A 57,052-nucleotide genomic window follows, 5' to 3' on the forward strand; every position below is an offset into this window, starting at 1 on the left:
ATCTTTCGACGTGTTGGGGTAGCCTTCACCCTGCAGGTGCCTTCCGTGACGGGATGATCAGGACTCTCGACAAGCCCTATTTTCCCAGATCAGAAGGCACTTCTGCGTTTCCAGCCCAGCCCATGGACAGCCGTTAACGAAGGGCTGAGGCTAGCGACCAAAGATCGTTAACCAGGTCCTCGTGAACCAGGGGGTGAGAGGACCCCCGGTTGAGGGTCTTGAAGACCTACGACTTGGCGCACGATTGATGCCTGGTCATGGCTGAACGACCGGGCCGCCGGCATCGCGGCCGGGCTCCGGGGTACAACGATCAGCACCGCACCAGTTTCGGGCCGATCGCCGTCGACCTGGCGCGGGTGGTGGTGGCAGCGCAGCGAGGTGACGCCACCGAGGCGGTGCAGCGGCACGCGGCGGTGATCCGGCGGAAGGTGTGGCGGCGGCTGCCGGCCGAGTATCGGGGCGCGTACCTGATTGATGCCGCGCGGGCGTACCTCTCGCTGGGTGACCTGCGCGGTGCCGCGCGGGCGCTGGTGGACGCCGACAGCATCGCGCCGGCGGAGGTCCGGTGCCGGCCGGTGGCGCGTACCGTGATCGCCGAGGTCGCCCGGGGGCACCCGGCGCCGGCCGGCGTGGCGCGCCTGGCCACGCTGGTCGGCCTCACCCGCTGACCGGCCGGCCTTCAACCCGACGCGCCACCGACCCCGACGTCGGCTCACCTTCACTGGCATCGAACAACGGCCGATCGCAGCGAAGCCGGATACGGCCATGCGTAAGCCCCGATCGTGCGGGTCGCGGCGCGCCCTCACATCGTCGCCAGAACCTGTCGGCTGTTGGCGAGTCGGGCGCTCTTGGCCTGCTCGTAGCGTTCGATGTCGGCGGAGCGGCTCGCGATCGTGCGCCGCTGGTGCTCCACCATCGCCGCCTGCCAGATCGTCACGAGACCCGTGCTGTCCTTGCAGGCGACGTCGGCCACCGCGGTCCGGCGCTCCACGTCGCTCGGACGGTCGGTGCTCCACCGCGGATCGTCGTTGGCCTGCCAGGGGTCGGCGTAGACGAACCCCTTGCCGGCCATGCACGTCGACCAGGCCCGGAACCCGGCCTGAACGCGCGGGTCCTGCTCTGCCTGATGGCCGGCCTGCAGCGCCATGTCGTACAGGAGCGTCTCGCCGACGGATGGCCCGCCCTCGGCCAGGCGCCGGTTCGCCTCGCCGAGACAGCCGCCCTCAGGGATCCGGCCGCCGGCCGGCACCGGTCCGTCGGCGTCGAACCGGGTGCCGGTAAGCGCCGCCGCCGTCTCCTTTGGAAGCGGTGGATCCTTGTCTTCAGCCGGGTCACCGCCGGATGCGGCGTGGTAGCCGAGGCGCTGTGCCTGGCCGTGCTTCACCAGTCCGTACAACCCGTCCCGCGCGGCAGCCGGGTCGGTGCGCTGCGGTTCCGGCGGCCGGTAGGAGATGCCGAGCCTGCGCATGCAGGCCACGACCAGCTTCGCCTCGGCCCACTGGAGAAGCAGGTCCTCGTCTCCAGACGGAAACAGGCGGTCCAACGGAAGGCTCATGGTCGCCACCGGCGATGGCTCGGCGGGCCGCTGCGCGGGCCCGCTCGGGTCACAGGCGGCACCGGCACCGAGGGCCAGGCAGGCCAGCACGAGGGCCGCGAATTGCCTGCGGATCATGGGCATGAAGACCTCGCTCAGGATGGAGGGGCCCGCGTTGCCGCCTACCTCACGGCCGACGCGAGCCCCTCGACGCGGTCCTATGGGCGGCAACGCGGTTGCGGTTGGCCGGCCCAGACGAAGCAGAACGAGCTGAATCGGTCGTTCCAGTTGTTCCCGTTCTCGTCCCGGTCCAGCGTGAGGTTCAGGGCCTCGTCCGACTGACCGCTGTTGGCCTTCTGACGCCAGAAGTAGAGGCCCTGGAAGTTCTCGTGCTCGAAGAGGCGGACGGGATTCACCGGATCGTAGTTGCGCAGCGAGCTGACGTTGTCGTGCAGCGAGCAGTCCGAAGTACAGGCAGCCACGAACGACCATTGCCGAAAGTCCGCGGTGGTCGCGGCGGTGTCGTAGCGACCGCCGCGCAGGTCGTTGTTCTGCCACATGCACAGTTCGCCGCTCTCGCACACGCCGTTGCGCGACGTCGACGCCTGGGCCGGGCCGGCCACGGCCAGGAGCCCGCTGGCCGCCAGCGCCAACGCACCGAAGAACGCCAGGATTTGTCGCTTCATGAGTCTCCTTAGCTGTGGGATCTTTGTGCCGGAGCTGAGTGATGAGGTGTTGGTGACACCGGTGTAGATGAAGTCAGTCAACCCTGGTGCAAAGGTTCAGCCGAAACTATTCGAACCAGTTCGAATCGGCCCCACATCATTGGATTTACGGCCCGGCGGTGTCTGCCAGCGTGGTGCCTCGCGTTGTGCGTTGGTACAAAACGTGGCGGCCGTCCCGATGCCTGCTGACGAGCCGGGCGCGGTGCAACGCACCGAGGTGGTAGGAGACCGTGCTGGCCGCCACGCCGTGCCGCGTCGCCAACTCCGCGGTCGAGCGGGCGACCTCGAGGTCCGTGAGCAGTGCGGCGCGCACGGCGCCGACCACCTCGGTGAGTCCCCCGGGACCACGGCAGCGGCGGTTCCCGACCCGGCTGGGCGGGTAGTAGATGATGGCGGGCATCGCATCGTCGATCTGCAACATGAGAGTTGGCCATGTCAGAACGGTGGCCGCGAGCACGAGGTCGTGGTCGGTGAGGTCGACCACGCGGTCATGAGGTGTGTCGATGATCAGCGAATCGCTGGTCCAGTTGACCCGTGGATGGAGCCGGCCGAGTACCTGGCCGATGCCGTTCCCGGCGATGGCCATGGATCGTGCCCCGATGTCGTTGTCAATGACTGTCTGAAGCGCTGGCCAGTCGTCGTGCAACGTCTCCCGCCAGAAGTGTGCGACACCGGCGGCGAGCCGCTGCTGCAGTCGCCCGGCTTCGGCGAGTCGTCGGATACGGTGTGGCGGCGGTCGGCCGCGATGTGACTCCGCGGTGGACAATACCTGGGTGTCAACGGCGTCCTGCGCGGCCGATTCGATCTCGGCGAGCTGGGCGTCCAGGATCTCGTGCCACGAACCGAGCCGCGGTTTCGGCGTCAGGAGATCGGGGATGTAGCCGGCTCCCTGAGGTGACAGCAGATCGGCGACCAACGACACGTCGGGATGCCGCAGAGCTCCTCGTGCGACCGGGCCCGGATCACCGAACACCGCGTGCCGGCGGGTGTTCGCGGCGAGGGCCAGCCACGCCATGGCCTCCATGGCCGGTGAAGCCGACCATCGGGTCCTGGCCAGCGTCCGCACGCCGAGTCGCAGAGTAATCATTCGACACTTCACCTGGTCCTCAGTGGATTCGAGCTCTCTCGAGTCGTTTCATCACAGCATGGAAGCGGCGCGGCATGGGGTCTGGTGGACGTGGACACTGTTCGCACCGGCGAAGGTCCGGTGACCCGTACCGTGATCGTCGAGGTCGCCCGGGGGCACCCGGCGCCGGCCGATGATCGGTCGGCGGGGCCGGTCCCGGCGAGGCGGTCCCCGCCGAGAACGGCCCGACCCGCGCGTTGTCAGCGCTCGAACCGGCTACAGATACGGGCGGGTGATGATCTCGATGGCGTGCCCCGCCGGGTCGAAGAAGTAGAACCCGCGCCCGCCGTGGTCGGTGTTGGTCTCCCCGGGGCGCTTCATCTGCGGGTCGGCCCAGTAGGTGATGCCTCGCTCCTCGATACGCGCCAGGCACCGCGCGAACAGCTCGTCGGCGACGAGGAACGCGTAGTGCTGCATCTGGATGTCCACCGGCGGCTCGGCGAACTGGAGCAGCACACCTTCGTCGAGCAGGACGTTGGCGAACGGCCCCCACGATGGTGCCTCCGGCAGCTCGAACAGCTCCCGGTAGAACGCGGCCGATGCGCTCTTGTCCTTCGTGGCGATGATCGTGTGGTTGAACGTGACTGCCATGCGTACCGTCTTGCCGGTAGATCCGAAGGCCCGACCAGATGCCCGCGGCGTCCACCAGCCGCACCGATGACAAAGCCCCGAAGGCACCGACGTGCCGGACTCCGCGCGAGACACACGTACGTCGTGTTGATCTCGGCGTGGCGGCTGAAGTAGCCACAACCTCCGGGGGGTAGGCCCATCTGGGGCGCGACGGAGTGCTAACTAACACGGTGGGTGTGCTCGTCGAGTTGATCACCGCCGCCACGCCGGTCAGCGCGCGCGTTCCGTGAAGCGCGGTCATTTGAAGAACCTGATGCCGAATCCGGTGTTCTTCGGCGGATCGCGACGAGTGGGTCGACCCAGGGCCAACGTTCGTGGTCGAGAATCTAGAGTCGGGGGGATGTGGATCCGGATCGACGGCACCGACCTTCCGGGGCGGCGCGCCGGTGTGGAGGCCGACGCACTGCGGCTCGGCAACGTGCACGTCGGGGTCCAGCGCAAGGCCGAGGTGGTCGATCAGGTAGCGGCCGACGCGGCTAAGGCGACGTGGAGCTTCGAGGTGTCCAGCCGGGAGATTGACGGGATGCTGGATGTCGGCGGACCGTGGGTGCATGGGCGCCCCGGAGCGCGGTTCCTGTATCTGAGCTGGGGCGCGGTGACCGATGACGGCTTCGCGATGTTCAGGCGGGCGAAGCTGATGTTCGCTGACGTTCCGACCGAGCTGCTCCGCGCCGCACACGAGGGCGGCGGGATCCTGGTCGGCCGGCTCGGTCTGACTGATGCCGCCGGCGGGCCGCTGTGCGCTCGGGTCCACCCTCCCGCCATCGCCTGGACGGTGGAGTGATCGCCGGAGAGTGACCCTGGCCCGGCGGCAGATCGAACGCATCTCCCGGTACGACTTCCCCGGTGCGGGAGCGGTGTGGTCTTTCGCCGGTCCACCGTGGCTGCGCGAACGCGCGTAGCACCGTGGTTGCCGATGACGCCAAGGTGTTGGGATCCGCCGTGATGATTGGCATTCGGCGACCCTGCCCTGGCAGTTCGCGGCCGACCTATCCCGGTCAGCCGGCAGGACCGGCAGCGCCGGGACTTCACCTTCGTGCCCAACACCGACGGACCGATCCTGCCGTGCGCACCGGTGTGGCGCAGCGCCGGCCACACCGCGCTGGTCCGCGCCTTTGTCCAAGCCGCCCGGGACGCCACATAAATAGCGGTCGAGGGCCGAACAGCCGTCGAACGGCATGGCATCCGCACCGGACTGCGGCATAACCGCCGGCTGGACATAAGGCGTGTAATGCCGAATTCGGCATTGCTTGCCCTTCTTCAGGTCACCGGTGTCATCGAGGATCAGCACCCCGGCCGGGTCGCCGAAGGCATTCACCACGTAGTCGCGTACGTCGTCACGGACCGCGTCGGCGTCCCACACCGCCTCGCCCAGCAGCCGCTGCATCGCGTGCGGCGACGCGTCCCCGGCCTGCTCCGCCAACTGCCAACACGACCGCGTGTCCACATCCGACAGCAAGCCGAGCAGGAACGAGCGGGCCTGCCGACGCGTCGCAGACGTGTCGCCGAGATCAATTTGGGGTTCGGCCGCGTCGGTCGGCGTGTCTACTCTCGTTCGATCTTGGCTAGGGGCCTGCTGGGTCGTAGACGCACTGCGCAGACCTCGGGGCGAGCAGTCGAGGCAGGAGAGCAGCTCCGGGCCGCTCCCGCGTTGAGGGTGACCACGGCCGGGTCGTCCCATTCGGCGAGGGTGGCGGCCAGGTCGTGCACCTGGTGTCGGTAGCCGGTGGTCACCTGCTCGGGTACCGGGTCGGTGTCCACCGCCCGGTATCCGGCGAGGGCTCGGGGCAAGGCGAACAGGAACCGGGCCGGGAGTCCTCGGGCCGGCGAGGTCGGCGTTGCCGCCGAACTTGCGTAGCACCGAGGGTTGCGCCATCACGCACATGGTCAACGCGGGTTTGTCGACCGAGGCACCCTCGCGGGTCTGCCGTTCGTTGCTCATCGGCTGTCCCGCATGCCCCTTCAGGTGCGGGGCCGGAGGCACGGCCAAGGCCCGGTTCCTGCCGGGAAACGCGGAACGGCCCCGAGGATTTCCCTCAGGGCCGTTCCGATGTGGTAGCGGGGACAGGATTTGAACCTGCGACCTCTGGGTTATGAGCCCAGCGAGCTACCGAGCTGCTCCACCCCGCGTCGGTTCGTACACCGTATCTCACCACCCCCGGCCGCCGCGGCACGACCCCTGACCGGGGCGGTCCGGGCCGCGCGCCGTGTCGCATCTGTGTCGCCGTAACCCTGTTCATCGGCGTTCGCGCTGGCCAGAGGCTTGGGCGTGGCGCTCTGTAAATCCGTCGCGAAAGCTACAGAGGTTCGCCCGCCACCAGGTGCGACAACGGCCCTTGACCAGCAGGAATGCTGATTGTCGTCGACGCGTGAAAACTGACCCCCTGGTGGCGGGTGAATGTTGACCCCCTGCGAATGATCAGGCGGGTGTTGAGCGTGGAGGACTGGGCGGAGATCCGCCGGCTGCACCGGTCGGAGCAGATGCCGATCAAGGCGATCGCTCGCCGGTTGGGTATCTCGAAGAACACGGTCCGTCGGGCGTTGGCGGCGTCGGAGCCGCCGAAGTACGTGCGCAAGCCTGCGGGCTCGGTCGTGGACGCGGTCGAGCCGCAGATCAGAGCGTTGTTGGCGTCGGGGATGCCCGCGACGGTGATCGCCGAACGCATCGGGTGGACTCGTGGGCTGACGGTGCTCAAGGACCGGGTGCGGGCGCTGCGCCCGCAGTACCAGCCCGTGGATCCGGTGTCGCGGACGACGTATCAGCCGGGTGAACTCGCGCAGTGCGACCTGTGGTTCCCGCCGGCGGACGTCCCGGTCGGCGGCGGGCAGGTGGCGCGACCGCCGGTGCTGGTGATGGTGTCCGGCTACTCGCGCTGGCTGATGGCTCGGATGATCCCCTCGCGGCAGGCTCACGACCTGATCGCCGGGCACTGGGCGCTGCTGTCCGGGCTCGGTGCGGTGCCCAGGGCGCTGGTCTGGGACAACGAACCCGCGGTCGGGTCATGGAAGGCGGGCAGGCCTGCGTTGAGCCGGGAGTTCGAGTCGTTCCGCGGCACTCTCGGCGTCAAGGTCGTGCAGTTGCGGCCACGGGATCCCGAGTCCAAGGGCCTGGTGGAACGCGCCAACGGCTACCTGGAGACCTCGTTCCTGCCCGGCCGGGTGTTCGCCTCGCCACGGGACTTCAACGACCAGCTCACCGACTGGCTGACCCTGGCCAACGGGCGTCATCACCGGCGCATCGAGTGCCGACCGGTCGACCGTCTCGGCGCCGACCAGGCCGCGATGGTTGCCCTGCCGCCGGTCGCTCCCGTGCTGGGCTGGCGGCATCAGGTCCGGCTCGGACGTGACCACTGGGTGCGGGTGGAGACGTGCGACTACTCGGTGCATCCTGCCGCGATCGGCCGGCTGGTTGACGTCGTCGCGGACCTGGACAACGTGACCGTCACCTGCGCCGGGCAGCCCGTCGCACGCCATGAGCGCAGCTGGGCGCCGCACCAGACCATCACCGACCCCGCCCATGCCGAGGAAGCCGCCCGGCTGCGCCGCGCGCATCTGGGCATCGTCCGGCAGCGCGGCGCGACCACCGAGGTCGAGCAGCGCAGCCTGGCCAACTACGACCGCATCTTCGGCGTCGACATCGAGGAGGTGGCCTGATGCCCAGCCGCGCCGATACCGACGCCAAGCCGCGCACCGGCCGTGACACCGCCGCGGAACTGGCCTACCTCACCCGCGCGATGAAGGCCCCGGCCCTGGCAGCCGCCGTCGACCGCCTCGCCGAACGCGCCCGGACGGAGAACTGGACGTTCGAGGAATACCTGGCCGCCTGCCTGGCCCGGGAGGTGTCCTCACGCGAGTCCTCCGGCGGTGAGCAGCGCATCCGCGCTGCCCGGTTCCCGGCCCGCAAGAGCCTGGAGGAGTTCGACTACGACCACCAGCGCTCCGCCGACCGCACCACCATCGCCCACCTCGGCACGCTGGACTTCATCGCCGCGAAGGAGAACGTGATCTTCCTCGGGCCGCCCGGGACCGGCAAGACCCACCTCGCCACCGGGCTCGGGATCCGCGCCTGCCAGGCCGGCCACCGCGTCGCATTCGCCACCGCCGCCGAATGGGTCGCCCGACTGGCCGAGGCCCACCAGACCGGCAAACTGCAGCAGGAACTCGTCAAACTCGCCCGCATCCCGCTGCTGATCATCGACGAGGTCGGCTACATCCCGTTCGAGGCCGAAGCCGCGAACCTGTTCTTCCAGCTCGTCTCCTCCCGCTACGAGCGGGCCTCGCTCATCGTCACCTCGAACATGCCCTTCGGCCGCTGGGGCGAGGTGTTCGGCGACGAAGTCGTCGCCGCCGCGATGATCGACCGGCTCGTGCACCACGCCGAGGTCATCAGCCTCAAGGGCGACAGCTACCGCATCCGCAACCGAGACCTCGGCCGGCCAGTACCGCCAGCCGACAAGCACGACCACCGATAGAACCGAACCAGCAGGGGGTCAATTTTCGACCGTCGCTAGGGGGTCACTTTTCGGCCGTCGTTGACACTGATCGGGGGCCGTTGCCGTTTGTCCGGCCAGGTCCGGCTGGATGGAAGCGGTAGGTCCATGCGGCAACAACACCGCGATCGGCGATGATGACATCTGCGGGTGTAGTCCTCGTCCGGAATCAGGTGGCGTCAGAAACCACCATGATCACCGATGGGGCCCACACCCGCCCCACGAGACCCCGCCCTAGCTAGCCAACACAGCCGAAAGCCCAAGTCAGCCATATATCAAACGACTACGCGATAGCTCCGAATGGCCTGGTCACATGCGGCGAGGACATGACCGGCGGCGGTGTCGGTGGTGCGGGCGGCTCGCAGCGTCTTGCCGTCCACCGCGACCGCCCGCCTGCCCGCTGATGTGACCGCGGTTCGCGCGGCGAGCCAGCCGCCGATGGCTGTGGTGAGCAGGTCCGGTCCAGGGCCTGCAACAGGCGGCGGATCATCGCCTCCGACGAGCGCCGGTCCGGGGCGATACCCAACGCCAACGCGGTGGTGTCCGGGATGTCGGTGACCCGCTCGGCGATCGCGGTGTATGAGCGGAGACCAGCCACCACAGCGCACACCGCCGCGGTCACCACGACGACCAACCCATGCCGCACGCCCCCGGCGGGCACGGGGATCCGACAGTTCGGCCAACGCGGCGGGCAGCCCCACAGCGGTTTCGGGCACCGTGACAGCCGGTGCGCCGGACAAGGACGAGATCAGCGATGATGGCAGGGCGGGCATGACTCACTTCGGACGATCGACAAGGCGTGGAGAACGTCGATGATCATCTGAACCGGTCATGCCCGCCGTGCTACCACCAGCAAGGGCGCGTGTACACCAAACCGGTCAACCGGACAGCCCACGACTTGGCCGGGGCCCTGGGGGGTGTGTGCCCCCTGGTTCGGCGCCGCGATCACCGCTCTATTGATGGCGGCTGGCCTTCCGATGACGGGGGTGAGCAAGCCCAACAGCGCGTGGCCGATGGTCGGGACGAGCTGAGCGACCTGCGTTTCGGTGCTGGCGACGTGGCGACGGCATCAGCCAGAAACTCACGCGCCAACGGCGAGCAAACATGATGTGATGAACGGCTGTGGATGAAGGGAAACAACTCCTCGGCGGTCGCTCAGACCTGATGATCGCAATGGAGCAGAACCTCGCCGAACATGCCTGTCACTTGCACCGGCATGTGGCGGGCTCGACCGTCATTGAAACCAACGACCTCCTGATCGCCGACAGTGGCCTGGACGACGACACCTTCAACATCGTTGCGGCGGCGCGTCTCACGCCGGACACCGCCCCGACCCGGATCACGCAGACCCTTCAGGCACTGGCCACCACCGGGCGTCCCTTCTCGTGGTGGGTGGGCCCGGCCTCCACGCCAGCGGATCTCGCCTCGCTCCTGGAAAGTGCCGGTCTCCAGGCATCCGAGACCGAGACCGGCATGTGGCAGGACCTACGTGGGGCCCCGCCTCAGCAACCTGCTGTGGATCTGGCCATCTGCCGGGTGAGGACCCCCGGGCAACTCGCCGATTACTCGACCGTTCTGGCTGCGAACTGGAACCCACCGGCCGCCACGGTGCGCCGCTTCTTTGCTGATGCCGCCGACTGGGCTCTCACCCCCGACTGCCCCGCTCGCTACCTGGTCGGCTACGTCGACGGCCGCCCCGTCTGCTCGGCTGAGGTCTTCCTGCACTCGGGAGTCGCTGGGATCTACAACATCGCTACCCTGGCGACCGACCGCCGGCGCGGCTACGGCAGCGCCATCACCCTGGCGGCCTTGCGCACCGCGTACGGCGCGGGCTACCGCACGGTGGTCCTGCAAGCATCCGTCGAGGGCGAACCCGTCTACCGCCGGCTTGGGTTCCAATCCTGCGGCCGCTTCACCGAGTACGCCATCACTCCCTGAGACCGGGTGCGGCCCCTCCCGCGCGGGGAGGGGCCGCACCTTTCTGCTGCGTGGTTGGTCAGGGCGTTGGCAGGCTGGTGAACACCAGCGGCCCGGACGGTGCCGGAGCGCCGCCGTTGGGGTAGCCCCACCCCGCGCGGTTGCCCGCCGAGGTGGTGAGCGTGAAGCCCACCGTGTACGTCCCCGGAGGCAGGTCGCGGAAGTGCACGGGCAGCGAGACGTGCCCGTCGGGCCCGACGTGGATGCCGCCGTTCGCGCCGCCCACGGAGTGGCCGAGGGAGTTGTAGATGGTGGTTGAGAAGCCGTCTACCGGAGCGAGCGTGACGTCGTCGATGGTGACGTCGACGCTGATGCCGTTGAACAGCTCGCCGGGAGCGGCCTCGGTGCGGCTCAGTGCCGCCGCGATCGCCACCGGCCGGGTCGTGTCGGGCACCCGGGTGGCCCGCAGGTCCAGCGCGGGTGCGCCGTAGTAGGCACCGTATACCGAGACTGAACCGGCCGCGTCGGTGAGCAGGATGCCATCGATGGTGCAAGAGCTGCTCAGCTGGCTCATCACCACCGGCAGTGAGTATGTGCCCGCCGGTCCCTCGGTCAGCACCTGGTTCCAAGTCGAGCAGCTCATGGTCTCGACCGTGGCGGTCAGCTCGCCCTGTACTCCGCTCGCGGTGAACGTCAGCGTGGTCGCCGCCGACTCGCGCCAGTTGTTCACCTGCGTCGGGTTCAGCGCGAACCCGGTGGCGCGTATCACCTCGTTGCGAGTGACCCGCACCGTCGGCGCGCCGAGGTCGGTGTAGCGCTTGGTGTTGCCAGCCTGGTCGGTCAGGCTGACCGCCTTCACCTTCCAGTCGCCCGTGGGGCTGTCAGCAGGCAGGGTCACCGGCAGGTTGCACTCCACGAACCAGATGTCGCCCCAGACCTGACTGTCGCCGCAGAGCTGGTATCCCTGACCGCTGTCTACCAGCGTGAACGGTGAGACGATCTCGGCGTTGCCGGGGCCGTCCAGCTCGATGTGGCCCTTCCAGAAGCCCGCGCCCGGCTCGTCCTGGACGTACAGGCCGTAGCGCAGGGTTGCGCCGGAGCCGTCGTCGTACACCTGAGTCTTGGTCGGCGAGGTGAGCCAGACCCGGTCAATCACCGGCGGCGCGGTGTCGGGGAGCTGGGTGGCGGCCAGCACGGCGGCCCGGCTGATCTTGTTGCCGGACAGGGTCTGCGTGGTGCCCTGGTCGTCGGTCGCGGTGATCTTCGTGACGCGATAGGTCACCGGCGCGGCCGGGCCGTACTCGGACACGAAGAAGTCGTAGGCGTATGACGAGCTGGCGATCCCGCCCGTGTACGGCCCGACGACGGGCCAGCCGCCGTCGAGACTGAACCGGATCTGCTCCTCAGGCCCGAGCGGGGTGGTGCCGCTGTAACGCTGCACGTAGATGCTGCCGCTGAGGTTGCGGGCGGTGGTCGACGTGTCGGTCACCGTCCAGTTCAGGGTGACGGTCGTGCCGCCGGTGGTGGTGTCGACCTGATCCGTCGCGAATGCGATGCCGGCGAAGGCGATCTTCGGTTTCGCCGCCGCGGCGGCCGGTACGGCCGCCGCCGTGAGCAGCGCCATGGCCGCAGTGGCGGTGGCCAGGATGCGTGAGACTGCGCGAAGGCGCGCAGCAGCCATGTGTCCTCCCCGTTGAAGTGCGACCGGACCGCGATGGTTCGGTCGGCCGTGCAGCGGACTGCGCGCGCAGCGTATTCGATGCGCACCAGAGCGGGAAGGCCTATTTGGCGTCTCCCTGGCGCTGAGGGGCGCGGTGCACCCGGGCCAGCTGACCGCGGGGCGGTCCACGATGGTGCTGGTGCCGCACGAGCCGATGACGGCCGTGCCCGCCTTAGGGTGATGTCGTAGTACGAGGCCGCGTGGATCTTGTCGCCGCCGTAGGCCGCCCGCACCTGGTGGGTGCCGGCGTTGGGCAGCATGCGGATGGTGTGGGAGGCAGCGCCCTTCTTGACCGGAGCCTCGCAGAGCGCGTCCTGACCGATCAGGAACTGCACCGGACCGGTCGCCTGGGTCGGCCCCCTTCGGTCGGGGTCAGGGTCCGGTCGAAGGGGGGCCGACCAAGGCAGGCAGGCGGGGCACCGCGTGGCCGCCTAACCGTGAGAAACAGCGGGGAAACCTGCTTCCAGCGGGTGGCCGGGCCCGGCGTGAGCAGGCCGCCGACCACCAAAAGACGATGAGTTACTGATCAGTCACCCATTGTTTAATCGTGCTATTTCCATGGATGATTGCGCCGATGGCCCGAACGCCGGTGCTCCGTCGTCCGGGTCAGCTCGCCCACCGGATGAAGGAGAGTGCCTGGTGTGTGACACCGATCATCTTGAGCCCTCCGGCATGAACCGTCGCGACCTGCTGGGACTTCTCGGCGCGGCCGGCGCCGGGTTGGCCGTCGCCCCCGTCCTGACCTCAGACCCGGCACTGGCCGCCGCGTCGGACCTCGCGCTCGACCCGAAGACAATGCCCGCCGACCCGGTCAACTACGAGCCACCGACCGCACTCGCCATCGATTCGCAGGCCAAGGACTCGGCCATCTCCTGGATCGACCGCAACGAACACCGCATCGTGGGGTTGAATGACCGGATCTGGGAGTACGCCGAGCCATCCCTGGCCGAGTGGAACTCGTCCTGGGCCGAGGCGGACTTCCTGCAGGCCAACGGCTTCACCATCAAGTGGGGCGCCGGCGGCATGCCCACCGCGTTCGTCGCCACCTTCAGCCATGGCACCGGTAAGCCGGTGATCGGATTCAGCGGGGAGTACGACGCGCTACCCGGGCTGTCGCAGGAGAAGGGCAACCCGCAGCATTCGCCCCTGGTTTACCACCACGACCCGTACGCTCCCACGTACGGCTTCGGGCATGGGTGCGGCCACTGCGCGCTCGGCGCGGCCGCGGCGGGTGCGGCTGTCGCGGCCGCCACGGCGATGCGCGCTCGTAACCTCGACGGCACGATCAAGTTCTTCGGCTCGACGGCGGAGGAGCAACTGGTCGGCAAGTCGGTGGCGGTGCGAGCCGGCGTCTACAAGGGCCTTGATGCCTTCGTCGACTGGCATCCGAGCAGCGGCAACAGCACGAGCTGGTCGTCGAGCAACGCGATGTACAGCATCGCCTTCCATTTCCTCGGCACGGACGGCCACGGCGGGTCACCGCTCGCGACCCGATCCAGCCAGGACGCGGTGACGGCGATGGCGATGCTGACCGAGTACTTGCGGGAGAGCGACCAGGCGCACACCTCCCGGATGCACTACGCGATCCGGCAGACCGGTCAGGCGCCGAACGTCTTCCCCACGCTGTCGAGCATCTGGTACTACGCCCGCGAGGGCAGCCCGGAACGCGCGAAGATCCTGATGGACAAGATCATCAAGTGCGGGGAGGCGGCGGCGATGGCCACCGGCACCCGGATGGAGTACCGCATCATGGGTGGCGTCTGGAACCAGCTCGGCAACAAGCGGGGCGCCGAGCTGATGTACGCCAACATGACGCAGATCGGTGCGCCGAAGTTCTCGGCCCAGGACCAGGCGTTCGGCAAGGCGCTGCAACGGTCCAACGGAACGGCGGAGACTGGCTTCTCCGAAACCATCACCGAGCTGCGACCGCCGGCCACGGTCTTCATGGGCGGAGGCTCGACCGACGTCGCCGACATCAGTTGGCAGGTGCCGACGATCGGAATGGGGACCGCGCATCAGCCCGGCGGCACGAAGAACCACTCGTGGCACCACACCGCGACCGCGGCCTCCCACGCCGGGCACCTCACCACCCTGATCGCCGCCAAGTACCTGGCGGCCACCACCATCGACCTGCTGACCCAACCGACGGTGCTGGGCGAGATGAAGGACGAGTTCGACCGGCGTACGGCCAAGATCAAGTGGAAGAGCCTGCTGCCTGGCGACTACGAGTTGCCGCTGTACGAGCCGCCGTCGTGGTTCCTGGAGCGGACCGGGCAGTCGTGGCCGCCGCCCGGCGTCAAGTGGCCGCCCCGGCGGGTCGTCTCGACCGAGACGGCCCCGGACCTCGGGCCCGCGCTGCCACCGTCGAACCTGCCCCCGCTGGACTGATCCGTACCGGTGCGCCCGGCCAGGCAGCCGATCGCCTGGCCGGGCGCCACCTCGGCCGCCCCTCTCGCCTGGCCGCTGCTGCGGCCCATTGCTGGTGGCGGTCAGTTGCCGCTGCGGTACGGGCCGTCCACGTAGACGAGCGCGTCGCCGACGGCCCGCTCGGTCGACCCGCTGGGTCGGTTGATCAGGGCGCCCTCGACGGACATGGCGGTGGAGCCGCCGCCGTCGAGGTTGACCGCGTCGGACATGCCGAGCGCCTGGGCGACGGCGGCGGTCTCGTCCATGGTGGTGCCGACGCTGGTGGTCTGGCGGCCGTCGATGGTCGCGAGGACGATCTTTCCGTCTCGGGTGGTGCCGGCGATGGTGCGCGGGTTGCGGTCGAAGAAGCTGCCGGAGCCGGCCGGTACGACGATCTGGCCGTCGGCCGTCAGCGGGTACCGCCCGGTCACTCCGAACAGGCCGGGCCGCACGGGCAGGTGCTCGCCGTTCTGGTCGGTCAGGGTCGAGGTGGTGCTCACGCACCCCTGCGCGGTCACGTTGAGCAGGGCGGCGGTGTCCCGCCCGGTGGCCTGCAGCGAGGTCTGGCCGGCCGCGAGGGTGGTGCCCCGGGTGGTGGAGGTGCGCACCACGCAGCCGAGCCGGTCGAGGACGACCTCCACGCCGGCGCCGGACGGGGTGGCCGCGGCGAACTCGGGGGTGAACTCGACGACGTCGCCGGGGAGGGTGCACTGCGTCTGGTCGGCGAGGGCGGCGCAGCCGGCGGGCACGACCGGCGGGTGGTTGATGAACTCCAGCGGCAGGGTGGCGTCGGTCTGCCGGTTCCGTACGCTGCCCGACCAGCTCAGCTTCCCGGTCAGGGCGCGGTTGCTGTTGGCGTCGACGACGAAGTTGACCTCGGCCGGGTCGGCGATCGGCTCGCTGAGCAGCTTCCCGCCGAACAGCCCCAGCCCGACCGGGTCGCCCGGGTAGAGCTGGCTGGCGGTGAAGGTGAAGAAGGAGGCGTTGACCCCGGCCAGGGCGCCGGAGGCGCGGACCAGGTCGGTGGTCTTCTCGACCTTGGCGAGGTCCGGGCCGTACGTCGCCTTCAGGTGCCCGCGGGCCTTGCTCGGGTCGATGGCGAGCACGTTGATCACCCACGGCCCCCGCGTGGTGGTGTTGATCTGGTCGGCGGGCGCCGGCGCGCTGCCCCGCTCGATCCGGGTAAGGGTGACGCCCTCGGCCAGGGCACGACTGGTGCGTACCTCCGTCAGGTCGGCGTCGCCGAGCGGGAGGGCGTCGGTGGCGGCCTCGGCCCGGGCCTGCGGGACGACACCGAGCGCCACCGCGGCGAGGGTGGCCGCCGCGAGCGCGCCGGCCCGGCGGAAGCGGGACAGGTCAGCAGTGGAAACAGTCATGGCCGTGATCTTGGCGGCGCCGAGGAACCACGGTCCCGACTCCACTTGACACCGAGCCGAATTGTGGTTGAGGAACAGCTGACCCGAAGGAGTCGACGTGAGCGGCACCAACAAGCCGATCGGCTACTGGCTCAAGCACCTGCACAACCTGATCGAGGAGCAGTTCGACGCGACGCTGGGCGACCTCGGCCTCGACCGCCGGCAGTGGCAGATCCTGAACGTGCTGGCTAGCGCGGCGCGGAGCCGCGGCGAGATCGAGCAGGCGCTGGCGCCGTTCTGGCCGGACGGCGTACCCCACTTCGGCGCGATCCTCGACGGTCCCGACGGCCTGGTCACGTGGGGATGGGTGGCGGACGACGGCGACGCGCTCACCCTGACCGAGCAGGGGCGCGCGGCGCACCGTTGGGCGGCCGAGCGCGTCGGCGAGACTCGGCGGCTGCTGCTGCACGGACTCAGCCCCGAGCAGTACGCCGAGACCGTTCGGATCCTGTCGGTCATGGCCGACAACGTCGAAACAGCGTTGGCCAGCCGCGCCGGCGAGCAGGACTGAATGGTCTGCGGGTGGTTCAGCGTCCTGGCATCGCCGATCCCAGGACCGGTCGACGCAACCGGGCCCGTCAGGCCCACCGCAGAGTAGCGGGGTCAAACATTGTGGGCAGTTTGGATGTGTTGTGGGCGGGGACGGTGACCACGGCGATACCGTGCTCGGCGGCGAGGTGCCGGATCCGGTCGGTGATCTTTCCGCGGACCTGCTGGGACAGGCGCGTGTTCAGCGTGGGGCCCATGCCTCGCGCTTCCATCGACCGTAGGTCTTCCAGGTAGATGACGGTCGCCCGGGCGGCGATGGCCTGGTCGACGGTCCAGCGGGCGGCGGCCCACGCGAGCGCGTCATTGAGGTTGGAGCGGCGGGTGGATACGTGGCGGATCTTGCCGGCCAGCACCTCGTGTTTCGCTCTCAGCTGCTCGTCGGGGCGGCCGCCGAGCAGCCGCGCGTACTGGTCGGCCTTCGCGTGCAGCCGCTCCCTGTGGCGGCGCAGGCGGTGCTGCTTGGCCAGGACCCCGGCGGCGCGGAACTGTCCACCAGTCCCCAACGCTGTGATCCGGCCATCCTTTCCCAGTCGTAGGGCTCCGGCGCTGAGGAGGGTGTTGAGGCCCCAGTCCACACCGACCGCCACGGTGTGGCCGGTGCGGGCGGCTTTCGGCACCGGGTGCGTGTGTGCCATGTCGGCGCGGACCTTGCCGTCGGTGAGGCGGAGGGTGGGCAGGTGCAGCACCGCCGAGGCGGGAACCGTGGACGGCAGGCTGATCGGAGCCTCGACCCACGTCCAGTCCCGATACGATTGCGGATCCGGTCGTAAAGGAAGCTGCAGCCGCAGCCCGGCCCGGGTGTGGTGTCAGATATTGATGGGCTCCTCATCGGGCCTCCCGTGCCGTGCGTGGTATGTGCGCCTCCGTCGCCACCACCAGCGCAGCAACCAGAACAATCCCTTCACTGACTCCGGCAGCAGGAACGGTCCGACAGCAGTCACGACAACGAGCTGCCAGACGTGTGCATCGCCCGGATCGGCCACATGGTCGAAGACGATCAGCGCGGCCATCACTGACCAAGCGGCATCTGCCACCCAGCCGCGCACCTTGACCAGGGTGCGACGCCAACCCTTCTGTACGGGAGGATCGGGAACCTCGCCCCTGGTCACCAAGGCCATCAAGCCGCGCCAGGAACCGGCCAGCGTGTAGGCGAGCATCATCGGCAGCCTCACCAGCGCGATCCACGCAGCGAACCTCGCAGGGCTGGCGGCCACCTCACCCAGCACGCTCGGAGCGATCGAGGCCAGCACCACATACGTGACAAGGAGGAGGACGAAGTCGACGGCACACCCGAACAACGGGAGGCCCAGCATGAACAGCCAGCCCAGCCGTCTAACCTTACGCGGGCTCATCTCTGCCATGCCGATCATTGTCCGAGCGGGTGGCAAGAATCGGTAGGGAACCTCCTGCCATCGCGTTCGCCGTCGACCCGCCGCTGGGGAGAGCGAGCTGCCACCCGGCCGCTACGTCCAGCTGACCTTGACGCACGTACGGACGCTGCCGGGACAGACTGAGTCGCATCTCGTGTCACGGACCGCGACCCCGGCGGACACCGCCACAGTGGCGCAGTTGACCCAACCTCGCCCGGCACGGACCCGGCCCCCCGGGTCGGCGCCGGCCACCGGCGGCCGCCCCCTCCCTCTCCCAGGTGAGCGGTTGACCTGACCCTGAACGGCTGTGGAGCCGGCTCCTGGATGACTCGTCCGGTCTCGGGACCTGCGTGACACTCCCCGATGGGGCGCGGGCGCCGGCGCGGCCGGCCAACTGACGCACCACTGCACCGACGCACCAGAGAGGCTCCGCCTCGGACCGCCGAGCAGGCTACTTGAGCTGGACAAACAGCCTGTGGCCCAACCTCGGGCCAAGCTCACGCAGGGATCCGCGGCCCGATCTTGGCCGGCCGCCACCCGCTGCACCGATGTCCGACCGCCGTGGCGGCCGGCTGTGCCACCCAAAGTGGCTGGTCAGAACCCATGTCTGCAAAATGTGGAGCGGGCAACCCAACGTTACGCCGCTCAAAAAACTTGATGACACAAACGTCGAGAATCTGGCGGCCAAGGATCTATTCCGGCCAGGCGTAATGGCCCGCTAATGGCCCAACCCGGTGGGCGGTGGACATCTCCTAAGGTCGTTTGCCGATAGGGTCTTACCCGCGTGACCAGTCGATCTGCTCGGCGGCCAGGTCTATCCGCGCCATGCCGTCACCCCCCAGGTGCGCCGGGCGCTGGGCTTCAGCCGGTCTGGCCGGCCTTGTCGACAAACTTCGCCGCCACCCGGGTGATGGTGAACTGGACCTCGCCCCGCTTGATCCGAATGGGCCCGGTGGGCGACGTGAACGTGTGATCCTTGGCCGCCACGGAGCGGTACCCGACGAACTCGTGTGTGCCGGCATCCAGCAAAAGTTGCTCGAAGCGCCAACCCTCCTGAACCCGGCCGACCGCCACCACCGGCCGCCCGTTGACCATGACCGTCCCCGGTTCCTGAGTAGCCCCAGGAACCATGCCGATCCCCCGCCACAGCGCCGCCGCAACCGGCGGCGGGAGCACGTTGCTCTCCAGAATCATCGCGAGGCGGCCGAACAGAAGGCTGTCCATGTCATCCGACGGTTTGATGTGCGCTGGTACGCCGCCAGCCTCATGCTGCAGTTGCCCGCGGACGGCATCGAGCAGCTTGCCCGGGTCGGTGGGCAGCGCGACCGCCTCGGGGTAGCCGTTGTCCTGCGTCCACGTGTCGAACTTGCCGGTGTCGGGGTTCCATTCGGCCATCTTCAAGCCGTCGACGCTGCGCCACACCTCGGTGATCTCGTCCTGCCGCTGGCCCTTGTCCTTGGCGATCGAGCTCGGGTTGCTCTTGTGGTCCTTGACGTAGACCCACTGGTCCGGGCGGGGCGGCGTGTACGGTTGCGCGGCTGCGTACTGGGCGGCCAGCTCGAACGCGGGGGCCGGGGCGTGGTTCGACGGTGGGTTTTGCGCCGTATGTTGCGGTGTGGTGTCAGTGGGCAGGCTGCCAGCGGGCACGGTGCCGGTGTGCAGGGCCCCGGTACCGACCGCCACGGCGGCGACAGCGGCGGCCGCCAAGCCCGCGGTGGCGAAAAGGAGCCGCTGCTGCACCCGGCGGGCCGCCCCGGACTCGCGTTGGTCCCGCTGGATCTCGCTCATCAGAAACTCCTGAAGTTGGCGCTGGCGGCCGCCAGGTAGATCAACCTCCGCCAGTTCCGGCAGCAGCCGGGCCACCTCGTCACGGTCATCGCCGGCGGGCTGGTTCGGGGTCATGTCCATCAGATCTCCTGAACGAACCGGACCGCGTTGTCGCGGTCGACTGTTACCTGTCCGGGGCGGGCCGGCGGTTCCCGCCGTATCCGCTGAGGCTCCACAACACCCCCGGCGACGAGTGTGGTGAGCTTCCTGCGGGCCCGGGAGAGCCGGGAGCGGACCGTGCCCACCGGTACGTCCAGTGCTGCCGCAGCCTGCGCGTAGTCCAGGCCCGACCAAACGCACAACGCCAGCACCTCACGCTCGGCGCGCCGTAACGACCGCAGCGCCGCCACCACCCGGGCCAGCCGCTCGCGGTCGGCCAGCCGGGCGGTGACGCCCTCGGCGAAGTCCGGTTCCGGTTCGGCATCGGGTAATCGCGCCAGCGCACCCTCGTGGCGGCGCGCGGTCCGACGCACGTTGCGCGCCACGTTGGTGGCGATGCCCAGCAGCCAGGGCCGCAGCGACCCGGCCGCATCATCGATGTCGACCCGTTCGCGCAGCCGCCACGCCTCCAGGAACGTCAGCGACACCACGTCCTCCGCCGCCGACCAGTCACCGATCAGCCGGAAGGCATGGTTGTAGACGGCGCGCGCGTGCGCGTGGAACAGTTCACGGAACGCCTCAGGATCCCCCTGGCGAACCCGTTGGCGCACATTCATCTCCACACGTGATAACTGTCCGCGGCCCACGTCCCGGTTCCCGTCAGGCGCAGTGAAGGGCGCCAGCAGCCCTCGGACGAAGTCACGCGCCGGGGCGACGCGGCTCAGGCCTGCGGAAACCCTGCCCGACCGTCAACATCAGGTCGTCGAACAACACCCGCCACCGCTGCGCGTCTACCCGTCCTCCGAAGCAGTAGCACCTGCAACTTCGGCCCCCCGCACGGCCTCGCGAAATCGAGCCTATGGGTCGTTGCAGGAGAAGTGAGTTCCCGCAAATCAACAAGCTCCGCGCAGTGCTGTCCGGTCCGCCCGAACTGGCCGGAGCGCTTCTTTGAACTGGCCGGAAGATCGCTGAGGACAGCACCTCTGCACATACCGCTCCTCTGCCTCAAGCCCATCTCCGCCGTGAGTCCGCACACCGTGGAACGGGCCTGCTGCCCGACGTCAACACAACGATCCACCGTGTTGACGTCGGGCAGCAGGCCCGTTCGGCTTCGCCCGGACTCACGGTGGAGGTGGGCGGCCCCATCTCTGTCGAAGATCCCCGCCGGAGGCAACGTTCCGGGTACTGGGGCAGTCCGCAATCGGCCGGCGCGCCGGCCGATGCCGGCGCTTGCGCCGCCAGCAGGCCGAGCGCGGCCGGCGCGGCCCGCTTGCGGGCCGCCTTGACTGGACGGCCGGCACGCTGCTGGTGTCGCACAGCGTCAAGCGGATCAAGGAGCGCAATGCAGCAGCTGGCCGGGGCGCATGAAGCGGTCCGACAGGACACGTTTCCCAGAATCCCGGACCTGATGACCGCCGCACCTGTCCCCAGAGGGTGGGCGGCGAATACGGTTCCGCCGGTGGACAGCTACCTCGAGCTCGCATCCTGCCAGGGCTGGCCGGGCAATGCGCTCCGATCGCATCAACGCTCGCTGACGGATCGCCCGGCTTCGCGTGGCGTCTTGTCAACACCCACGCGCTCTACGCCGTGCGAGAAGCCCGCGTTGAGTCGCACCAAGGCGCACAGGGCGGCCTACGAGCGGTGCCGCTGTGCACCTGCCTTGATCACGTCAACGGGTAATTCATGAAGGGGTCCTGGGGATGGATGGCTATTTCGCTACCGCCCGCCACGAACGGCTGCGGGAGGAAGTCAGAGCGTTCGCGGAGGCCGAGGTGCGGCCCCGGGTACCGGAGATGGAAGCTTCCCGTGCTGTGGCGCACGAGCTTTCTCGGCTGATCGCCCGTCAGGGCTGGATCGGTGTCACGATCAGCCCCGAATACGGTGGCATGGGCCTGGGGCACATGGCGAAGACCATCGTCATCGAGGAGTTGGCGCGGGTCAGCGGTGCGATGGGCGCGATGGTGCAGGCCTCGCAGCTCGGCGTGGCCAAAATCGTCCACTTCGGCAGTGATACCCAGAAGAAGACGTGGCTGCCGGCCATATCGAGCGGTGACTGCCTGCCCACCATCGCGGTCACCGAGCCGGAGTCAGGTGGACATGTCCTCGGCATGACGGCCAGAGCGGTGCGTGACGGCGACGACTACATCCTCACGGGCCGGAAGGTTTTCGTCGGCAACAGCCACGTGGGCGACCTGCACGGCGTCGTGGTGCGGACAGGGCCGGCCTCCAAGGGGTTGTCGGCGTTCCTGGTGGAGTCGGACCGTCCGGGCTTTTCGCTGGGTCCGCACCGGCCTGCCATGGGTTTGCACGGCTTTAGCTTCGGCGAGCTGAACTTTGACGACTGCCGGGTTCCTGCGGCCAACATGCTCGGCGAGGAGGGAGACGGGCTGGCGGTGGCCTACTCGTCCAGCGTTCTTTACGGCCGTCCCAACCTGACGGCCGTCTCGCTGGGCATCCACCAGGCCGTCATGGACGAGACGGTGGCGTACGCCGCGGAACGGCACCGCTACGGCAAGCCGCTGCACGAGATACCGTCGATCAAATTGAAGATCGGGCAGATGCAGTCGCGGCTGATGACCGCGCGTCTGGCCGCGTACCACGCGGTGCACCTACTCGATCAGGGGCAGCCCTGCGACGCGGAGCTGATGAACGCCAAACTCGTCAACGTCGAATACGCGCTGGACTCGGCGCGTAACGCGATGGAGATGCAGGCGGCCAGCGGTCTGTGTACCGATCGGCCGCTGGAACGGTACGTGCGCGACGCGTACCACATCTTCGCTCCGGCCGGAACATCCGACGTGCAGATGCTCCGGCTGGGCGAGATGGCGCTGGGGCACTCGAAGGGTCAGTGGTCGCAGCGGCTTGCCGCAGCCGTGACGGCGGCTGCGGGTGCCCGCTGACTACTGCGTACGCCGGTCACGCTGGTTGATCCGCTCCACCAACTCTTGGGCGAGGGCCTTGACGGTCTCCAGTCCCGGTCGTCCCCAGGGGCGCGGTTCGGTGTCCACCACACAGATGGTGCCGAGCGTCGCACCGGTGTGGTCGATCAGTGGCGCCCCTGGGCAGGAGCGGATACCGATCCGGATTGCCGGCGAATCTCGGGTAGTCGGCGGCGGGACTGTCCATCGATCGACTGACACCGGATTCCGTCTTGTCGCCGTCCCGCGCGGCACCCCGGCCGGCGCACGATCGACACATCGACCGGCGGCCTGCCGAGCTGCGGGCAGCCTTCTCCGCAATCAAGGGTTTGGAGACAACGATGCGACCCGTCTTCCGGTTTGGCGTACATCTTGTTGAGATGGTCGTGGCGATGCTGGTCGGCATGTTCGCGCTGCGGCCGCTGTGGGCGTTGGCGTTGCCCGGCGCGATCGAGCGGACCGACGTGCGTACGCTCGCGATGGCCACCGGCATGGCCATCGGCATGGCGGTCTGGATGCGTGTACGCGGCCACGGTTGGGCCGGCATCGGCGAGATGGCCGCCGCGATGTACGCGCCGTTCATCGTGCTGCTCGTGCCGTACTGGTTCGGCGCCGTCTCCGCCGGTGTCGTCATGACCGGAGGCCACGTGCTGATGGTGATCGCGATGGTCGCGGTCATGCTGCGGCGGCGGTCGGAGTACACCCGCGGCGGGCACCGACTGCCGCGCGCCGTGGTACGCCTCGGCGCGGTGGTGCTGGCGCTGGCGGTACTGCCGGTGTCGGTCGGTGCGACGGTCGCCACAATGAACCAACGAAGCGTGTACGCGCCGCCGGCGCTTTCGCCGGGCGCCCCGGCACCGGCATCACGGCCCTTCGACCCGACGCTGCCGACCGCCGTCGTCGTGCTCGGCGCCGAGGGGGCCCACGCCGGGGACACGCTCGGACCATTCGAGGTGCTGGCCGTCACGGGACGCTTCAACGTCCTCACCGCCGCCCCGACCCCGGCACCGGTCGCCCTGACCGGCGGCCTGGACCTGGTACCCGATGTCACGTTCGAGTCCCTGACCACCCGGCTCGGCGGCCGCGCCGCAGACGTGGTCGTGGTACCCGCCATGCCGCGCACCGACGAGCCGGCGGTGCTCGACTTCCTCCGGCGGCAGGCCGACGACGGCGCGCTGATCCTCAGCGTGTGCGTGGGCGGCGAGGTCGCCGCAGCCGCCGGGGTGCTCGACGGGCACACCGCCACATCGCACTGGTACTACCTGGACGGCCTGGAAAAGGACTTCCCTGACGTGCGGTGGCAGCGCGGCGTCCGCTACGTCGACGACGGCCAGGTGATCAGCACCGCCGGCGTGCTCTCCGGCATCGACGGCACGCTACGCGTGATCGAACGCCTGACCGACACGCAGGTCGCCGCCGCTGCGGCACAGGCCGTGGGCTGGCGCCACTACTCCCCCGGAACGCCGCTGCCGATTCCCGTGCAGCGCTTCGGTCCCGGCGACGCGATCGCCGCACTGAACCAGTCCTACCGCTGGGACGCGCCAACGGCCGGGGTCCTGCTCTCGGACGGCGTCGGTGAACTCGAACTCGCCTCGCCGTTCACCACCTACACCGAGGCCGTCTACGCCGCCCGCACGCTCGCCGTGTCGCCAGGAGCCACGACCATCCGCTCCCGGCACGGGCTGACATTCGTGCCCCGCGCGACGCTCGCGGACGCACCACAACTGGACCGACTGCTGGTGCCCGGCGCGGCAGCCGCCGCCCGGCACGACGCGCCCACGACCCACGACCTCCAGCCGACGTACCTGCACGCGACACCCGGCTTCGCCTTCGACGGACCACTACGCGACATCGCCACCAACGTCGACGTCCCCTCCGCGGCGTGGCGAGCCAAACTCCTGGAGTACCCGACCGGAGACATCACCCTCACCGGCCGCGGCTGGCCCTGGGAGCGCACCCTCCGCCCGGTCGTCCTCGCGCTAGCCGGCCTGGCCCTACTCGCCGGTGGGCTGGCCGTACACCGGCGCCGGACACGCCGACCGGTGCAGCAGGACGACCACCGCGCTCCGGCAGCCGCGTAATGAGCAGTTCGAGCGGTCGGCGCATCGGGCCGCCCGACGTCATGGTGCCGCCGGAGATCCACCGCTCCCCCGCGGACGCCGTCACGTTCGGGTTGCTCGGCCCGTTCGTCATGCTGGTCCAGGGCCGACCCGTGCCCGTCCGCTCGCCCAAGCACCGGACGCTGCTCGCCGCGCTCCTACTGGGAGGCGGCCGCGTCCTTCCGGTCCGGCACCTCGTCGACGCCCTGTGGGACGGCCGCGAGCCGGACAGTCCGCGACGTGCGGTCCAGCTCACGGTGGTGCGGCTTCGCGCGCTCCTCGACGCGGCCGGCTGCGCCGGCGTGATCACCACCAGCGCCGACGGTTACCGGATCGAGCTGCCAACGGAGTCCCTCGACCTCAACCGGTTCCGACGATGCCTCGACGACGCCGATCGGGCGGCGAACCGGCCGGACCTCGTCGCGGAGGCCGCGGCGCTGCGGCGAGCGCTGTCCCTGTGGCGCGGCGAACCGCTGGCCGACGTCCCCTCCGAGACGCTGCACCGACTGCACACGCCGGGTCTGCGTGCGCAACGGCTACGCGTACTCGAACGGTGCTTCGACACCGAACTGCGCCTCGGACGCCATCGTGAGGTGGTGGAGGAACTGTTCGAGGCGACGACCGCGCACCCGTTGCGCGAGCGGCTGCGGGCGCAGCTCATGACCGCGCTGCACTGCGACGGTCGACGCGCGGACGCGCTCGCCGCGTATCACACCGGACGCCGGCACATGGCCGAGCAACTGGGCATCGATCCCGGCGAGGAACTGCAGCGCCTGCACGCGTCAATCCTCGACGGTCTCCGGTCCCGCACCAGCGGCGCGATTCTGCCGCCTGCGGTCCCGCGTCAGCTACCGGCCGACGTATCCGGGTTCACCGGACGGATGGCGGAGCTCGCCGAACTGGATGCCATGGTCGCCGGGCACGACCCACGCGAGCCGCAACCGGCGCCCGTCGTGGTGGTCACCGGCGCGGCGGCCGTCGGCAAGACAGCGCTGGTGCAGCGCTGGGCGCGACTTTCGGCCGACCGGTTTCCGGACGGCCAGCTCTGGGTCGACATGCGCGGCCACCAGAAGAACCCGATATCGCCGGGCAACGCACTCGGCCGGTTCCTTCGGGCGCTCGGTGCACCGGACGAGGTGATTCCACCCGATCCAGACAGCCGGGCTGGGCTGTACCGAACCTTGATGGACGGCCGACGGGCCTTGGTCGTGGTCGACCACGCTCGCAACGCCGAGGATGTCCGGCCGCTGCTTCCCGGCGGGCCCGGCAGCGCCGTCCTTGTCACGAGCCGTGACCGGTTGGCCGGTCTGGTCGCGGCGAACGGCGCTCGCGTCCTGCCCCTGAACAAGCTCGACGGCGGGGAGGACCCATGAACCGCGGCGACCTGAGCTTCGGTCTGCTGGGACCGCTGGCCGTGCGCTCCACCACACACGGTCAGCTGCACATCCGCTCGCCGAAGCACCGGATCCTCCTCGCCGCGCTCCTGCTCGCGCCCGGGCAGGCCGTGCCGGTCGCCAATCTCGCCGAGGCCGTCTGGGGCACGCGTCCGCCGGCGAACGCGAGACGTGCACTGCAATTGCACGTGTTGCGGGTGCGCGCCTTGTTCATGGAGGCCGGGCTCGCTCCGGTGATCGCAAGAGACGCCGGCGGGTACCGCATCGACATCGACGCGAACGCGGTCGACGCGTGGTCGATCACGCGGCTGGTGGACGAGGCGGACGCGGCAGCCCGTCGCACGGATCCGCAAAACGAACTCGCCGCGCTCAGCCGGGCGCTGGACCTGTGGCGCGGTGAACCGCTGTGCGACGTGCCGTCGGACCTGCTGCACGGCAGGTATGTCCCAGTCCTCGACGAGCAGCAACTACGCATCGTCGAGCGGTACCACGACGTCGGCCTCCAGCTGGGCCGCTTCGACGAGACGGCCGAGTCCGCTTTGCGCCATCTAGCGCGGTACCCGCTTGCCGAGCCGTTGTGGCACCAGCTCATCACGGCGTTGCACAGCAGTGGCAGGCGGGCGGACGCGCTGCAGGCATACCACCAGGCTCGGCAACAGCTGGCCGCGGACCTCGGCGTCGGCCCCGGGCGCGCGTTGCAGCGGCTCTACGCGAGCGTGCTGTCCGGCCACAGCGCGACCGCTGACCTGGCCGGCCCGCCGGACGTGCCGCGGCAACTGCCGAATGCGATCGCAGGGTTCGTCGGGCGCTCACCAGAACTGCGGCAGCTCGAGGCACTGATCGACAGGAGTGACCGGCAGCCGGCAGTAGCGGCGCTGACCGGCATGGGAGGCATCGGCAAGACCGCACTGGCGGCCCACTTCGCCCGCCGCGCCGCGGACGCCTTCCCGGACGGCCAGCTCTGGATCGACCTGCGCGGGTACGACGCTCGGCCAGCCCTCACACCCACGCAGGCGTTGACGATCCTCCTGCGGTCGCTCGGTGAGCAGAGCTCGCAGATGCCCACCGACTTGGACGGCCTCACCGAGCGGTACCGGTCGGTCATGGCCGACCGGCGTGCGCTGATCGTGCTGGACAACGCCCGAGACGCCGGCCAGGTGCGTGCGCTGTTGCCCGGCGGATCGCCGAGCCTCTTGCTCATCACAAGCCGTCACATGCTCAGCGACGTGGTGGTCCGCGCCCGAGGGCAAGCGCTCCGCTTGGAACCCCTCGATCGGCAGGAGGCGCGTGCACTGCTCACCGCCCGGCTCGGCGCCGACCGGGTGGACGGCGAGCCCGAGGCGGTCAACGGCATCGTCGACGTGTGCGGGGGCCTGCCGTTGGCGCTGGCCATCGTCGCTGCCCACGGGGTGGCCTGTCCCACCGCACCGCTGGCGGATCTACCCAGGCAGTTGCAGGCAGCCGACGCCGACCTCGACCGGTTCTCCAGCACCGACGTGCGGGCCGATGTCCGCACAGTGCTGTCCTGGTCCTACCAGGCCCTTGGACCCCAGGCGGCGCAACTGTTTCGTCTCCTCGGGCTCCATCCGAGCCCGGCCATCCGCGAGGCGGCAGCCGCGGGCTTGGTCGAGGCAGGGCCGGCCGGGGTGCGACCGCTGCTTGACGAGCTGGTCGCGGAGCACCTGATCGCCGAGCCGCAGCCGGGCAGTTTTGTAATGAACCGGCTGGTCCATGCGTACGCGGTCGAGCTGGCACGGGCCTTCGACAGCGCCCGACGGCGCGTCCTGGCGCGGTACGGCCTCCTCGACCGCCTCGCCCGGCACGGGCGAGCTTCCCTCGCCCCCGACGACGGGCGACGATGGTCGGTATGGGAGTGAGTGTGGACGCGCGGCCCAGCCTTCAGGGCGCGGGCGAGGGTGCTGGCCGACTCTGGGACGCCTATTTCGCGGCGGTCTTCGCCCTGACACTGGCAGCCGTGGCGTTGTCCGAGGCGTCCGCCGCCCGGCGTTGGCTCGCCGCCATCACGCTGGGTGCGATCGCGACGCTGTACCTGGCGTACGGGCGCGGCCTGGCGCGCCGGGGCACCACAGACAGCCGCGCCGGTGGCTTCCTCGCGGCAGTGCTGGTGCTGTTCCTCGTGGCGCTCACCGGAGCGGCGCCGAGCTCGTTCCTGCTGTTCGCGATCTGCCCGCTCGTCTTCCGCATGTTGCCGATGTGGCCGGCCGCCGCCGTCACCACACTCGCCAACGCCCTGCCGGCGATCGTCGCGATCCAGCGTGAGGGCTTCGCCGGGCAACTGCACACCCACCTGCTGCCGATGGCGGTCGGTGGCGCGATCCTGTCGCTGGGGCTCGGCCTGTGGATCCGGGAGGTGGTGCGCCGCAGCCGCGAACGGGCGGACCTCATCGTGCAGCTGGAGCAGTCCCGGGCCGAGGTGGCCAGACTCTCGCACCAGGCCGGTGTCGCCGCCGAACGGGCCCGCCTCGCCGGGGAAATCCACGACACGCTCGCGCAGGGCTTCACCAGCATCATCGCGCTGCTGCAGGCCGCCGGCTCCGATCTTGACGACCTGGAAAGCAACCCGGACGGTGACCGGGCCCGGCACCGGATAGACGTCGCCGTGCGCACGGCTCGGGAGAGCCTCGCCGAATCCCGGGCGCTCGTGGCCGCGCTCGCGCCGGTCGCCTTGGACGCCGGCCCGCTCGACGAGGCGGTCCGAGACCTCGTCGCCCGGCTGGGTGAGCAGACGCTGATCCGCGCGTCCTACCGGCTGTCCGGCACGGTACGGCCGCTGCCGACCGCGGTCGAGGTCGTCCTGCTGCGCGCGGCTCAGGAGGCGTTGGCGAACGTCCGCCGGCACTCGTTCGCGTCCGAGGTTTCCGTAACGCTCGGGTACAAACCGGACGCCATACGGCTGGTCGTGTCGGACGACGGGCGCGGCTTCGACCCCGCCTCCGCCAGTGGCGGGTTCGGGCTCCGCAGCATCCGCACCCGGACCGACGAGGTGGGCGGGACGCTGACCGTGCAGAGTGGCCGGGACGCCGACCAGGGTACGACGCTCACACTGGAGGTGCCGCAGTGATCAGGGTGCTGCTCGTCGACGACCACCCGGTGGTCCGTGAAGGCCTGCGCGGAATGCTCGAGGCCGAACCCGACCTCACCGTGGTGGGTGAGGCCTCCTCCGGTACCGAGGCGGTGCGGCTCGCCACCGACCTGGCGCCGGACATCGTCCTGATGGACCTGCGTATGCCGGGCATGGACGGCGTCGCCGCCACGGCGGAGATCGTGGCCGGGCCCGCGCCGCCGCGGGTGATGGTGCTGACCACCTACGAGTCCGACGCCGACATCCTGCGCGCGGTCGCCGCCGGCGCCACCGGCTACCTGCTGAAGGACGCAACGCGGACGGACCTGGCCGGCGCGGTGCGCGCCGCCGCCCGCGGCGAGACCGTGCTGGCCCCCTCGGTGGCCACAAAACTCGTCCAGCAGGTGCGTTCCCCGGCCCAGCCGCCACTGTCGGCACGCGAGATCGACGTGCTCCGGCTGGTCGCGCGGGGCCTGACCAACGCGGAGATCGGCACGGCCCTGTTCATCTCGGAGGCCACCGTCAAGACCCACATGTACCGCGTCTTCACCAAGCTCGACGTCACCGACCGCACGGCGGCCGTGACCACCGCCATGGCCCGCGGCCTCCTCCAGTAGGCACCGAGAAGACCATCATGGCCACTATTCGTTCCAGTTCGGCGAGGGGGAGTTTGCTGCTCACCGGCGGGTTGCACGGCTTGGTCAGGACGCTCGGTCCGCGGGTGCGCGCCGACGCCGACGGGCAGCGTTCGACCTGCAGTTCACCTGCGGACGACACTCGGGTCGGCCGTCGCGGACGAGGGCGACGTGGTCAGGGGCGGCCGTTGAGCGAGTCGAGGAACCGCTGCTCGAACGCCTCGGTGTTGACGTCGAAAGCCGCATGGACCCGGCTGCCGGCCGGGGAGACCATCGTCCGGCCCGACTGCACGCCGTCCTGGACCACGTCCACGCGCGCGTCGCGGAACGGCGCGAGTTCCTCGTGGACCAGGGCAACCGCCGCCGCGGCGTCCCACCAGTACATGATGCCCAGGTCGATCAGCGCGAGCAGGTCCGGCTGACTGGCAATACGGTACGCCAGGCGGGCACCAGGTGCGTCCTGATTCGCGGCAAGCCGGGCGATAAACGTCCGCGTGATGGGTACGGACGCGGTGGCGTCCAGCGGGACCAGATACACGCTGCTGGAAAGAGCCTTGCGGAGCACGGTGCGGGCCGAGACGGGATCGAGCCACATATTGAATTCCTGCGAGTTGTCGAACCCGGGAAGTGCCGAGCCGTACAGGTTGCCCGGGACCTCCAGGGCACCGCCCATGATCTGTATGCGGCCGATCCGCGCCGCGACACGCGGAACGCAAAGCGCGGCGGCCAGATTGGTCAGCGGGCCGGTGGCCACGACGGTGACGGGCCGCGCGGAATCCAACACAGTGCGGCAGATCAGGTCGGGCGCCGACATGGGCGCTCGGTACCGGGGCAGTGACGCATCGCCCAACGCCCCGGTCAACACGTTCTCGATCGTCGCCACCAGCTCGGGAGGGGCGGGATGGACACCGGCATCGGTCGCTCCTTCGGCGACCGGTACCTGCGGGAGACCGCACTGCTCCAGCACGCTGCGCGCATGCCGGAGGGTCCGCTCGGGATGGCCGAATCCGTTGTTGGCCACGGTGACGGCGCGGAGATCGATCCGTCCGAGCTTGTGCTCCTCGCAGAGGTAAGCCAATGTCGAGGCGTCATCGAAGTCCATGTCGCTGTCGTAGATCACCGGAACCGGCTGGTCATCGGGAATCGACGCGGGTGCGGCCTCCGACGCCGCCGCATGGCCCAGACTTCCGCCGAGGACCGCCGACCCCAGGACACCCAGCGCCGATCGCCGTGTCAGCCTCATCGTTGCTCCTCGTATCAGTCGGCTGGTTGGACCCGGAAGGAGTGTCCCGTACGGCTGCTTCAGATGGCCTTCAGCGGGCCTGGCCTGTACCTCCGGTGGGGCTACTGCTGCTGGGGCCCGGACCTCGCGGGAAGGCCGCGCAGCGCGGGGCGGCGGTCCTTGCGACCATCTGCTTGTTTTCCTGATCAGGAAACGCCGAGCGGACCGATGGCGCCGGCATCACCCGAAGGCCCGGGACCCTGCTGGAAGGCAATCTGAAGCGGCCGGATGGCACGGTGTATCGCGGGCCTCAAAGCGCCGGCAGCGTTCACTGGGCGCACGACTGAAGAAAGGAAAAGGACGCAATGGACACTACCGCGCTCCGGCACGCCTACCGTGCGCTGCTGGATGCTGCGGCCGCAGTGGCGGACTCCGGCCACCGGAGCCCGCCGGCCGGCGAGTGGAACGCGGACCAGATTCTGGCGCACGTCACCCTCATCAATGCCGCCACCATCACCGCTGCTTCCGCTGTCGCTGGGGGAGCGAACACGACCTACGACAACCGCATAGCTCTCGACACCTGGACCATCGAACGCGTCATCGCGCTCGCCGGCGGCAACGTAGGGCTCCGGGGGCGCATCCGCCTCCAAGGAGACGCCCTCTGCGCACTCGGCGGACCGGCGTTGAGTGAGGCCGAACTCGACACACTGGTGCCCGCCCGGCTCCTTTCCAGGGACACACTCCTGGTCGATCAGCCGCTGCCGCTGAGGGACAGCATCACCGGCCTCGCAGAAGTGGAACTGCCCGGACCCACGAAACAACTCCTAGCCCTTCTGCGGGACGGCCGCGGCGCCGAAATCACAGCGTGATCCTTCAGCCTGCAACGACGGGCAGGCAGTGGTGCCCGGGTGTGGGCGTGACTGTCGCCCGACGCCAGGTCAAGGGCAGCTGGTCCTAGCCCGGAGCGCATCTCGTGCGCCGCCCCTGGGGATCCGCACGTGGATGGCAACAACGACCGTGGCTCCGTTGGCCGAAGAAAGGGAGATCTTGATGAATCAGCGCAAACGGTTCGGGGATTGGCCGCTACGGCTGCTAACCGCAGCTGTAGCCGCCGTTGTGGTGCTCCCGGTCGGGCTCGCTGCGCACGCTCAGATTCGGGGTCGGGCGCAGCCAGTGCCCGAGCAGCCGGTGACCGGCTGGGTCAGGCACAACGCCGCGACGCTGAGCAGCATCGACCCCGCTGCTGCGCTCGACGACCTGGCGCCCGTTGGGCGGTCGGTCGGCGATGCGGAGATCGTCGGGTTGGGCGAGTCGATGCACGGGACGGCAGAGGAGACCAGACTCAAGCATCGGGCCTTGCGTTTCCTGGTCGAGCGGATGGGTTTCCGCTCGATTGCCTGGGAGGAACAGTGGACGACCGGGCCCGTCGTCAACGAGTACATCCGTTTCGGCCAAGGTGATCTGGACACGGTGATGGCCCGGCTGGGCCCCCAGTGGCAGACGCGTGAGGTCGCGGATGTGCTGCGGTGGCTGCGTGACTTCAACGCCGGCCGTTCCGACAAGGTGCATTTCGTCGGTGTCGAGTACTACTGGACGTGGCTCGAGGCATACGACGCGGTCGACGCCTATGTCGCCCGTGCCGCTGCCCAGCGGCTGCCGGAGCTGCGCAGCCACCTGGGCAAGATCCATCCCGCTCCCGGCTCGACTGTTTTGGAGCACTTCCAGAAGTACCAGGCGGAGCCGGACAAGGAGCCGTACATCCGCCAAGCCCACGAGGTGTACGACCTGGTCGCTCGCCTGCCGCACCAGCCGGGGGACCGTGCTCACGCGCTGGCGCTGCACAACGCCAGGCAGATCGTCTCGTTCTACGAGCACTACAACCTGTCAGCCGATGATGCCCTCGTTTACCGGGACGCTCACGCGGCCGAGAACCTGAGGTGGTGGCGCGAGTTCAGCGGTGACAAGATCGCCTACTGGGCGGCGAGCCCGCACACCGCCAACGCCCCGCAGCTACGCATGGGCGCACCAGGCCAGACGGACAAGCGCTTCCCGAGCGCGGGTTCGCACCTGCGACGCTGGTACGGCCAAAAGTACCGGTCAATTGGCTTCACCTTCGACCACGGCACCGTGAATGCCTTCGGCACCATGGCTCCCATGCCACCACCCGCGGCGGGCTGGTTCGAGCAACCCCTCGGCAGGGTCGGCGTCGGCCAGTTCACGCTGGACCTGCACACGGCCGCCCCGCCGCCGGTCCGTAACTGGCTGGACGCCCCCATCAAGACCCGTGGCCTACCCGACGGCGGCCCGGATGCGTTCATGGACGGTGGCACCCTGCGCCAGTGGTTCGACGTGATCGTCCACCGCCAGGAGGTGACTCCCGCACAACCAGCCTGACCACCACGGCAAGGTGCCGCCGCCGGTCACCGGCGGCGGCACCTCAAGGGCCCCGCACGGCCTCGCGAAAGCGAGCCTATGGGTCGAGGCAGGAGAAGTGAGTTCCCGCAAATCAACAAGCTCCGCGCAGTGCTGTCCGGTCCGCCCGAACTGGCCGGTCAGATCGCGCTGCTTTGAACTGGCCGGAAGATCGCTGAGGACAACACCTCTGCACATACCGCTCTGCCTCAAGCCCATCTCTGTCGAAGATCCCCGCCGGAGGCAACGTTCCGGGTACTGGGGCAGTCTGCAATCGGCCGGCGCGCCGGCCGATGCCGGCGCTTGCGCCGCCAGCAGGCCGAGCGCGGCCGGCGCGGCCCGCTTGCGGGCCGCCTTGACTGGACGGCCGGCACGCTGCTGGTGTCGCACAGCGTCAAGCGGATCAAGGAGCGCAATGCAGCAGCTGGCCCGCGAACCTGCTTGGTGGTCAGCGAACTCAAGACGCGGCGCTCCCGGCGAACCCTGTACCTCACGCCCCAGCTGGTGGAGCTGCTGCGCCGGCAGGGCTCGGCACGCGGTGCTCGACCGGCTCCACGAGCAGGACAACAAGCGCGGCCGGCGGGTGGAGTACTCCCTCGGCTGGTCGATCGGCGAGGCCGAACGCGTCGCCATCACCGCCCTGCCCGCCCAGGCGTGGTCGCCGGCGATCGACGCCGACGGCGGTGTGCGCGACGGCGCCGCCGTCGCCGAACTGACCGGCCTGCTGCCCCTGCCCGGCTGGCCGGCCGGAATGCGGTCATCGTCCGGCGGGAACGCCCCCACCCGGGCGCCCAACTGACCCTGTTCGAAGACCGGGACGGTTGGCGCTACACCGCGTTCGTCACCAACACCGCGGTAGGTGTCTTGCAGTGGTTGGAGGCCCGCCACCGGGCCCACGCCCGGGTCGAGGACCGGATCCGCTGCGCCAAGGACACCGGCCTGCGCCGGCTACCCTCCCGCGAGTTCGCCATCAACGCCGCCTGGTGCACCGCCGCCGCGATCGCCGTCGACCTGATCGCCTGGCTGCAGCTCATCGGCCTCGACGGCGACCTGGCCAAAGCCGAACCGAAACGACTGCGCGACCGGATCCTGCACACCGCCGCCCGCCTCGTGCACGGCCAACGCCGCCGCTGGCTACGCATCCCCGCCACCTGGCCCTGGGCCGAACAGATCACCACCGCGTTCAACCAGATCACGACCATCCCCGCCCCCGGCTGACCAACACAGCCGCTGCCCCAACAACCCGGAGGACCCCAGGAGACCACGCCCACCGCCGCGACAGACGGCCCACCACCATGCCCGGAACCACACAATATCGATCAACAGCGATCAGGAGTGCCGGGCCGAAGGAGCCGGCGTCAGGCGCGAATCATCGAGGTTAGCTGTTTGCCTTAATGATTGTGCCCCGGGCACAGGACCGGGGCACAATCATCACTGACGCGAAATATTACTCAACGCAGACGGTATTATTGCCGTTCGCAAGGAACCTCAAGGCGCTGCAAGAACTGGAAAACGAGTTTCAACCAACTCCAGAGAGTCGATGATCGAAGGCAGGTTCGTCTGATCGAGTCCGTCGATGACAAAGCACAACCTATTGCGGCCGCCAGGGCGATCGCAAGCCTGGCCCGATATATCGATTCGCCCTCCAGCCTTCATACGGAAGACCAAGGAAAGCCATCCTTCCATCGACTCCAGTACAGCCTCTCCTTCGAGGTCATGATTCAGCCGTTCCAGTCCCTCTCGTAAACCCCTTAGCTCCTCCGCACGAATGGACGCACCAACCTCTCCCGTAAAGCTGTCAACGCTAATGGTTACTGGAGTAATGAGCCAGTTCCCATCCCAATAGTCGCTCGCACCGGGGTGAAGGCGACCCAGGGCTCGGATCAGGAGGTAGGAGCTGTCCCGATCTCCAATCAGCACCTCGGCCCTTTGTTCAGGCTGGCGCATCAGCAATCACCTCGGATATACGGTGACAACATCGCCCTTATCATTAGTGATGACCCTAATTCCCGTGGAACCCGGATTGGCAATTTCAGCCTCCACCACGCTGGGCGGGATATTCCGAGGCGAAGGACCATTCTTACCCCACCACACGCCGAACTCCGCGGTCCCCGGTCGAAGCCCTGCTGCTTTAGCGCGAGCCATGGCACGTTGCTCAAGCAAGGCCATGACCTCCGGCGTATTCGGCGCCATTCTCTCTAGGGCGTGCTCGGTGTACCAACGCCCAGAGATCTTTGCACCTCCACCTGCAGCCGGCAAGACCCAGCCGGTCGCTGCATCCGCGGCCGCAACTCCACCAGCGGCCCTACCTGTCGTACCTGCGGCGCCAGCGGGTGCGCCGCCGACTCCCCCGCCTCCATATCCATAGAAGCTGACTGTTCCCTCGGCTATCGCTGTACCGCAGGCTACCGCAACAGCGAGACACTCCGGAGCGACCGCGATTATGAGGAGGGCTATGGCGCCTTCGGCAACGTGTCCCCAGTTGACTCCGGGTGCCCTGTTGTCGAGCCCTTCGCATCCTTCACCGACCTTCTCGCACATGTCGGTAAAGACCGCGTGATCCTGCTGGGCGTTGGTGATGTGTGTGCCGTAGAAGAACTCGGAGAAGTACTCGGGCGTCCAGTGCTCGCCCTTGGACGTGTCCGGGTACGGACGACCGTCTTCGGTTCGGCCCGTGTATTGCTGCGCGGCCGGGGAGGAGTCTCCGCTACAGGAGTAGGCCCCTTCGCAAGGGATGTGGCCGTCGTGCTCGATCATGCTAATGGGGTTGCCGCCACCGAAGGCGTAGCGGTTGCCCGTGAAGGGGTTGAGGCCGAGGTTCATGTCGGCCAGTGCGCCGTTGTAGGTGTCCCGAGAGAGGAACCGGTTCAGGCCGGGGCTGTAGTCACGGAATCCCATGTCGTAGGACTGGGAATTCTGGTCCCACCGCTTGGCATTGAACCGGTAGACGTTGTAGGGCTCCTTGGTGAGGTCGGCCGCATCCGGCTTGTCGATGCCAGTGAACAGGGCCTCGTCGTTCTTGCCGTACGCGGTGTAGCCGTAGGTGGCCTTGGTGTCGCCCGTGTCGTCGGTCAGCTGCTCGACGTCGGTGTGCTTGTCATACCCGTAGTACGCCTTCTCCTCGGTGCCGTCGTCCTTGTGCGTCACCTGGGACAGGCGCTGGCCCCACGGCGAGTACTGGTACGACTTGGTGATCTTGCCGGCAACCTCCTCGTCTAGCACCTCGCTCGACAGGCCCAGGTAGTTGAAGGTGGTGGTTCTCTCCTTCGCGCCACCGTCGTCGGTCGTCTTGGTGGCGGTCCGGTCCAGCGGGTCGTACGTGTACTTAGTCGTGGTGGTGCTGGTGCCGTTGTTCTTGCGGTTTTCGATGATGTGGTCGAAGCCGTCGTAGACGTTCCGCTCGATCACGGTGCCGGCTGCGGTCACGGTGTCGAGGCGCCCGAACGGGTCGTAGTTGTACGAGGAGGTCGCACCCGCCGTGCTGGCGGTGAGGAGCCGGTTCCGGTCGTAGTTAAAGGTCGTCCTGACGCTCTTGATGGTCTGGTCGATGACGTTGTTGTTCGCGTCGTGGATGTAGGTTTCGGTGCCCGCGCCATCCCCGGTCTTGGTCAGGGTGGCCAGGCGATCCCGCGGGTCGTAGGTGTAGTCACTGGTGGTGTTGAGGTACGCCGAGTGGTTGTCGGCGTTCATCTTCTTGGCGTCGTCACGGGTGCGGTTGCCGTTCAGGTCGTAGGCGTAGGTGTGTTCCGACACCAACGTCCCGTTCGACTTCTTCTCGATCTGGGTGTTCAGCAGCCCGTCGAGGTAGTAGGTGTAGTCGACGGTGTTGCTGTTGCCCTTGGTCTCCTTCAGCTTCTCGCTACGGTCTGTGTAGGTGAAGGTGGTGGTCTTCTTGTCCGGGTCGGTGGCGGATTTGCCGTTGACCACCGTCGACACCAGGTCACGCTCGTCGTAGCCGTAGCTGGCGTACTGCTTGTCGTGGGTGGTGGTCAGCGGCGCGCTGTTCTCGTTGTAGGTGAAGGTGGTGGTGGTGTTCTTCTCGGTCCCCGACTTGCTCTCGGTGACTGTCTGTACCTGGTTCAGGTCGGTGTAGTCGATGCTGAAGGTGTCGGCTCGGGCGTGGGGTGACGAGTCGGTGATGGTCTTGAGGTTGCCGTTCGGGTCGTATCGGTAGGTGTAGTCGGCCTTTTCGTTGTCGGCCTCGCCGGTGTTGTCCCGGACCAGCTTCACTGCGTCCGCGATAACCGTCCCGGTGGCCTGGTCGGACAGTGACACCTTGTGGGTGTTGCCTTCGGTGAAGCTGTACGAGCCGAGGCTGACCCAGGTGCCGGTGTTGGTGCTCTGGTTGACCGTCTTCACCGTGTCTCCGCCGCCGTGGTTGACCGTGTACTTCGCGTCGGTCGCGGCGCCGGAGATGGTCGGGTAGCGGGCAAACACCTCGTATGTGCCGCCCTGCGGCACGTTCAGCTGCCAGGTGAAGGTGTTCGCACCAGTCCCGGCTGGCCGGGTGGCGTAGGTGTGGCCGTACTTGTCCTCTGCGGCAGTGGCAGTGGCCCAGGTGCCGGTGGCGGCGGTGTTGTTGAAATCGGAGTTGTCGACCAACACCACCTGCCGGCCGACGGGCACGCCGCTGTCGGAGCGGGTCGCCAGCTTGCCGTCGAGGAAGTACGACCAGGTCATGGTCCGGTTGGACAACCCCTCTTCGGGGTCCTCGCCGGCCGGGGTGAGCGTCCGCTTCGTCTGGGCGCCCAGTTTGTTGTAGTCGTACGTGGTGAGGATGTCCCACGGGTCGCGGCTGGTCTTCGTCCATCCGTTGTCGAAGTAGCTGTAGACGGTGTCGTTGCGGACGGACTCACCGGCCGACGGCGGCATGCTGACGGTGGCCAGCCTTCCGACGTCGTCGTACTCGTAGGTGGTGACGTCCGCGGTGTTGTAGCGGGCGTCGTTGCCGTCGTACGCGGTGCGGGTCTCCTTCACCCGGTCCAGCTCGTCGTAGACGGTTTCGGTGGTGAAGTCGTCCGGGTCGGGGGTGACGGTGCCGCGGGGGCTGATCACCTTGGTCTGGTTGCCAACCTCGTCGTACTTGTACTCCGTAGTGCGGTAGCTGATGGTGCCGTTGTCGTTCTTGTGCGGCACCTTGACCTGCTTCGGCCTGCCCAGCGGGTCCGGGATGATCTCGGTGGTGTTGCCAAGCTGATCGGTCGTGGCAGTCACCACGCTGTCGCGGTCATACGTAGTGGTGGTGAACTTGCCGAGAGCGTCGGTGACCTTGGTGACCCGGTGGGCCTTGTCGTACTCGTACAGGGTGGTGTAGTCGCCGGTGTCGGCGGTGGCGTTCTTGCGCGGGTCGATGACCTTCCGGAGGTTGCCGACGTTGTCGTACTCGTACGAGATCTTGTGTCCCTTGGCGTTCGTGGCACTGGTCAGCTGGTAGATCTCGTCATACTCGTTCGTGGTGACGTAGTCACCGTCCACCTCCGGCGTCAGGTTGCCCTTCGGCTCCGTGGTGGTCTTCAGGTTGCCGACCTTGTCGTAGGTGAAGGATGTCTTCCGCTGCGGGTCGCCCTCCTCGTCGACCGGTGCGAGCGTGTACTCCAGCTGGTCGGCCGCGTCGTACTGGGCGATGGTGATAGCGCCGTTCGGCGCGTACGACTCTAGGACGTTGTCGTTCTCGTCGTACTTCGGCGCTGGCGTGACGATAAAGTCGCCGCCGTCCTGGTCCTTCGGGACCCGGTTCTCACGTGGGCGGCCGAACGTGTCGTACTCCTGCGACGTCACCTTTTCGTAGGCGTCGGTGACCGTCTTCACCTGGCCACGCTCGTCGTAGGTGAATATGGTCGACTTCTGCTTGGCGTCGCTGATGACCTTCGGGTAGCCGTTGGCGTCGAATTCGTCGTAGTGGGTGGTGAAGCCTCTGGCGTTCTTCGCCGTCCGCATCTGCCCGAACTCGTCGTACGTGTAGACGGTTTTGTAGTCGTCCTGCTCGGGCGTGCTGTTGCCGACCGGGTCGACCACCCACTGCAGGTCGCCTTCGCTGGTGTAGCCGAAGGTCCACTTCCGGTTCTCCGAGCTGATCTTCTCCGTCAGTTCGGCGACGTATCCGTTGAGCTGGTACTGGTAGGTCAGCCGGGTACCGAGCCAGCCGTTGGCGACCGCTTCGGCGTCCTTGATCACGGTCGGGTAGCCGGTCTTGGGGTCGTACTTCCAGGTGGATGTCGCCTTGTTCGCTTCGGTGCCTTCCTCGAGCAGGGTGACGTTGTGATCGTCGTCCCACTCCAACCTGGTCTTCTGGTTCTTGGCGTTGGTGGTCTCGGTGGGCCGTCCGTAGCCGTCCATCAGGTACGTGGTGGCGTGGTTCTCAGCATCGGTGACCGTGGTCTCGATGTCATCCGTGGCGTCAGGGTCCCGGTACGCGAACTGCGTCAGGTTTAGCTTCCGGTCCTTGTACGACTTGGTGGTCCAGTGCCACTTCGGGTCGTCGCCGGCCTGCGGGTAGTTGTACTCCACCTCCGTGGAGTGGTTCCGCGGGTCGGTGACCTTGACCAGCTTGACGTTCTTGTTTCCCTGGGTCATGTCGTAGGCGAACTTGAACACCTTCGGCGCGCCCATGGTGCCGCTGGAGCCGTACCCGTCGACCAGTTCACCGAGCAGGCCCTTGTCTGTGTAGGTGAAGGTGAGCTTGCGGCCCGAGATGTCGGTGACCTGCTTGACGTGGTCGATGATCTTCGGGTTGGTCAGGTTCGTGGCACTGGTCACCCGGTTCCAGGTGGTGTCGTTGATGTAGTCGTAGGTCTGGCCCTTGGTGTAGTAGTCGATGGTCAGGGTGCGCCGGCCGGTCGGGTCGGTGATGTACTTGAGGAACTTGGTCGGCTTGTTGTTGGACTTGCGCTCCTCGTAGGTGAACACCATCTCGTTGCCGTTGTTGTCCACCGTGCTGGTGAGGAAGCCTTCGCAGTCGTACCAGAACTGTGTGCGGTCCGGCTTGGTGAGCCGCCAGGCCTTGGGCGCCTGGGTGTTGGGCTTGCAGTCCGAGGTGGTGATCTTTTCCAGGTAGAGGTGCACGCCCTTGGGGCTCTTCCACGTCGAGGTGGCCGTGTCCCAGGTGAACCAGTGGCTGGTGCCGTCGCCGTCGGTGAGGGTGATCTTGGTGGGGTTCGGGTTGGGGTGGAAGTCGAGGGGGCTGCCCAGGCGCATCAGCGAAGAGGCCTGCAGCGACCATCCGTAGCCGGCGACGGTGTCACTCGTGTCGAGGGAGTTGTAGGCCAGCCGGACGAAGGTGGATAGGCCGCGGGATGGGTTGCTGAAGGCGTTGTACGACCAGACGGTGTTGCCGGAGTACAGGTTGTTCATCAACGTGCCGCCGGCACCGGTGTTCTTCCCCGCGTACGAGTAGAACTTCTCCAGGCCTAGCTGGTCGGAGGTCGGCTCCACCACCGCCACGTTCTGCGCGAGCGGTCCGATCGGCGCGGTCTTGGACAGCCCCTGGCCGGTCAGCTTGTTGCGTAGCTCCCAGTTGAGCACGTAGTCGGTGCGTTTGTTGCCCTCGGTGGTGCTGGCCGGCGTTTTGACCCGCGCGGTCAGGTCAACCGTGCCGCCGGCCGGAATGTCGGCCGGCAGCGGCGTGGCCACCACCGCGCCGGGCTCGTCGACCGGCTCGCCGTTGGCCCGGGTCCACTGGTAGGCCAGCTCCCAGTCGGTGGTCTTCCAGGCCGCCTGAGTTGGGTTCGACACTGACACCGGGGTGGTGTAGGTGGCCGCCGGGGCCAGGTTGGTCGGGGTCTTCGCGGCGTAGTAGGTCGATTCGGGGGTCTGTTCCAGGTAGGTGACCTCGAGTGTCGGCTCGAACATCGAGTCTTCGGCCTCGGAGGCGAGCATCATCGCTCGGGCGTTCTGGTTGACCTCGTCGCGCATGCGCAGCAGCAGGCCGTGATTGCTGCTGGGGGTGGTGACCCAGCTCTTGACCGGGGTGGTGACGTCCCAGGTTTCCCACTCGGGGTCGTTGGTGAAGCCGTTGAAGCCGGCTTTCCACGAGGTGTCGTAGTCACCGCCCGGCGTGGTCCACGCGTTCGTGCCGTTGTAGGTGTTCCAGGTCGCCGTTGTCTCGGTGAAGCCGCGGGTGAGCTTGTAGACGTCGACGTACTGGCTCATGTCCGTGCCTGGCTGTAGGGACACGGCCCACATGCGCAGCTGCGCGTCGGTGATCTGGACGCCGGCCGGGAATGCTCCGGCCAGGCTGGACCACTTCACCACCCCGCGGGTGACGCCGTAGGTGCCGGAGTTGTTGCCGACACCGATGTACGGGTCTCCGTCGTAGACGTTGAGGTTGGTGGTCTTCAACGTCCCCGACAGGGTGGTGTCGGTGACGCCGGTTCGGAAGATTTTGGTGATCTGGCCGGCCTTGGGCAGCATGGCGGGGACCGTCGGGCCGGCGATGAGCTGCCCGTCGGCGGTCTTGACCGCCACCATGTAGTAGTAGAACTGCCGGTCCATCGGGTTGGTCTTGTCGGCAGGTGTCGGCGTCGCGGTGGTGTCCTGGAACGAGCGGGTGCTCGACGAGACCGGTGCGATCAGCGTCGCGGCGCTCGGCGTGTAGAGCTGGTGCGGGCTGCGGTGCACCTGGTACTCGACGATGTCGTCGCCGGTCCCGGCGGTCTTGTCCGGGTCCGCGTATGCCGGCCAGTCCAGCACGGCGCCGGTCGAGGTGATCGTGGTCGGCGGGTTCACTGTCACGCCCGGCCGGCCGTAGGTGACCACGAGCTTCGGCAGGTTGTAGTCGCGCCGGTCGTTCATGTACGCGTACTCGGAGGCCTCGAAGATCGGGCCGCCGCGGTTGAGGGTGGCCTCGTCCTTGGCCTTGAGCATCACGCCGTAGTTGGGTGTGCCGTTGACCCACTGCTGCACCAGGTTTCGCACGGGGAAGGACATCCAGGTGCTGGAGCGGGCGGCGTCCTTGGTGGCGCCGTACTTGCTGAACCGCACGGCGTCGGCGATGACCGGCTTGTTCGCCACATCGCCGAGGACGACCTTGCCGGTGGTGCCGGCGTCGAACGGGAACGTGCCGAGGGTGACCCACCTGCCCTTGCTGCTCGGGGTGCGCTGGTCCACCAGGATCGGCTGGCTGACCCCGCCCTTGTAGTGCACGGTGTACGGGGCGTTGCTCGCGCGGTCGGAGTAGCCGACGTAGTGCACCTCGACCTTGTAGTCGCCAGCCTCGGTCAGGGTCGGGGTCCAGGTGTAGGTGTCGCCGGTGGTGGGGTCGCTGTTCACCTGGTAGTTGCCGTTGACGGCGTATTGGGTGAGGGTGCTGGTGGAGGCGGTCCAGGTGCCCTTGGCCGCGGTGCCGGCGAGGCCGTTGTCGAGGGTCACGAAGTTGCCGCCGACCGCGGTGTCGATGTTGCCGGCCGTGTTGTTCCAGGTGGCGGTGTCCTCGTTCCAGTTCGCCGTGATCCGCCGTGCCTCGATCGGCACGTCGTACTCGTACTTGTGGAAGGTCTGGTCGTAGTACATCTGCAGCTGGGCGTCGTCGATCGTGGTGTTGCCTGGGATCGAGCCGACGTTGAACTTGACCAGCGAGCGCCACGGGTTCGTGGAGTCGGTGCCGACCCGCAGCTGGTAGTGGGAGTCGTCGTTCTGGTAGATGTGGGTCGGGTTGCCCTTGTAGATCTGGGTGTCCTGCGCGTCGGCGGGCACCGGCTGGATCTTGATGGTGGGGTCGATCACTACCGGGTAGACGCGGGCCGGGTCGGCCAGCCACGCCGTGTCGGCGGAGACGGTGATCGTGGTCTGCCCGTACATCTGCTGCACCCGTTGGGTGACCTGGTCACTCCAGACGTAGCCCAGCGGGGAGGACTTGTCGGCCTTGGCGTCGTACATGAACGGCGCCGGCATGGTAAAGACCGGGTCGCCGCCGTCCGGGCGGACGAACGCGATCGACCCGTCGCCCCGCTGCCGCGCGACCAAGCCCTGGCTGTCGAGGGTGAAGGTGTACGACACCGGCCCCGACGGGGCCCGGTGCAGCACGATCTTCTCCTTCAGCGCGGTCGAGGTGACGTCGTACACCAGGTCCGCGCCGCCGGCCAGTCCGGCGTACGTCACGGTCGAACCGTCGACCTTCGGGGTGGCGGTCTTTCCGCCGCCGGTGAGGCCCAGCTGGACGGCGCGGCCGTCCTGCTCGAAGCGCACCAGGTTGTCGCTACGCCCGCCGAAGAGGCTGGTGAAACTGTTGGTGGAGCTCTCCTGCACATAGCCGTCACGGCCCGACGGCCGCACCCGCGTGTCGATCGGCTGCCAGCGGCCCTCGGCGTCCCGGTAGTGCACCGGCACCGCCGAGATCTCCGCCTGCAGCCGCCCGTCGGACAGCTCATACACCCTGCCGTTGGCGGTTCGCTTGCCGGGCACCTCCCGGACCCGTTTTTGCGCCGGCCACTTCCTCGCCGCCGGTGGCTTCTCACTCTGCGCCAGCCCGGCGCTGATCACCTCCGGCTTCGCCCGGCCCGGACCGCCATCGACCAGCGCGCGGGCTGCGTCGCCGAGGCGGGCGATCAGTCCGCTGTCCGCGTTGCTGGTGTCCGCAGCTCGGTCAGTACGGTCGGGGCTGCGGTCCGGTAGGACCTCCATCCCGCCCAGCGTGGCCACCATGACCACTGCCAGCCCCCCGATCAGGAGGCCTCGCGATCGTCTCTTCACCATCACCCTCCGGTCCCATAGAGACACGACGAGTGAACGTTAACGATGATCGATATACGTACCGACATAGACCGGCAACATTTCCTGCTGAGGGCGCGGCGAGGCATACGGTTTGGTCAGGGTGCACGTCCGTCCAGCGAACCTCGAGCGTCTGGCGATCCGCGGTTCACGTTCGGCCCCGCAAAGCTCCCGCACATACGTTGCGGGCTAGGTCACAGCAGAGCGTTGACCGGCGCCACCGCGACCAGGGAAACAAGTTCCTGCCAGCCGAGATCCCGCCACGCAGACCGCGACCGGGTCGATTCGATCGCCCGCAAGACAGCCATTGGCGCGGACGGCACAGCGGCCAGCTCGGTGACGTACTCACGAACCAGCGCCGGCAGTTGATAGCCAGCGGGCCCGTCCGGGAGAAGCAGGTGGGCGTCGACGAGGCTGTCCAACGCCCGCCGGATTCGTTGATTGCTGACCCCGAGCTGGGCGGCGGCCCGGTCCACCAGCCCTGACGCATCCGGGTGAACGCCAAGCAGTTCCAGAGGCTGCCCGGTCATCTCGTCCTCGCCACGGACAGCGGCGACGGTGCTGGCCAGGCTGGCCCGCACCGACAGATCCCCGTCATCGAGCAGATCAAGCCGGTGGCGGTCGTCGCCCAGTTCGGCGACCAGAGCGGCCACCGACATGGCGGGCCAGCCCGCCAGACGGGCGCCGGCGATCCGCAATGCCAGCACCGAGCCGGCGCACAGTCGGACCAGCTCCGCCGTGGCCGCTTCATCGGCCGTCAACCCTGGGGCAGCACCCAGCGCCCGCAGTGCTACCCGCCGGATGCCATCCAGGTTGCGTAGGTTCCGCGAACCGATGGAGATCAGGGCGGGTCCTGGACCGGCGGGAATCAACGGTCGCACCTGGGCCGCCCTCGTGACGCCGTCAACAACAACCAGCAGCCGGCGCCCGGCGACCAGGGAACGGAACCAGCCAGCCCGCTCGTCGCCGTCCTCGGGCACGTCGGTGCGGGCGACGCCCAATGCGCGCAGCACCCGGGCCAGCACCTCACCCGGAGTCACCGCGGTGCGGTGGCCGAGGTCAACGAAGACCTGCCCGTCCGGAAAGTCGGAGGCTATCTGGTGGGCGGCGCGGACTGCCAGGGTGCTCTTGCCGCTGCCCGCCGGGCCGGTGACGATCACCGCAGCGGGTGCCGGACCGCGCAGGGCGGCGACGACATCGGCGGTCTCACCGCCACGGGCGGCGAAGGTGACCAGGCTTGCCGGAAGCTCCTGCGGCACGGCCCAGCCGAGCGCGGGCCGCGCCTGGACGGCCGGCATCGCCGGCACGACAACAGGTCCAGATGGTGCCGCATACGACAGCTCGGGCACCCGATCGAGCATCGCTTGGTCGATAAGGTTCGGGCTTGACGGCGTTGCGCCAGGTGTTGGCGAGGAAGGCGAACTCGTTCATGATGCCGACGGGCCCAGGGCCGACAGCGCGGGCTCGCAATGCATCGCCGTGAACGGCGGACTCGCCGGCGGCGGGCGAGACCGATGCCGCAGTCAGGTTCCCGTTCAAACGGCAAAGCCCCGGCATCAGCCGAGGTCTCGCGACGTGCACGACAAACATGAGCGCAACGACAGAAGGCGCCCTCATGCCCCAAACATCAGCTGAGGGTTACACGTTCGCCATCGAACTCGGCAACGAACTCAGCCTTGCCACCAAGGGCAGCGATGTACCGGGCAACCGTGCCGACCTCAGCCTTCGGCAGTTCGCCACTCTCGATGGCGGCGACACGCGGTTGCGAAACGTTCATGCGGTCGGCAACCTGCTGCTGAGTCAGGCCGCGCTTCTCGCGCATCTCACGCAGTCGCGCTGCGCGTACCTCGCCGCGCATGCGCTCCTTGTGCTGCTCAACCTTGGCCTCGTCGAGGTTCATGCGAGAGCGGACATCCCGCCAGCTACGCGCCATCAGTGCTGTCCCTTCAGCTCTCGCAGATGGTCGGCGAACTTCTTGTCGGCTTCGAGAATGCTGGTTTCGTACCAGCCCTTCCAGTTGCCGCTTTTGTCACCCGCCACCAGCAGGATGGCTTCCCGCTGGGGGTCGAAGGCGAACAGGATGCGGATCTCGGTTCCCCTGCCGATCCTGGCCGCAACTCCTTCATGTTCTTGTAGTTCGAGCCCTTGACTTGGTCGACGAACGGTCGACCAAGCGCCGGGCCCTCGGCGGCGAGCAGATCTATGGCCGCAGCGACCTGGTTGGCGGAGTCGGGGTCAGACTTGGCCAGGTTGAGCAGCCAGTCCTCGACGTCTTCGGTGAGGCTGACCTCCCACTCGCTCACACACCCACTATAGCCCACGAATAACGCCAGCGTTATAGGGACGTGGAGCACGAACGGAGGGCGAAAAGCGGAAGCCAGGGGCAAGGTACAGCGGGCGGCGCCTGCGGCCGGGGGTGCTCCAGGGGCGCTCCGATGTTCCGATGCCGGACGGACTCACGGCGCGACTCCTGGATTCGCGCCCCTGCCGGCCACTCATCGCCGTGCCACCCAACGTAGGCGCCGCGCGGACCAGCACCAACGCGGCTGGACGACGCGCCCGGAACCCGGACCGCGGTGAATGATTGCACTCTGTCCCCTTCTGGCTACTTCTGATCCGTAGACCAATGCTTGCCTGCCCTCCCACCAACAGTTCGTTGGAGTGTCAGGCATCAAGTGGAGACACCGAATGTTCGGCGGGCTTGTGGATTGGGACGTTCTCGCGGAGCTTGGCCCGCCAGCGGCGAGGAACCAGAGCCGTGACGACGAGGAGCCCGGAGATGACTGCGAGAAGGAGCAGCAGTAGCCAGGGGAGGGCCCAGGCGTGCGTCGTGGCCTCGACGGTGGCGAGCGGCGCGATCGAGCCCGACGCGTCGGTGAGCAGTGGGACGAGGGTGACGGTCCCCGTCAGCTTCACCGCGGGAGCCACTCCTGGTACCGGCACGGAGACCTTCCAGATGTCACCTGGGAGCAGCGGGGGCGAGTCCTCGATCTGCGCCGCGCGGACGTTCAGGCCCCCGAATGGGCCGGAGATGGACACTGCCTGCCGAGCGGTGACGATGGCGTTGCCCGTGTTGCGGATCGTGTACGTGACGGTGGCGTCACCCTTTCCGAACGGATTGGGCGTGCCCGAGTAGCGCACCTGCAGATCCTCCACTGACAGGCTCGGCTTGAGCGCTCCACCCACCCGCAGGCGGATCCGTATGCCCACCCGCCGGGCCACATTCGTCCCATCCGCTTTGCTGGCCTGCGTCAGCGAGGTGACGACGCCGCCCAGGTAGTCGCCGGGCGCGGCGTTGTCTGGAAGGGTGAGCTGGAAGGGCACCTCAACCGACTGGCCGGGCCCGACCGTCACGTCGGGGCGATCGGTGTGGACCCACGCACCGATCCCTGTCGACTTCGCGTCCGGGGTGACCAGGTCGAGCTGGCCCTCCTTGGTGGTGAACCCGTCGGCGGCGTACAGGGCCAGGTTGAGCGGCGTGGCACCGTGGTTGACGACGACGAGACCGTCCTTGAGCTGTCCGCCGGGGTTGAGGGTGTAGGTGTAGTTCTGCCGGCCGGACCCGAAGTTGTTGGAGGGCGTCCTGACCGCCCAGGAGACGTCGCCGTCCGCCGCGGCGGCGGGTCCGGTCCCCACCGTGAGGAGGCCGAACGCGGCGAGCAGCATCACGGCAGTGGCCTGGGCGAGGACTGCTGCGGTCGTACGGGGTTTGGGCAGGTGCATCTGATGATCCTCGGACGGTCTGGGAGCGGCGGGATGGGACACGTGCGGTGGGGTGGGCACCCGACGGTGCCCACCCCACCGGGTGGAGCGGACCGGATCAGCTCAGCGCGGTGAGCGTGGTCCCGGTGCCACCCGCGGTCGTCTGCTCAACCCACGCGGCCGGGGTCGTCTGGGCCATGTCGGCCCGCTTGTCCCAGCCCTTGCCGCGGTACGGGTGGATGACCACCTTGTCGGCGGTGGATCCGACCGGCTGAGCGGGGCTGGTGCCGTTGTTCGGGCCGCACCACTTCACCTTGCCCAGCTCCACGGCGGCGTTGGGCCCGTCGCAGGTGCTGCTGCGGATGTTCTCGACGACGAGCTTGTTGTCGCGCACCTGGACCTTCACGTAGGTGCGGACGTGCTCCTGGTTCTCCACCGAGTTGGCGTAGTGGCTGGCGGGGTTCAGCGGGTCGGGGCCGAAGTCTGAGCCCGGGACGGGAGCGGTGAGGTCGTAGTACTTCGAACCTGACGCGGAGTTCGCCGTCACGTAGATGACGCCCCCCGGGCCCTGGGCCACCTGCTCGGCGCCGGGCTGCTCATCCGGGTGCGACTTCTGACCGTTCTTGAGCGCGTAGCTACGGGAGTAGCTGTGGTCGTGACCCTGCAGGACCAGGTCGACGCCGAGCTTGGAGAAGGCGGTCGGGAAGTCCTGACGGCGCTTCTTGTTGTCGCTGTCGTTCGCGTGGGCGGCCGGCGAGTAGATCGCGTGGTGGTAGACGAGCACCGTGTACTTGGCGTCGGCGCCGTGCGCCTTGATCACGTCGGTGATGTAGCCGATGTGCGCCTCGTCCGAGCCGTTGGCGTAGGCGTTGCTGTTGAGGTCGATGAACAGGACGCCCTTGTAGATGTACCAGTAGTCACCGCCGGACCGGGTCGTCGCGCTGCCGTTGTAGAACGGCGTGGAACGGTCGGTGTTCGGGGTCCAGAAGTGCTGCTCGTAGGCCTTGCCGCCGACGTCGTGGTTGCCGATGGTGGCGGCCCACGGGTACTGACGCAGCTCGTCGGGCGCGAGGAAGGCGTTCCACTGCGTCTCGGTGTTGGCGGTCTCGACCTGGTCACCACCGGAGACCAGCAGCTCGGCGTTCGGGTTGGCAGCGGCGGCGACCTTCAGCGTGTCCTGCCACCCCTCACCGTCCTTGGCCACGTTGCCGGACGAGCCGATTTGCGGGTCGCCGAAGAACAGGAAGTCGAAGTCGCCCTTGAAGGCCTGGGTCTTGAAGGAGTACGTCGGGGACCAGCCGCCCGCCGCGCCGACCCGGTAGGAGTACGTGGTGTTCTCCTGCAGGCTGTCGATCGTGGCGTGGCCGTTGTAGCCGCCGTTGACGCTGTTCGCGGCGACGCTGGCCGAGAAGGTGACGGCGTTCGCGGGGAACTCGCCGTTGACGAGCTGGGAAGCCGGCGCGACCTCGACCGTCTGCGGGGTGCCGGTCGAGGAGTACCACGACACGACGCGCTGCGATTCGCTGGCGCCTACGCCGAGGACGATGCCGGTGGGTGCCGCGACATCGGCCGCGTGGGCCGCCGTCGTCAGGCCGCTGCCGAGCACCGCGGCGACGCCGAGGACCGCCGCGCTGGCGCCCCCGGCCATCCGGCGGCGCGCAACCCCGCGGCCTTGTGTCCAATCGAGCCTCATCAGATTCCATCCGTTCTGATTCGAGGGAGTGTTGAAAAGCCTTTGGTCAAGCTCGCGGAAACCGGTGTCTACCAGGTGAACCTCGGGCAGGCGGACTGTTGCGCCCGGTGGAAGTTGTCCCGGGCAATCAGATTCCGACGACCCGCTGCACGAACCACACCAGGCCCATTACGGCCACCGCCGCAGCGATCGCCCCGGTCGTCCACACCCCTGCGGTCGGGGTGTGGCGGCGCAGTAGGGCGAGCAGCGGGAAGACGACCACGATGATCGTCAGCTGGACGACCTCGATGCCCACGTTGAAGACGAGCAGCGACCACAGCAGCGTCCACGAGAAGGCCTGGTCGATCCCGAGTGCCGCGGCGAAGCCGAGTCCGTGTACGAGGCCGAAACCGAACACCACCGCGAGCCGGGCCCAGCCCGCACGGTCCAGACTGAGGTGGCTGTGACCGGCCGCCTCGAGATCCGTGGCGTGCGACCGGCGCCGCCAGATCCGCCACAGATGCCAACCGGCGACGGCCGCGATCGACAGGGCGATGACGGGCTCGACGAACGACGCGGGCAGCTGAACGAGGCCGAGGGCGGCCAGGATGAAGGTCACCGAGTGGGCCAGCGTAAAGGACGTCGCCGCCAGCACGATCTCACGCAGGCGGCGGGACCCCACGATGAGCGCCAGCAGGAACAGAATGTGGTCGAGCCCGGTGAGCAGGTGCTCGGCTCCGAGCCGGAAGAACTCCCAGAACCGCTCGGACCAGGACTGTTGCGTGGAGAACGACCGATGCTTCGCGTCGAGGGCGGTGCTTCCCGACTTCAGGTCGAGGTCGTAGGTGACGATCGTCTTGGTGTCGCGCACATAGCCCTCGGAGTCCGGGAACAGCCCGCTGCGGACCTCGTGCGCTCCCGCTGACTCCGGACACCGGTAGTCCAGAACCAGCAACGCGTACGGGACAGCCTCGCGTTTCTCGACGGTGAAGTCGCCGTCGCGGACCGGGGTGCACGCCGTGCCGTCGGTCGTGACGCCGAAACGCTCGGTCACGTACGCGACCACCGTGTCGGCGTGGGCGTCGAGCGCGGCGGCCTGTTCCGCCGCATCGCCGTCCTCGAACGCCGTGGTGCCCGCCCGGAAGAGCTGATCATCCTTCTCGTAGTCGGCGGCGGAGACGACGAGCAGGTCGTACTCCAGCCCGAGCTCGGCGCGGACGTGCCCGGTCTCGGGCGAGGTGAGGTTGACGTACGCGGTCGAGCTGAAGCCGTGGGCAAGGGCGGGTGCGGCACTGAGCAGGACGCCGACGGCTAGGGCCGCAACGACGACACCAGCGCGCCATCGAGCGGCGTGGGGCATGTGACTCCTCTTCGGGTTGGCGACCGAAATCTGCTCGGCTCAGATGAACGAACGGCAGCCTGCGCGCAAACCAGCGACGAAACCCGCCCGACCTAGCTGGCCTGCGCATTCGCAAACGGCCGACCATGGGGTAGGAAGTAGGGCGCACCTACGCCACCTCGAGGACGGTCTCCATGCGCTCCCGCCTTCTGCCCGCCGGCACGCTGGCCGCGGCAGTAGCGACCGCCGTACTGATCACCGGATGCAGCTCCGGCGATGACTGGTCCCGGCCGCACCCGAAGCCCACCGCCGTCGGCACTCTCGGCCCGGGGTTCTTCGACCCGGCCGCACCGCCCGCCCCGGAGGCGACCATCACGCCGCGGCCCGGCTCCTGGGACGGGGTCCGTCCGTCGAAGGGCTACCGGGTGGTGCTGCTCACCGCAGGGGAAGACCCGCAGACCAGGACGCTGGTGAACGCCGTGACGCAGTGGGCCGAGGACGAGCAGGCCAGCCTCAAAACCATCACCGCCACTGAGCCCGATCAGTTCATTCCGCAGATCAGTAAAGCGATCGACCTGGCGCCCGATCTCATCATCAGCGCTGGCAACGACCTTGTCGACCCGATGGCCCTCGTCACACCCCACCACCTCGACCAGCAGTTCCTCGTGGTCGGCGCCGAACTGGCCGAACCCACCGCGAACGTCACGGCCGCCGACTGGACGGGTGCGTCGTTCCGCGGCGAGGGACTCGGCATGTCTTCAACGTATGACCCCGCCACCTTCACCCCCGAGCGCGCCGGCCGCGCTGTCCGGGCCGGCGTCGCGGCCGTACTCAACCGCCTGACCGGCATCGTCATCTGGCTGGACTAGACGCTAGGAGCTGCCAGCCCCTGGGTCGGGTCGCCCGGGGGAATTGCACCCCCGGGCTCCCACAGAACCGTGCGTAACGGGCTCCCGTTACACGGCTGTTGGCATCCTGATCAGCAGAAGCGCGGACAGGGTCGTCGTGGTCCGGCGGGTGCTCGTTCATCTGGATGCCGGCTCCGCGCCGCCGCAGGCCGTGTGCTGACACTCTCAAACCCACGTTTGTGTGCTCTGGCGAACGCCCGCCCCGCTCTCCGCCACTCACAGATGCTCACGGCGACTCACAAAGCTGCTCGTTCGGGTCTCATCCCTGGAGGGCAGGCCGGCACCCGGCACTGGACCGTTCGTGTCGGTGCAGCGGTGGCGACGATTGCGGCCACTGTGATGCCTGTCGACTCGATGATGGTGCGATGTCATGCTTCGTGTCAGAGGTGCCGTGACCACGGACATGCGACCGCGCCGAGAATATTCCACTCGGCCCGTGACCAGTGGCGGCGTGCGCGTGACACTCCCCGTCGATGGATCGGCACCATGGCAGCACCGTGGGACACGTCCACGGCGGAGTGGACACGGTCGTGGCCACCGGGCGTTGACGTGCGTGCCGGGTGACCGACGCTTGGTGCGGCGCTGGTGGTGGCCATTGCCAGCGCGGGGGTGTGTCCACGTGACCGCCGGTACGCCATTGGACCGTGAGGCACGTCGGTGAGGATGCCACAACCCTGCTCAGCAGCGATGCCGGACGCTCATGTCAACGATCGGCATCGATGACATTCGGCACCTCGAACATCGGCCAGACCATGTCGACGGCCGTCGCGGACACCGGCCCGTCGCGGCGTGGGCATTAGCGGCGTGGCCACCTTGGCCACGTCCAGGCACCTCGATGTCAATTTGACACTCTCCGCTGGACCTCGATTGCGACCATGGGCGTGTCCGGACACGCGGCCGGTGACCTCGTCCAGGCGGCGTCGTGGCCTGTGGCCGGCGCCGGCATGTCATCACCCCGATGTCCATTGACACGCGTCGTTGCCATTCTCGCCGTGACATGACGGGTCCCGGGCTATGCCCGCAGCGGGCGTGTTCTGGGCTCCGCCATGGGATGACGCCTGACGACAGGCGTGGCTGCCGACACGATGCCACGGCGAGCGGAGTTGTGCCGGCGAGCGCGCCGAGGTCGTCGCAGTAGCTGTCGCCTGTCGCTGCCCAGGAGCCGCTGCCATGTCCGCGTCGCCGCCGCCGGACAGGCTAGTGGGCGTGTGAGCCGCTGTAAGTCTCTGTGAGCCGCTGTGGGTGGCTGTGAGCGCCGCGATGCGACCGGTGAGTTCGTGTCAGCCCCGTGCGAGATGCCTCTCCTTGCGTGGCCCGGTACGGCGTCCGCTCGTACTCACAGCCCTGATTGGACCGCCGATGGGAGATCCAACTGGGCGTTGGTCCGCACGGTGCTGCGGCCGCTGTGAGTGCTTGTGAGTTCGGCAGGCGTTCGCCAGAGCACACAAACGGCGGTTTGTAGATGGGAGCGCGGTAGGGGATGCGGTGGCGTTGGTCCCTGGTGGCGGCGGCCCCAGGGCGTGTGGCCGCGACGGCCGGGCGCGTCGCCCGGGCGCAGGCGCGAGCCCTCGAACCCGCAGCAGTGGGGCGTATGCCAGCAAGGAGGCTGGGATCAGCCGCCGCACCGTAGCCGGGAGACGCGGTGTCGGCAGCGCGTCGGTGCGCTCCCGGAGCCCGGATGCCATTGCGCGCCTGGGGCGTCGGTCTGTCCCGGGGCCGGCCACGCGCGTTGGCTCTCCCGGCCGGTGGCGGGTCGAGCGGTCCGGTGACCCGTGCCGGGGTCCGTGTTGGCGTCGGTGCTGGCCTCCGTTGCTGGGTCGCCCTTGAACCTGACCCGGGAATGGACCCCGCCCACCCGTGTCACCGCAGCACACGCCGCCGCTGACCGAACCTGCCTCAGCTCAGAGAGACCTTCCCGGTCTCCCCCTCACCCCAGTAGGAGACACAGACCATGTCCGATCAGGTGCTTCGTGCCCAATCCACACTGACCGTCCGCGACCACGTCCTGCTCGGTTGGCTGGCCGACCACGGCGTGCTGACCACGCCGCAGATCGCCCACGCCCTGTTCCCGTCGTTGGACTTCGCCCAACGCCGGCTGCGCCGGCTGCTCGAGGTCGGCGTCGTCGACCGGTTTCGCCCCCTCAAGACCGATGGCGGCTCCTACCCGTACCACTACGTCCTCGATCAGCTCGGCGCTGAGATCACCGCCGTGCACCGCGACCAGCCGCCACCACGGCCTAGCCAAACGAAGGCCCGACGCCGCCGTTGGACCGTCGCTCGCGTGCTGCAACATCGGATAGGCGTCAACCAGTTCTTCACCGACCTCGCCGGCTACGCCCGCACCCACCCCGACCATGACCTGCGACGGTGGTGGTCGGAATCGCGGTGCGGGGACGTCGGTGTCTTCGCCGGCCCCGACTCCAGCGTCGAGCTACAGACCGGCCCTGCTCCGATACGCCCGGACGGCCACGGCATCTGGCACGCCGCGGACCTGCAGGTGCCGTTCTTCCTCGAGTACGACACCGGCACCGAACCACTGACCGAACTCGTCCGCAAACTCGACGGCTACCACCGGATGGTCCGCTACGGCGGCCCCCGCTGGCCGGTGCTCTTCTGGCTGCACTCCGCCGACCGAGCCCACCACCTGCACCAGCGTCTGGCCGAGCAGACCCAGTGGGCGCCCGTGGCCACCGCGAGCCGCGATCACGCCACGCGGGCTGCCGTCGGCCCCGCGGGGCCGCTGTGGTGGCTCCACGGCCACCACGGCCTCCTTACCCTGGCCGACCTCGCTGTCGCGCTGCCATACCTGCAACACGCCGACCACATGCCCGACGCGTTCGGCCGCCCCTTCGCCGCATACCGCCGGTCCGAGCCACCGAAAGGTTAAGCCAGCTGCTCGCCCGCTCGTCCCGGCATGCGCGGGCCCGGGTGCCCAGCTCCATCCCACCCTTCGGGTCGAGACCCCAGAGTTGGACGAGGCTGGAGGTGGTGCCGGCGGCGAGGGAGCGGACCACGGACCAGATGACCGAGCCCTTCCCGGAGCCGGTGGCGCCCACGACCAGGACCTGGGTGCCGAACAGCCGCAGCCCGTACCCGTCGCCGTCCTCCTGCCGCCCGACCGGCAGGGCGGTGAACTCCGGCACTGCGGGCACCGGCAGGGGCCGGACGACGCGGGCGAGGGGGTCACCGCGGAACAGGGTCAGCAGCACCAGATCGGTGCGCTTGCCAGGCGATGCTTTGATCTGCCGGACGCCGAAGGTGTGCGCCAACCTCTCGGAGACACGGGCGAAGTCGTCGGGGATCTGGCCGCTGACCATCCGCACCGCCACCACGTCCACGCCGGCACCGCAGCGGACACCCTTGAGGATCGGCAGGACGGTGTGCCCGTCGAAGGAGATCGCCAGCTTCGCGGTGACCATCGCCGCCAACCACTTACGGCGGTAGACCCAGCGCCGGTAGCAGGACAGGACCGGCCACCACCCGAACCGCAGGAACGACGGCCGGTGACCGAAGCCCCAGCCGGCGGCGACGGCGGCCACCGAGGCGACGAGCCCGACCGGACCAGCCCAGCCGAACCGCAGATACAGCCAGCCGAAGACCACCGCCGGGGTGGTGACGTACCAGAAGCGCAGCAGCAGCCAGACGAGCCGGCAGAAGCCCTTGACGGTCCACCAGGTCAGCGCCAGCCACATCGGGATGCGGATGATCGGAGTCCGGATGTTGATCGGGGCGGGATCGATCCGGTCACCCCGGATCACGTTGACCAGCGGCATGGCTCAGCCCTCCCCCACGGCGGCGGCGAACAGCGAGCCCTGACCCGGAGCGCCGGGACGACGGCGCACGACGCGGCGGCGGACCGCCGGGCGGACCGGCATCAACGCGGCCAGGTCGACCGGCCCCGACTCCGGGGCGGGGACGTGGCGGGCCATGGTCGGCAGCCACCGGCCACGACCCAGCACCGCCCGAAGGTCGGTCCGGTCGGAGACGTGCGGGGCTGGCGAGGCAGAGCTAGCGTGGATCGCCGCTGACCGAGGACTCGCCGCGGCGCGGCAGACCGGAGATCCCGTCGTAACGGGCTCGCTGTTCCGCTCGGTCACACACGCGCTGCTGTCAACCGGCCGGTTCGTCGAAGCGGTCCAGCTCACCGACCAGGCCGCCGGTCATCTGGAAAGCGCGCTGAGCCGTCCCACTCCCGAGCTGCTGTCCACCTACGGAACCTTGTTCCTCGCTGGATCAATGGCGGCAGCACGGGCCAACGACGCGGGCACCACCCGCACCTTCCTCACGGCGGCCGATGATGCCGCTCGGCGACTCGGACGAGACGCCAACCACGTCTGGACCGCATTCGGACCCACCAACGTTGCCATCCATCGCGTAGCTACCGCCGCCGAGCTGGGTGATGTGCAGGTCGCTATTGACCTCGGCCCCCGCGTCGACACCTCAGCACTCCCGACCGAGCGACGGGTGAGGCACGCCCTGGAAGTCGCCCGCGCCTTGAGCACCTGGAATCGCACCGACGACGCCTTAACCATGCTGCTTGAGGCAGAACAGATCGCTCCCGAGCAGGTGCGCTACCACTTCCTCAGCCGACAACTCGTCCTGACCTGGATCCGCCAACAGCGCACCAAGCCATCCACCAGCCTGGTAGACCTCGCCAAGCGACTCAAGGTGCTCGACTAACGAGACCCGGCATACGCTGCCGAGGTGACCGAGGCGCAGACAACACCCCCGATGGCTCGGCCCCGCGTGGCTGCCGGCGCCCTGTTCAGCGATGCGGCCGGGCGAGTGATGCTCGTCCGGCCGACGTACAAGGACCACTGGGACATCCCCGGCGGATACGTCGAGCCCGGCGAGTCCCCACGGGCAGCTGCGATACGCGAAGTGAAGGAAGAACTCGGCATCACCCCGCCTCTCGGGCGACACCTCGTCATCGACTGGGCACCCGCCAGCGGCGAAGGTGACAAGATGCTCTTCGTCTTTGACGGCGGGGTGCTGGCTGAGGCCACGCTCGCCGAGATCACCCTTCAAGCCGACGAACTTGCCGAATGGCGGTTCGTTGCCGAAACCGAACTCCAAACTCACGTTCCTGCCCGGCTTGTACGACGGCTCTGCACCGCGATAAGGGCTAGCCTCGGCCCTTCGTTAAGGGCTGTCCAA

At 68.4% G+C, this 57,052-nt stretch carries 42 protein-coding genes, 1 tRNA gene and 4 pseudogenes; 20 read left to right on the plus strand and 27 right to left on the minus strand.

The window, feature by feature from the left end; genetic code table 11:
• Positions 1 to 257 precede the first annotated feature (257 nt).
• On the plus strand, positions 258 to 668 hold the full coding sequence (locus A6A27_RS27580; protein ID WP_241825491.1) for a hypothetical protein: 411 nt from the start codon (positions 258 to 260) through the stop codon (positions 666 to 668).
• Between the two features lie 134 nt (positions 669 to 802).
• On the opposite strand, the gene A6A27_RS27585 is transcribed toward A6A27_RS27580, so the two are convergent.
• The 4 genes from A6A27_RS27585 to A6A27_RS27600 all read right to left on the minus strand — a co-directional run bounded on the left by A6A27_RS27585 (position 803) and on the right by A6A27_RS27600 (position 3,976).
• Positions 803 to 1,672 (minus strand): hypothetical protein, encoded by an 870-nt coding sequence (locus tag A6A27_RS27585; protein WP_073837564.1) that lies wholly within the window; start codon positions 1,670 to 1,672, stop codon positions 803 to 805.
• A gap of 80 nt (positions 1,673 to 1,752) precedes the next feature.
• Positions 1,753 to 2,301, minus strand: a complete 549-nt coding sequence (locus A6A27_RS27590; protein WP_143194214.1) for a peptidase inhibitor family I36 protein — start codon at positions 2,299 to 2,301, stop codon at positions 1,753 to 1,755.
• Positions 2,302 to 2,365: 64 nt separating this feature from the next.
• Positions 2,366 to 3,175, minus strand: coding sequence for an ArsR/SmtB family transcription factor (locus tag A6A27_RS27595; RefSeq protein WP_198940475.1), 810 nt, complete (start codon positions 3,173 to 3,175; stop codon positions 2,366 to 2,368).
• A gap of 426 nt (positions 3,176 to 3,601) precedes the next feature.
• A complete protein-coding gene (locus tag A6A27_RS27600) occupies positions 3,602 to 3,976 on the minus strand; it encodes a VOC family protein (protein ID WP_073837567.1) in 375 nt (124 codons plus the stop codon).
• 379 nt (positions 3,977 to 4,355) lie between these two features.
• Here A6A27_RS27600 and A6A27_RS27605 point away from each other — a divergent pair, with 379 nt between their 5' ends.
• Positions 4,356 to 4,799, plus strand: coding sequence for a DUF5990 family protein (locus tag A6A27_RS27605; protein WP_073837568.1), 444 nt, complete (start codon positions 4,356 to 4,358; stop codon positions 4,797 to 4,799).
• Between the two features lie 453 nt (positions 4,800 to 5,252).
• Here A6A27_RS27605 and A6A27_RS47720 read toward each other — a convergent pair.
• The 4 genes and pseudogenes from A6A27_RS47720 to A6A27_RS27625 form a co-directional block, all read right to left on the minus strand.
• Positions 5,253 to 5,531 (minus strand): annotated as a pseudogene (locus A6A27_RS47720) (transposase); the annotation flags it as partial.
• A 29-nt stretch (positions 5,532 to 5,560) separates the two neighbouring features.
• Positions 5,561 to 5,806 (minus strand): hypothetical protein, encoded by a 246-nt coding sequence (locus A6A27_RS47725; protein WP_443190011.1) that lies wholly within the window; start codon positions 5,804 to 5,806, stop codon positions 5,561 to 5,563.
• A gap of 94 nt (positions 5,807 to 5,900) precedes the next feature.
• Positions 5,901 to 5,957: pseudogene (locus A6A27_RS47730) on the minus strand (hypothetical protein); the annotation flags it as partial.
• Between the two features lie 111 nt (positions 5,958 to 6,068).
• A tRNA-Met gene (locus tag A6A27_RS27625) sits at positions 6,069 to 6,145 on the minus strand.
• A gap of 297 nt (positions 6,146 to 6,442) precedes the next feature.
• On the opposite strand from A6A27_RS27625, the gene istA reads away from it, so the two are divergent.
• From istA to A6A27_RS27645, 3 genes are all read left to right on the plus strand, one after another.
• On the plus strand, positions 6,443 to 7,669 hold the full coding sequence (gene istA / locus A6A27_RS27630) for an IS21 family transposase (protein WP_073837570.1): 1,227 nt from the start codon (positions 6,443 to 6,445) through the stop codon (positions 7,667 to 7,669).
• On the plus strand, positions 7,669 to 8,487 hold the full coding sequence (gene istB / locus A6A27_RS27635; RefSeq protein WP_073837571.1) for an IS21-like element helper ATPase IstB: 819 nt from the start codon (positions 7,669 to 7,671) through the stop codon (positions 8,485 to 8,487). Before istA ends, istB begins: the two co-directional genes overlap by 1 nt.
• A 1,191-nt stretch (positions 8,488 to 9,678) precedes the next feature.
• Positions 9,679 to 10,443, plus strand: a complete 765-nt coding sequence (locus tag A6A27_RS27645) for a GNAT family N-acetyltransferase (protein WP_073837572.1) — start codon at positions 9,679 to 9,681, stop codon at positions 10,441 to 10,443.
• A gap of 58 nt (positions 10,444 to 10,501) precedes the next feature.
• Here the strand turns inward: A6A27_RS27645 and A6A27_RS46310 are convergent, their stop codons facing one another.
• A complete protein-coding gene (locus tag A6A27_RS46310) occupies positions 10,502 to 12,103 on the minus strand; it encodes a hypothetical protein (protein WP_241825492.1) in 1,602 nt (533 codons plus the stop codon).
• A 678-nt stretch (positions 12,104 to 12,781) separates the two neighbouring features.
• On the opposite strand from A6A27_RS46310, the gene A6A27_RS27655 reads away from it, so the two are divergent.
• A complete protein-coding gene (locus A6A27_RS27655; RefSeq protein WP_198940476.1) occupies positions 12,782 to 14,530 on the plus strand; it encodes an amidohydrolase in 1,749 nt (582 codons plus the stop codon).
• 101 nt (positions 14,531 to 14,631) lie between these two features.
• Here A6A27_RS27655 and A6A27_RS27660 read toward each other — a convergent pair whose 3' ends face one another.
• Positions 14,632 to 15,924, minus strand: a complete 1,293-nt coding sequence (locus tag A6A27_RS27660; RefSeq protein WP_073837595.1) for a phosphodiester glycosidase family protein — start codon at positions 15,922 to 15,924, stop codon at positions 14,632 to 14,634.
• Between the two features lie 97 nt (positions 15,925 to 16,021).
• On the opposite strand from A6A27_RS27660, the gene A6A27_RS43530 reads away from it, so the two are divergent.
• Positions 16,022 to 16,474: a MarR family winged helix-turn-helix transcriptional regulator gene (locus A6A27_RS43530; protein WP_073837575.1), complete on the plus strand. Its 453-nt coding sequence runs from the start codon at positions 16,022 to 16,024 to the stop codon at positions 16,472 to 16,474.
• A gap of 67 nt (positions 16,475 to 16,541) precedes the next feature.
• Here the strand turns inward: A6A27_RS43530 and A6A27_RS27670 are convergent, their stop codons facing one another.
• The 4 genes from A6A27_RS27670 to A6A27_RS27685 all read right to left on the minus strand — a co-directional run bounded on the left by A6A27_RS27670 (position 16,542) and on the right by A6A27_RS27685 (position 20,425).
• The gene (locus A6A27_RS27670) at positions 16,542 to 17,198 is read right to left on the minus strand and encodes a hypothetical protein (RefSeq protein WP_198940477.1); all 657 of its coding nucleotides are present in this window, start codon (positions 17,196 to 17,198) and stop codon (positions 16,542 to 16,544) included.
• A 120-nt stretch (positions 17,199 to 17,318) separates the two neighbouring features.
• The gene (locus tag A6A27_RS27675; protein WP_241825493.1) at positions 17,319 to 17,873 is read right to left on the minus strand and encodes a hypothetical protein; all 555 of its coding nucleotides are present in this window, start codon (positions 17,871 to 17,873) and stop codon (positions 17,319 to 17,321) included.
• A gap of 870 nt (positions 17,874 to 18,743) precedes the next feature.
• Complete coding sequence (locus A6A27_RS27680; RefSeq protein WP_073837577.1) at positions 18,744 to 19,790, minus strand: CU044_5270 family protein; 1,047 nt, start codon at positions 19,788 to 19,790, stop codon at positions 18,744 to 18,746.
• A complete protein-coding gene (locus A6A27_RS27685) occupies positions 19,790 to 20,425 on the minus strand; it encodes an RNA polymerase sigma factor (RefSeq protein ID WP_073837596.1) in 636 nt (211 codons plus the stop codon). Before A6A27_RS27685 ends, A6A27_RS27680 begins: the two co-directional genes overlap by 1 nt.
• Before the next feature lie 1,083 nt (positions 20,426 to 21,508).
• Here A6A27_RS27685 and A6A27_RS27690 point away from each other — a divergent pair.
• A complete protein-coding gene (locus A6A27_RS27690; RefSeq protein ID WP_073837578.1) occupies positions 21,509 to 22,708 on the plus strand; it encodes an acyl-CoA dehydrogenase family protein in 1,200 nt (399 codons plus the stop codon).
• On the opposite strand, the gene A6A27_RS27695 is transcribed toward A6A27_RS27690, so the two are convergent.
• Entirely contained in the window at positions 22,709 to 22,981 is a 273-nt protein-coding gene (locus tag A6A27_RS27695; RefSeq protein WP_338013313.1) for a GAF domain-containing protein, read from the minus strand.
• Between the two features lie 125 nt (positions 22,982 to 23,106).
• Here A6A27_RS27695 and A6A27_RS44525 point away from each other — a divergent pair, with 125 nt between their 5' ends.
• The 5 genes from A6A27_RS44525 to A6A27_RS27720 are packed head-to-tail and all read left to right on the plus strand — an operon-like array spanning position 23,107 to position 29,918.
• Positions 23,107 to 24,807, plus strand: coding sequence for a DJ-1/PfpI family protein (locus A6A27_RS44525; protein WP_198940478.1), 1,701 nt, complete (start codon positions 23,107 to 23,109; stop codon positions 24,805 to 24,807).
• Entirely contained in the window at positions 24,807 to 26,198 is a 1,392-nt protein-coding gene (locus A6A27_RS27705) for an AfsR/SARP family transcriptional regulator (protein WP_073837580.1), read from the plus strand. Before A6A27_RS44525 ends, A6A27_RS27705 begins: the two co-directional genes overlap by 1 nt.
• On the plus strand, positions 26,195 to 28,096 hold the full coding sequence (locus tag A6A27_RS27710) for an AfsR/SARP family transcriptional regulator (RefSeq protein WP_073837581.1): 1,902 nt from the start codon (positions 26,195 to 26,197) through the stop codon (positions 28,094 to 28,096). Before A6A27_RS27705 ends, A6A27_RS27710 begins: the two co-directional genes overlap by 4 nt.
• A complete protein-coding gene (locus tag A6A27_RS27715; RefSeq protein WP_073837582.1) occupies positions 28,087 to 29,301 on the plus strand; it encodes a sensor histidine kinase in 1,215 nt (404 codons plus the stop codon). Before A6A27_RS27710 ends, A6A27_RS27715 begins: the two co-directional genes overlap by 10 nt.
• Positions 29,298 to 29,918 carry a response regulator transcription factor gene (locus tag A6A27_RS27720; protein WP_073837583.1) on the plus strand — a complete coding sequence of 207 codons (621 nt, stop codon included), beginning with the start codon at positions 29,298 to 29,300 and terminating at the stop codon, positions 29,916 to 29,918. The genes A6A27_RS27715 and A6A27_RS27720 overlap by 4 nt, the downstream gene beginning before the upstream one ends.
• A 193-nt stretch (positions 29,919 to 30,111) precedes the next feature.
• Here A6A27_RS27720 and A6A27_RS27725 read toward each other — a convergent pair whose 3' ends face one another.
• A complete protein-coding gene (locus A6A27_RS27725; protein WP_073837584.1) occupies positions 30,112 to 31,179 on the minus strand; it encodes a nucleoside hydrolase in 1,068 nt (355 codons plus the stop codon).
• A gap of 344 nt (positions 31,180 to 31,523) precedes the next feature.
• Between A6A27_RS27725 and A6A27_RS27730 the strand changes: the two genes are divergently transcribed.
• From A6A27_RS27730 to A6A27_RS47735, 3 genes and pseudogenes are all read left to right on the plus strand, one after another.
• Entirely contained in the window at positions 31,524 to 32,027 is a 504-nt protein-coding gene (locus A6A27_RS27730; RefSeq protein ID WP_073837585.1) for a hypothetical protein, read from the plus strand.
• 304 nt (positions 32,028 to 32,331) lie between these two features.
• A complete protein-coding gene (locus A6A27_RS27735; protein WP_158074083.1) occupies positions 32,332 to 33,552 on the plus strand; it encodes an erythromycin esterase family protein in 1,221 nt (406 codons plus the stop codon).
• Positions 33,553 to 34,096: 544 nt separating this feature from the next.
• Positions 34,097 to 34,788, plus strand: a pseudogene (locus A6A27_RS47735) (transposase); the annotation flags it as partial.
• Between the two features lie 270 nt (positions 34,789 to 35,058).
• On the opposite strand, the gene A6A27_RS27745 reads toward A6A27_RS47735, so the two are convergent.
• From A6A27_RS27745 to A6A27_RS27780, 9 genes and pseudogenes are all read right to left on the minus strand, one after another.
• Entirely contained in the window at positions 35,059 to 35,517 is a 459-nt protein-coding gene (locus A6A27_RS27745) for a WapI family immunity protein (protein ID WP_073837598.1), read from the minus strand.
• A 6-nt stretch (positions 35,518 to 35,523) separates the two neighbouring features.
• A complete protein-coding gene (locus A6A27_RS27750) occupies positions 35,524 to 44,187 on the minus strand; it encodes a golvesin C-terminal-like domain-containing protein (RefSeq protein ID WP_158074084.1) in 8,664 nt (2,887 codons plus the stop codon).
• Between the two features lie 281 nt (positions 44,188 to 44,468).
• Positions 44,469 to 45,635, minus strand: a complete 1,167-nt coding sequence (locus tag A6A27_RS27755; RefSeq protein ID WP_143194219.1) for an ATP-binding protein — start codon at positions 45,633 to 45,635, stop codon at positions 44,469 to 44,471.
• A 266-nt stretch (positions 45,636 to 45,901) separates the two neighbouring features.
• Positions 45,902 to 46,174, minus strand: a complete 273-nt coding sequence (locus A6A27_RS27760) for a helix-turn-helix domain-containing protein (protein ID WP_240033225.1) — start codon at positions 46,172 to 46,174, stop codon at positions 45,902 to 45,904.
• 32 nt (positions 46,175 to 46,206) lie between these two features.
• Positions 46,207 to 46,314 carry a hypothetical protein gene (locus A6A27_RS47205; RefSeq protein WP_338013314.1) on the minus strand — a complete coding sequence of 36 codons (108 nt, stop codon included), beginning with the start codon at positions 46,312 to 46,314 and terminating at the stop codon, positions 46,207 to 46,209.
• A 113-nt stretch (positions 46,315 to 46,427) separates the two neighbouring features.
• Positions 46,428 to 46,628 (minus strand): annotated as a pseudogene (locus tag A6A27_RS47210) (hypothetical protein); the annotation flags it as partial.
• A gap of 310 nt (positions 46,629 to 46,938) precedes the next feature.
• Entirely contained in the window at positions 46,939 to 47,997 is a 1,059-nt protein-coding gene (locus A6A27_RS27770; RefSeq protein ID WP_073837590.1) for a WxL protein peptidoglycan domain-containing protein, read from the minus strand.
• A gap of 97 nt (positions 47,998 to 48,094) precedes the next feature.
• Positions 48,095 to 49,669, minus strand: coding sequence for a purple acid phosphatase family protein (locus tag A6A27_RS27775; RefSeq protein ID WP_083672931.1), 1,575 nt, complete (start codon positions 49,667 to 49,669; stop codon positions 48,095 to 48,097).
• Between the two features lie 127 nt (positions 49,670 to 49,796).
• The gene (locus A6A27_RS27780) at positions 49,797 to 51,008 is read right to left on the minus strand and encodes a HupE/UreJ family protein (protein ID WP_073837591.1); all 1,212 of its coding nucleotides are present in this window, start codon (positions 51,006 to 51,008) and stop codon (positions 49,797 to 49,799) included.
• A 173-nt stretch (positions 51,009 to 51,181) separates the two neighbouring features.
• Here A6A27_RS27780 and A6A27_RS27785 point away from each other — a divergent pair, with 173 nt between their 5' ends.
• Together A6A27_RS27785 and A6A27_RS27790 are read left to right on the plus strand one after the other, a co-directional pair.
• Positions 51,182 to 51,856, plus strand: coding sequence for a hypothetical protein (locus A6A27_RS27785; protein WP_073837592.1), 675 nt, complete (start codon positions 51,182 to 51,184; stop codon positions 51,854 to 51,856).
• 1,990 nt (positions 51,857 to 53,846) lie between these two features.
• Complete coding sequence (locus A6A27_RS27790) at positions 53,847 to 54,782, plus strand: replication-relaxation family protein (protein ID WP_073837593.1); 936 nt, start codon at positions 53,847 to 53,849, stop codon at positions 54,780 to 54,782.
• On the opposite strand, the gene A6A27_RS27795 is transcribed toward A6A27_RS27790, so the two are convergent.
• Both A6A27_RS27795 and A6A27_RS44530 read right to left on the minus strand, forming a co-directional pair.
• Positions 54,667 to 55,668: an FtsK/SpoIIIE domain-containing protein gene (locus A6A27_RS27795; protein ID WP_143194220.1), complete on the minus strand. Its 1,002-nt coding sequence runs from the start codon at positions 55,666 to 55,668 to the stop codon at positions 54,667 to 54,669. The genes A6A27_RS27790 and A6A27_RS27795 overlap by 116 nt on opposite strands.
• A 3-nt stretch (positions 55,669 to 55,671) precedes the next feature.
• Entirely contained in the window at positions 55,672 to 55,824 is a 153-nt protein-coding gene (locus A6A27_RS44530) for a hypothetical protein (protein WP_158074085.1), read from the minus strand.
• Here A6A27_RS44530 and A6A27_RS27800 point away from each other — a divergent pair.
• Positions 55,823 to 56,575: an XRE family transcriptional regulator gene (locus A6A27_RS27800; protein WP_241825495.1), complete on the plus strand. Its 753-nt coding sequence runs from the start codon at positions 55,823 to 55,825 to the stop codon at positions 56,573 to 56,575. The two genes, A6A27_RS44530 and A6A27_RS27800, sit on opposite strands and share 2 nt — an antisense overlap.
• Positions 56,576 to 56,599: 24 nt before the next feature.
• The coding region (locus A6A27_RS27805; RefSeq protein ID WP_073837594.1) for an NUDIX domain-containing protein at positions 56,600 to 57,052 on the plus strand (453 nt) is incomplete at its 3' end.

This window comes from Micromonospora sp. CB01531 (assembly GCF_001905095.1).
Taxonomy (GTDB): Bacteria; Actinomycetota; Actinomycetes; order Mycobacteriales; family Micromonosporaceae; genus Micromonospora.

What these genes read in the sequence shown, in the direction of transcription:
- A6A27_RS27580 (WP_241825491.1), top strand. Translation starts at nt 258, where the DNA reads ATGGCTGAACGACCGGGCCGCCGGCATCGCGGCCGGGCTCCGGGGTAC.
- A6A27_RS27585 (WP_073837564.1), bottom strand. Translation starts at nt 1,672, where the DNA reads ATGATCCGCAGGCAATTCGCGGCCCTCGTGCTGGCCTGCCTGGCCCTC.
- A6A27_RS27600 (WP_073837567.1), bottom strand. Translation starts at nt 3,976, where the DNA reads ATGGCAGTCACGTTCAACCACACGATCATCGCCACGAAGGACAAGAGC.
- A6A27_RS27605 (WP_073837568.1), top strand. Translation starts at nt 4,356, where the DNA reads ATGTGGATCCGGATCGACGGCACCGACCTTCCGGGGCGGCGCGCCGGT.
- istB (WP_073837571.1), top strand. Translation starts at nt 7,669, where the DNA reads ATGCCCAGCCGCGCCGATACCGACGCCAAGCCGCGCACCGGCCGTGAC.
- A6A27_RS27645 (WP_073837572.1), top strand. Translation starts at nt 9,679, where the DNA reads ATGGAGCAGAACCTCGCCGAACATGCCTGTCACTTGCACCGGCATGTG.
- A6A27_RS46310 (WP_241825492.1), bottom strand. Translation starts at nt 12,103, where the DNA reads ATGGCTGCTGCGCGCCTTCGCGCAGTCTCACGCATCCTGGCCACCGCC.
- A6A27_RS27660 (WP_073837595.1), bottom strand. Translation starts at nt 15,924, where the DNA reads ATGACTGTTTCCACTGCTGACCTGTCCCGCTTCCGCCGGGCCGGCGCG.
- A6A27_RS27675 (WP_241825493.1), bottom strand. Translation starts at nt 17,873, where the DNA reads ATGGCAGAGATGAGCCCGCGTAAGGTTAGACGGCTGGGCTGGCTGTTC.
- A6A27_RS27680 (WP_073837577.1), bottom strand. Translation starts at nt 19,790, where the DNA reads ATGGACATGACCCCGAACCAGCCCGCCGGCGATGACCGTGACGAGGTG.
- A6A27_RS27685 (WP_073837596.1), bottom strand. Translation starts at nt 20,425, where the DNA reads ATGAATGTGCGCCAACGGGTTCGCCAGGGGGATCCTGAGGCGTTCCGT.
- A6A27_RS27690 (WP_073837578.1), top strand. Translation starts at nt 21,509, where the DNA reads ATGGATGGCTATTTCGCTACCGCCCGCCACGAACGGCTGCGGGAGGAA.
- A6A27_RS44525 (WP_198940478.1), top strand. Translation starts at nt 23,107, where the DNA reads ATGGTCGTGGCGATGCTGGTCGGCATGTTCGCGCTGCGGCCGCTGTGG.
- A6A27_RS27705 (WP_073837580.1), top strand. Translation starts at nt 24,807, where the DNA reads ATGAGCAGTTCGAGCGGTCGGCGCATCGGGCCGCCCGACGTCATGGTG.
- A6A27_RS27710 (WP_073837581.1), top strand. Translation starts at nt 26,195, where the DNA reads ATGAACCGCGGCGACCTGAGCTTCGGTCTGCTGGGACCGCTGGCCGTG.
- A6A27_RS27715 (WP_073837582.1), top strand. Translation starts at nt 28,087, where the DNA reads ATGGGAGTGAGTGTGGACGCGCGGCCCAGCCTTCAGGGCGCGGGCGAG.
- A6A27_RS27725 (WP_073837584.1), bottom strand. Translation starts at nt 31,179, where the DNA reads ATGAGGCTGACACGGCGATCGGCGCTGGGTGTCCTGGGGTCGGCGGTC.
- A6A27_RS27730 (WP_073837585.1), top strand. Translation starts at nt 31,524, where the DNA reads ATGGACACTACCGCGCTCCGGCACGCCTACCGTGCGCTGCTGGATGCT.
- A6A27_RS27745 (WP_073837598.1), bottom strand. Translation starts at nt 35,517, where the DNA reads ATGCGCCAGCCTGAACAAAGGGCCGAGGTGCTGATTGGAGATCGGGAC.
- A6A27_RS27750 (WP_158074084.1), bottom strand. Translation starts at nt 44,187, where the DNA reads ATGGAGGTCCTACCGGACCGCAGCCCCGACCGTACTGACCGAGCTGCG.
- A6A27_RS27755 (WP_143194219.1), bottom strand. Translation starts at nt 45,635, where the DNA reads ATGCTCGATCGGGTGCCCGAGCTGTCGTATGCGGCACCATCTGGACCT.
- A6A27_RS27760 (WP_240033225.1), bottom strand. Translation starts at nt 46,174, where the DNA reads ATGAACCTCGACGAGGCCAAGGTTGAGCAGCACAAGGAGCGCATGCGC.
- A6A27_RS27770 (WP_073837590.1), bottom strand. Translation starts at nt 47,997, where the DNA reads ATGCACCTGCCCAAACCCCGTACGACCGCAGCAGTCCTCGCCCAGGCC.
- A6A27_RS27775 (WP_083672931.1), bottom strand. Translation starts at nt 49,669, where the DNA reads ATGAGGCTCGATTGGACACAAGGCCGCGGGGTTGCGCGCCGCCGGATG.
- A6A27_RS27780 (WP_073837591.1), bottom strand. Translation starts at nt 51,008, where the DNA reads ATGCCCCACGCCGCTCGATGGCGCGCTGGTGTCGTCGTTGCGGCCCTA.
- A6A27_RS27785 (WP_073837592.1), top strand. Translation starts at nt 51,182, where the DNA reads ATGCGCTCCCGCCTTCTGCCCGCCGGCACGCTGGCCGCGGCAGTAGCG.
- A6A27_RS27790 (WP_073837593.1), top strand. Translation starts at nt 53,847, where the DNA reads ATGTCCGATCAGGTGCTTCGTGCCCAATCCACACTGACCGTCCGCGAC.
- A6A27_RS27795 (WP_143194220.1), bottom strand. Translation starts at nt 55,668, where the DNA reads ATGCCGCTGGTCAACGTGATCCGGGGTGACCGGATCGATCCCGCCCCG.
- A6A27_RS27800 (WP_241825495.1), top strand. Translation starts at nt 55,823, where the DNA reads ATGGTCGGCAGCCACCGGCCACGACCCAGCACCGCCCGAAGGTCGGTC.
- A6A27_RS44530 (WP_158074085.1), bottom strand. Translation starts at nt 55,824, where the DNA reads ATGGCCCGCCACGTCCCCGCCCCGGAGTCGGGGCCGGTCGACCTGGCC.